General features: G+C 69.8%; 39 protein-coding genes and 1 riboswitch (1 of these 40 cut by a window edge). Of the genes, 20 read left to right on the forward strand and 19 right to left on the reverse strand.

The genetic code is table 11. The features are described 5' to 3' along the window. Positions 1–376: the 5' end (the start) of a PucR family transcriptional regulator gene (locus ACWD4J_RS31050; protein ID WP_451398777.1), read on the reverse strand. 1,346 nt of this gene lie to the left of the window's left edge; only the first 376 of its 1,722 coding nucleotides appear in the window; its start codon is at positions 374–376; its stop codon lies beyond the left edge, outside the window. Positions 377–561: 185 nt separating this feature from the next. Between ACWD4J_RS31050 and ACWD4J_RS31055 the strand changes: the two genes are divergently transcribed. The 3 genes from ACWD4J_RS31055 (at position 562) to ACWD4J_RS31065 (ending at position 2,548) form a co-directional block, all read left to right on the forward strand. After that, the gene (locus tag ACWD4J_RS31055; protein ID WP_451398816.1) at positions 562–792 is read left to right on the forward strand and encodes a phosphodiester glycosidase family protein; all 231 of its coding nucleotides are present in this window, start codon (positions 562–564) and stop codon (positions 790–792) included. A 140-nt stretch (positions 793–932) separates the two neighbouring features. After that, complete coding sequence (locus tag ACWD4J_RS31060) at positions 933–1,307, forward strand: hypothetical protein (RefSeq protein WP_451398778.1); 375 nt, start codon at positions 933–935, stop codon at positions 1,305–1,307. A gap of 53 nt (positions 1,308–1,360) precedes the next feature. After that, the gene (locus tag ACWD4J_RS31065; protein WP_451398779.1) at positions 1,361–2,548 is read left to right on the forward strand and encodes a glutathionylspermidine synthase family protein; all 1,188 of its coding nucleotides are present in this window, start codon (positions 1,361–1,363) and stop codon (positions 2,546–2,548) included. Between the two features lie 13 nt (positions 2,549–2,561). On the opposite strand, the gene rocD is transcribed toward ACWD4J_RS31065, so the two are convergent. Beyond that, a complete protein-coding gene (gene rocD / locus ACWD4J_RS31070) occupies positions 2,562–3,785 on the reverse strand; it encodes an ornithine--oxo-acid transaminase (RefSeq protein ID WP_451398780.1) in 1,224 nt (407 codons plus the stop codon). Positions 3,786–3,959: 174 nt separating this feature from the next. Next, positions 3,960–4,047: riboswitch (ZMP/ZTP riboswitch) on the forward strand. A gap of 34 nt (positions 4,048–4,081) precedes the next feature. Between rocD and ACWD4J_RS31075 the strand changes: the two genes are divergently transcribed. The 3 genes from ACWD4J_RS31075 (at position 4,082) to ACWD4J_RS31085 (ending at position 7,509) form a co-directional block, all read left to right on the forward strand. Further along, complete coding sequence (locus ACWD4J_RS31075) at positions 4,082–5,527, forward strand: glycine hydroxymethyltransferase (RefSeq protein WP_451398781.1); 1,446 nt, start codon at positions 4,082–4,084, stop codon at positions 5,525–5,527. 237 nt (positions 5,528–5,764) lie between these two features. Beyond that, positions 5,765–6,829 (forward strand): tryptophan--tRNA ligase, encoded by a 1,065-nt coding sequence (trpS, locus tag ACWD4J_RS31080; RefSeq protein ID WP_451398782.1) that lies wholly within the window; start codon positions 5,765–5,767, stop codon positions 6,827–6,829. 80 nt (positions 6,830–6,909) lie between these two features. After that, positions 6,910–7,509: a 2'-5' RNA ligase family protein gene (locus ACWD4J_RS31085; RefSeq protein WP_451398783.1), complete on the forward strand. Its 600-nt coding sequence runs from the start codon at positions 6,910–6,912 to the stop codon at positions 7,507–7,509. Positions 7,510–7,874: 365 nt separating this feature from the next. Here the strand turns inward: ACWD4J_RS31085 and ACWD4J_RS31090 are convergent, their stop codons facing one another. After that, entirely contained in the window at positions 7,875–8,630 is a 756-nt protein-coding gene (locus tag ACWD4J_RS31090; RefSeq protein WP_451398784.1) for a decaprenylphospho-beta-D-erythro-pentofuranosid-2-ulose 2-reductase, read from the reverse strand. 64 nt (positions 8,631–8,694) lie between these two features. Continuing rightward, positions 8,695–10,068: an FAD-binding protein gene (locus ACWD4J_RS31095; RefSeq protein WP_451398785.1), complete on the reverse strand. Its 1,374-nt coding sequence runs from the start codon at positions 10,066–10,068 to the stop codon at positions 8,695–8,697. 197 nt (positions 10,069–10,265) lie between these two features. Here ACWD4J_RS31095 and ACWD4J_RS31100 point away from each other — a divergent pair, with 197 nt between their 5' ends. The 4 genes from ACWD4J_RS31100 to ACWD4J_RS31115 are packed head-to-tail and all read left to right on the forward strand — an operon-like array spanning position 10,266 to position 13,172. After that, positions 10,266–10,796 carry a phosphatase PAP2 family protein gene (locus ACWD4J_RS31100; RefSeq protein WP_451398786.1) on the forward strand — a complete coding sequence of 177 codons (531 nt, stop codon included), beginning with the start codon at positions 10,266–10,268 and terminating at the stop codon, positions 10,794–10,796. Continuing rightward, complete coding sequence (locus tag ACWD4J_RS31105) at positions 10,793–11,752, forward strand: decaprenyl-phosphate phosphoribosyltransferase (RefSeq protein WP_451398787.1); 960 nt, start codon at positions 10,793–10,795, stop codon at positions 11,750–11,752. The genes ACWD4J_RS31100 and ACWD4J_RS31105 overlap by 4 nt, the downstream gene beginning before the upstream one ends. 26 nt (positions 11,753–11,778) lie before the next feature. Continuing rightward, positions 11,779–12,255, forward strand: a complete 477-nt coding sequence (locus ACWD4J_RS31110) for a GtrA family protein (protein WP_451398817.1) — start codon at positions 11,779–11,781, stop codon at positions 12,253–12,255. Next, entirely contained in the window at positions 12,243–13,172 is a 930-nt protein-coding gene (locus ACWD4J_RS31115) for a YihY/virulence factor BrkB family protein (RefSeq protein WP_451398788.1), read from the forward strand. The genes ACWD4J_RS31110 and ACWD4J_RS31115 overlap by 13 nt, the downstream gene beginning before the upstream one ends. Before the next feature lie 22 nt (positions 13,173–13,194). On the opposite strand, the gene ACWD4J_RS31120 is transcribed toward ACWD4J_RS31115, so the two are convergent. The 3 genes from ACWD4J_RS31120 to ACWD4J_RS31130 form a co-directional block, all read right to left on the reverse strand. Next, entirely contained in the window at positions 13,195–14,406 is a 1,212-nt protein-coding gene (locus ACWD4J_RS31120) for a D-alanyl-D-alanine carboxypeptidase family protein (protein WP_451398818.1), read from the reverse strand. Between the two features lie 249 nt (positions 14,407–14,655). Continuing rightward, positions 14,656–15,420 carry an alpha/beta hydrolase family protein gene (locus ACWD4J_RS31125; RefSeq protein ID WP_451398789.1) on the reverse strand — a complete coding sequence of 255 codons (765 nt, stop codon included), beginning with the start codon at positions 15,418–15,420 and terminating at the stop codon, positions 14,656–14,658. A 231-nt stretch (positions 15,421–15,651) separates the two neighbouring features. Beyond that, positions 15,652–15,894, reverse strand: coding sequence for an SCO4848 family membrane protein (locus tag ACWD4J_RS31130; RefSeq protein WP_451398790.1), 243 nt, complete (start codon positions 15,892–15,894; stop codon positions 15,652–15,654). 542 nt (positions 15,895–16,436) lie between these two features. On the opposite strand from ACWD4J_RS31130, the gene ACWD4J_RS31135 reads away from it, so the two are divergent. Next, on the forward strand, positions 16,437–17,735 hold the full coding sequence (locus ACWD4J_RS31135) for a metallophosphoesterase (protein ID WP_451398791.1): 1,299 nt from the start codon (positions 16,437–16,439) through the stop codon (positions 17,733–17,735). Here the strand turns inward: ACWD4J_RS31135 and ACWD4J_RS31140 are convergent, their stop codons facing one another. Beyond that, a complete protein-coding gene (locus ACWD4J_RS31140; RefSeq protein ID WP_451398792.1) occupies positions 17,736–19,028 on the reverse strand; it encodes an MFS transporter in 1,293 nt (430 codons plus the stop codon). Positions 19,029–19,109: 81 nt separating this feature from the next. Between ACWD4J_RS31140 and ACWD4J_RS31145 the strand changes: the two genes are divergently transcribed. Then, positions 19,110–19,706: a MarR family winged helix-turn-helix transcriptional regulator gene (locus ACWD4J_RS31145; protein WP_451398793.1), complete on the forward strand. Its 597-nt coding sequence runs from the start codon at positions 19,110–19,112 to the stop codon at positions 19,704–19,706. On the opposite strand, the gene ACWD4J_RS31150 is transcribed toward ACWD4J_RS31145, so the two are convergent. The 9 genes from ACWD4J_RS31150 to ACWD4J_RS31190 form a co-directional block, all read right to left on the reverse strand. Next, positions 19,695–20,135, reverse strand: a complete 441-nt coding sequence (locus tag ACWD4J_RS31150; protein ID WP_451398794.1) for a VOC family protein — start codon at positions 20,133–20,135, stop codon at positions 19,695–19,697. The two genes, ACWD4J_RS31145 and ACWD4J_RS31150, sit on opposite strands and share 12 nt — an antisense overlap. A 184-nt stretch (positions 20,136–20,319) precedes the next feature. Continuing rightward, positions 20,320–21,114 carry a TetR family transcriptional regulator gene (locus tag ACWD4J_RS31155; protein WP_451398795.1) on the reverse strand — a complete coding sequence of 265 codons (795 nt, stop codon included), beginning with the start codon at positions 21,112–21,114 and terminating at the stop codon, positions 20,320–20,322. A gap of 11 nt (positions 21,115–21,125) precedes the next feature. Continuing rightward, positions 21,126–21,653: a thiol-disulfide oxidoreductase DCC family protein gene (locus tag ACWD4J_RS31160; RefSeq protein WP_451398796.1), complete on the reverse strand. Its 528-nt coding sequence runs from the start codon at positions 21,651–21,653 to the stop codon at positions 21,126–21,128. Beyond that, positions 21,650–22,057, reverse strand: coding sequence for a hypothetical protein (locus ACWD4J_RS31165; protein WP_451398797.1), 408 nt, complete (start codon positions 22,055–22,057; stop codon positions 21,650–21,652). The genes ACWD4J_RS31160 and ACWD4J_RS31165 overlap by 4 nt, the downstream gene beginning before the upstream one ends. A gap of 232 nt (positions 22,058–22,289) precedes the next feature. Further along, positions 22,290–23,048 (reverse strand): succinate dehydrogenase iron-sulfur subunit, encoded by a 759-nt coding sequence (locus tag ACWD4J_RS31170; protein WP_451398798.1) that lies wholly within the window; start codon positions 23,046–23,048, stop codon positions 22,290–22,292. Next, on the reverse strand, positions 23,048–24,802 hold the full coding sequence (sdhA, locus tag ACWD4J_RS31175; protein WP_451398799.1) for a succinate dehydrogenase flavoprotein subunit: 1,755 nt from the start codon (positions 24,800–24,802) through the stop codon (positions 23,048–23,050). Before sdhA ends, ACWD4J_RS31170 begins: the two co-directional genes overlap by 1 nt. 33 nt (positions 24,803–24,835) lie before the next feature. Beyond that, positions 24,836–25,327, reverse strand: a complete 492-nt coding sequence (locus ACWD4J_RS31180) for a succinate dehydrogenase hydrophobic membrane anchor subunit (protein ID WP_451398800.1) — start codon at positions 25,325–25,327, stop codon at positions 24,836–24,838. Between the two features lie 5 nt (positions 25,328–25,332). Further along, positions 25,333–25,713, reverse strand: coding sequence for a succinate dehydrogenase, cytochrome b556 subunit (gene sdhC / locus ACWD4J_RS31185; protein WP_451398801.1), 381 nt, complete (start codon positions 25,711–25,713; stop codon positions 25,333–25,335). A 148-nt stretch (positions 25,714–25,861) separates the two neighbouring features. Continuing rightward, the gene (locus ACWD4J_RS31190) at positions 25,862–26,560 is read right to left on the reverse strand and encodes a 2-oxo-4-hydroxy-4-carboxy-5-ureidoimidazoline decarboxylase (RefSeq protein ID WP_451398802.1); all 699 of its coding nucleotides are present in this window, start codon (positions 26,558–26,560) and stop codon (positions 25,862–25,864) included. A 484-nt stretch (positions 26,561–27,044) separates the two neighbouring features. Here ACWD4J_RS31190 and ACWD4J_RS31195 point away from each other — a divergent pair, with 484 nt between their 5' ends. The 6 genes from ACWD4J_RS31195 (at position 27,045) to ACWD4J_RS31220 (ending at position 31,927) form a co-directional block, all read left to right on the forward strand. Beyond that, the gene (locus tag ACWD4J_RS31195; protein ID WP_451398803.1) at positions 27,045–28,670 is read left to right on the forward strand and encodes a family 20 glycosylhydrolase; all 1,626 of its coding nucleotides are present in this window, start codon (positions 27,045–27,047) and stop codon (positions 28,668–28,670) included. A 135-nt stretch (positions 28,671–28,805) separates the two neighbouring features. Further along, positions 28,806–29,321 carry a hypothetical protein gene (locus ACWD4J_RS31200; protein WP_451398804.1) on the forward strand — a complete coding sequence of 172 codons (516 nt, stop codon included), beginning with the start codon at positions 28,806–28,808 and terminating at the stop codon, positions 29,319–29,321. A 166-nt stretch (positions 29,322–29,487) separates the two neighbouring features. After that, positions 29,488–30,069 carry a hypothetical protein gene (locus ACWD4J_RS31205; protein ID WP_451398805.1) on the forward strand — a complete coding sequence of 194 codons (582 nt, stop codon included), beginning with the start codon at positions 29,488–29,490 and terminating at the stop codon, positions 30,067–30,069. After that, positions 30,070–30,849, forward strand: a complete 780-nt coding sequence (locus ACWD4J_RS31210) for a hypothetical protein (RefSeq protein WP_451398806.1) — start codon at positions 30,070–30,072, stop codon at positions 30,847–30,849. It abuts the gene before it with no gap. Between the two features lie 33 nt (positions 30,850–30,882). Further along, positions 30,883–31,443, forward strand: coding sequence for a cysteine hydrolase family protein (locus ACWD4J_RS31215; protein WP_451398807.1), 561 nt, complete (start codon positions 30,883–30,885; stop codon positions 31,441–31,443). Positions 31,444–31,486: 43 nt separating this feature from the next. Next, the gene (locus ACWD4J_RS31220) at positions 31,487–31,927 is read left to right on the forward strand and encodes a DUF5959 family protein (protein WP_451398808.1); all 441 of its coding nucleotides are present in this window, start codon (positions 31,487–31,489) and stop codon (positions 31,925–31,927) included. A gap of 88 nt (positions 31,928–32,015) precedes the next feature. Here the strand turns inward: ACWD4J_RS31220 and ACWD4J_RS31225 are convergent, their stop codons facing one another. Both ACWD4J_RS31225 and ACWD4J_RS31230 read right to left on the reverse strand, forming a co-directional pair. Beyond that, entirely contained in the window at positions 32,016–34,646 is a 2,631-nt protein-coding gene (locus ACWD4J_RS31225) for an FG-GAP-like repeat-containing protein (protein ID WP_451398809.1), read from the reverse strand. A gap of 202 nt (positions 34,647–34,848) precedes the next feature. Beyond that, positions 34,849–35,391 carry a hypothetical protein gene (locus ACWD4J_RS31230; RefSeq protein WP_451398810.1) on the reverse strand — a complete coding sequence of 181 codons (543 nt, stop codon included), beginning with the start codon at positions 35,389–35,391 and terminating at the stop codon, positions 34,849–34,851. Positions 35,392–36,862: 1,471 nt separating this feature from the next. On the opposite strand from ACWD4J_RS31230, the gene ACWD4J_RS31235 reads away from it, so the two are divergent. Further along, positions 36,863–44,521 (forward strand): golvesin C-terminal-like domain-containing protein, encoded by a 7,659-nt coding sequence (locus ACWD4J_RS31235; RefSeq protein ID WP_451398819.1) that lies wholly within the window; start codon positions 36,863–36,865, stop codon positions 44,519–44,521. Positions 44,522–44,605: 84 nt separating this feature from the next. Continuing rightward, on the forward strand, positions 44,606–45,004 hold the full coding sequence (locus ACWD4J_RS31240) for a hypothetical protein (RefSeq protein ID WP_451398811.1): 399 nt from the start codon (positions 44,606–44,608) through the stop codon (positions 45,002–45,004). Positions 45,005–45,174 lie beyond the last annotated feature (170 nt).

Consider the following 45,174-nt stretch of genomic DNA (forward strand, 5'->3'; position numbering starts at 1 on the left):
CCCTGAGCATGCCGATGAACTCGGTCCAGTCGATCCACGGGGCGCGGGTGAGGAGCGCGGCGGGAGAATCGGCGGCGGTCTCCAGGAGGCGAGGCGTGGGGCCCTGCGCACCTCGGCGTATCACGAGAGCGGAGGCCCCGGCGCGGGCCGCCGCGCGCAGCAGCCGGGGGGCCTCGTCGGACGAGGTGTCCACGCCGGCGGCCACGAGGATCTGGCCCCGGGCGTCGATGGTCTCCCCGGCGTCGTAGAGGCCGACACCCGTCACCGGGACGTCCAGACCGCGCCCGGCGTGCACCACGTCCACCACGCCCATGCCGCCGATGTTCAGCACGTCGGCCAGGACGGGGGCGGGGTCGGGAGCGGGGGCGCGGTCCATGGGGCCAGTGTCGCCGATCCGGCGCGCGGGCTGTTCGGAGTGTCCGGCTGCCGCGCCGCCGCGCGGGCCGTTCGGAGCCCTGGGTCGGCGCGCCGGCCGCGCCCTCACGCCCTCGTGCTCTGGCGGCGGGGCGCAGGGGACCAGGGCACTGCGCCCGCCGGTCGCCCCGGTCCAACAGCGGACGGCTGCTCCTGGTCACGGTGGACGGGCGGCAGCCGACCGTCAGCGAGGGCTTCACGCCGGCCGAGGCCGCGTCCTTCATGCGCTCGCTCGGCGCCGTCGACGCCCTGAACCTCGACGGCGGCGGTTCGACCGCCATGGCCGTCGACGGCACGCTCGTCAACACCACGTCGGACGCGACCGGGGAGCGCCCGGTGGGCGACACCGTCCAGGTGCTGCCCGCCGGCCGCGACTGACCCTTGCTCCTCGTGCCCGCCCGGGGGCCCGGTTGCGCGACCGGGCGGGCACGCCCGTACCCTGACCACCGTTCGTCAACGATCAGTTGAACGATCAGCTGACGGACGGCAGAGACAGGAATGTCACGGGGGAGCGGAACATGGCGGAAGCACAGCGGCAGTTGAGATCCGGCACGGTCGTACTCGGCGGGGTGGGGCTGCTCGCGGCGGCACTCACCTCCTGCTCGTCCGACCCGGACAAGCGGTGCGTGGACAGCGACAGCTACCAGGCAGCCAAGGGCTACAAGGTCGTCGCCGACAAGAACTGCAAGACCACCTCCGGCACCAGCAAGAGCCGCAAGACCGGCAAGGTCCCGGTCGACGGCGACTGGTACTACGGCGGCAAGGAGAAGAGCGGCTGGGTCGACGGCGGCTCGTTCACCAGGAAGTCGAGCGGCTCCGGCGGTTCGAGCGACGACGACAGCCACGTGAGCCGCGGCGGCTTCGGCAGCGGCCACGGCAGCTCCGGCGGCTGAGCGGCCGGGACACGCGGATCGCCCTGCAGACCACACCTGGAACAGCCGTACCCATGGAACGACGCACCATCGAGCCCCGCGACGGCTGGCAGCAGACCGTCGAGGAGCAGGGGCTCATCTATCCGCTCACCCGCTATCCCGACGGCTCGCTGCGCCCGTACTGGGACGAGAGCGCGTACTACGTCTTCTCGCTGCCCGAGGTCGAGGCGCTCGAGGAGGTCGTCGAGGAACTGCACCGCATGTGCCTGGCGGCGGCGCAGTGCATCGTGGACGAGGACCGGTTCGCGGATCTCGGCATCACCGATCCGCGACTGGCCGAGCTGGTCGCCGAGGCCTGGCGGCGCAGGGCCGAACTGCCCTCCGTCTACGGCCGCTTCGACCTCCGCCACGACGGAAGCGGCCCGGCCAAGCTCCTGGAGTACAACGCCGACACGCCGACGTCCCTGGTCGAGGCCGCGAGCCCGCAGTGGTTCTGGATGGAGGAGCGCTTCCCCGGCGCCGACCAGTGGAACTCCCTGCACGAACGGCTCGTCGACGCCTGGAAGAAGCAGGCCGCCCTGCTGCCGCCCGGCAGCCCCCTGTACTTCGCGCACTCCTCGGCCGACGAGCTCGGCGAGGACCTCATGACCGTCGCGTATCTGCAGGAGACCGCCCAGCAGGCCGGTCTCGACACCGAGTGGATCTCCATGGAGGAGATCGGCTGGGACCGGCTCTCCGGGCGCTTCGTGGACAACAAGCTCCGCTTCATCCGCAGCTGCTTCAAGCTCTACCCGTGGGAGTGGCTGACCACGGACCGCTTCGGCGAGCACGTCCTCGACACGCTCGACAACGGCGGCGGCACCGGCAGCACCCTGTGGATCGAGCCCGCCTGGAAGATGCTGCTGTCGAACAAGGCGCTCCTCGCCGTCCTGTGGGAGCTGTACCCGGGCCACCCGAACCTCCTGCCCGCCTACCTCGACGGTCCGCGCGAGCTCGCGGCCACCACCGGGTACGTCGCCAAGCCGCTGCTCGGCCGCGAGGGCGCGGGCGTCACGGTGCACGAGGCGGGCTCCGGCGACGCCGTCGTACGGGCAGAGCCGTGCTGCTACCAGGAGCTGGCGCCCCTGCCGTCGTTCGACGGCAACCGTGTGGTGCTCGGCGCCTGGGTGGTCCAGGACGAGTCGGCGGGGCTCGGTATCCGCGAGTCGTCGGGGCTGGTCACGGACGAGTACGCGCGTTTCCTGCCCCACGTGATCCTCTAGGCCCTGTCGGCCTTCAGCGGCGTGATTCTCCGGCCGTGAGGACGGCCCGCAGCTGATCCAGCCCCCAGTCCAGGTCCTCCTTGCTGATGACCAGCGGCGGGGCGATCCGGATGGTGGAGCCGTGGGTGTCCTTGACCAGGACGCCCCGGTCCATCAGCCGCTCCGAGATCTGTCGCCCCGTGCCGTGGGACGGGTCGATGTCGACGCCCGCCCACAGCCCGCGGCCGCGCACCTCCCGCACCGCGCCGCCGCTGCCGGCGAACAGCCGCAGCTCGTCGAGCAGATGCGCGCCCAGCTCAGCGGCCCGCTGCTGGTACTCGCCCGACCGCAGCATGTCGACGACCTCCAGCGCCACGGCACACGCCAGCGGGTTTCCGCCGAACGTCGAACCGTGCTCACCCGGTCTGAAAACCCCCAGCACCGCGCTGGACGCCACGACCGCCGACACCGGCACGATGCCGCCCCCGAGCGCCTTGCCGAGGACGTACACATCCGGCACGACGCCCTCGTGCTCGCACGCGAAGGTCTTCCCCGTACGGCCCAGGCCCGACTGGATCTCGTCCGCGACGAACAGCACGTTCCGCTCGCGGGTCAGCTCCCGTACGCCCTTCAGATAGCCGTCGGGCGGCATCAGCACCCCGGCCTCGCCCTGGATGGGCTCGAGCAGCACGGCGACCGCGTTCTCCGTGAGCGCCTCGCGCATCGCGGTCAGGTCGCCGTACGGGACGATCTCGAAGCCGGGCGTGTACGGGCCGAAGTCCGCCCGCGCCTCCGGGTCCGTGGAGAAGCTGATGATCGTGGTCGTACGGCCGTGGAAGTTGCCCGCCGCGACGACGACCTTGGCCATGCTGTCGGGCACGCCCTTGACCCGGTAGCCCCACTTCCGTGCGGTCTTCACGGCGGTCTCGACCGCCTCCGCACCCGTGTTCATCGGCAGCACCATCTCCATGCCGCACAGCTCGGCCAGCCGCGCACAGAAGTCCGCGAACCGGTCGTGGTGGAACGCCCGCGAGGTCAGCGTCACCCGCTCCAGCTGCGCCTGCGCGGCCGCGATCAGCCGCCGGTTGCGGTGCCCGAAGTTCAGCGCCGAGTACCCGGCGAGCAGATCGAGGTAGCGACGCCCCTCGATGTCCGTCATCCACGCCCCGTCGGCGGTCGCGATGACGACGGGCAGCGGGTGATAGGTGTGCGCACTGTGCGCCTCGGCAGACGCGATGAGCGCGTCAGCAGCACTCACGGGACCTCCGTCCGTACGGCAGAGAAGGCCAGGTGTGCCCTTTCTACCCGATTTGGGAGCTGTGCCCACCCGTTCCGCTGGGGCGGAACGGGTGGGCACAGCGGAACGGAGCCCAGCGCAGCGGTACCGCATCCTGGACCGGCAAGGCCGGCCCCCGGCCTTGCCGGTAGGCTGGCGGCGGGCCGTGACTGGCGCGCTGGGATGGGACCGACCATCGGGGAGCGGCCCGCGCAACCGTGTGCCGTGCGCCTGGGCCGACCCGTGCATCCCGAGTCCGCGTCCGGAGGTCCTACGCCATGCCAGAGCCCCTCTCCACCGAGTCCACCGCCTTCCGCAGCGCCCTCGAGGTGATCCGGGGCGTGGAGCCCCGCGTCGCCGACGCCATCGGCCAGGAGCTCGAGGACCAGCGCGCGTCGCTGAAGCTGATCGCCAGCGAGAACTACGCCTCGCCCGCCGTCCTGCTGACCATGGGCAACTGGTTCAGCGACAAGTACGCCGAGGGCACGATCGGCCGCCGCTTCTACGCCGGATGCCGCAACGTCGACACCGTCGAGGGCCTCGCCGCCGAGCACGCCAAGGAACTCTTCGGCGCCCGTCACGCCTACGTCCAGCCGCACTCCGGCATCGACGCCAACCTGGTCGCCTTCTGGGCCGTCCTCGCCGCTCGTGTCGAGGCCCCGGCGCTGGAGCGGGCCGGTGCCCGCCAGGTCAACGACCTCTCCGAGAAGGACTGGGCCGAGCTCCGCCGCGAGCTGGGCAACCAGCGCATGCTCGGCATGTCCCTGGACGCCGGCGGCCACCTCACGCACGGCTTCCGGCCCAACATCTCCGGCAAGATGTTCGACCAGCGCAGTTACGGCACCGACCCGGAGACCGGCCTCCTCGACTACGAGGCCCTGCGCGCCACCGCCCGCGAGTTCAAGCCGCTGATCATCGTCGCGGGCTACTCCGCGTACCCGCGCCTGGTGAACTTCCGCATCATGCGGGAGATCGCCGACGAGGTCGGCGCGACCCTCATGGTCGACATGGCGCACTTCGCGGGCCTGGTCGCGGGCAAGGTGCTCACGGGCGACTTCGACCCCGTACCGCACGCGCAGATCGTCACCACGACCACCCACAAGTCGCTGCGCGGCCCGCGCGGCGGCATGGTCCTGTGCGACGACTCGCTCGTCGAGCAGGTCGACCGCGGCTGCCCGATGGTGCTCGGCGGCCCGCTGCCGCACGTCATGGCCGCCAAGGCCGTCGCCCTCGCCGAGGCCCGGCAGCCGGCGTTCCAGGGCTACGCCCAGCGCATCGTCGACAACTCCCGCGCCCTCGCCGACGGCCTGATGCGGCGCGGCGCGACCCTGGTCACCGGCGGTACGGACAACCACCTCAACCTGATCGACGTCGCGACCTCCTACGGCCTCACCGGCCGCCAGGCCGAGTCCGCGCTGCTCGACTCGGGTGTCGTGACCAACCGCAACGCCATCCCGCAGGACCCCAACGGCGCCTGGTACACCTCCGGCATCCGGATCGGCACCCCTGCCCTGACCACCCGCGGGCTCGGCACCGCCGAGATGGACGAGATCGCCGCGCTGATCGACCGTGTGCTGACCTCCGCGGAGCCGGGCACGACCAGCAAGGGCGCCCCCTCCAAGGCGCAGCACGTTCTGGACGAGAAGGTCTCGGACGAGGTCTCGCGCCGGGCCGCGGAGCTGCTGGACGGGTTCCCGCTGTACCCGGGTATCGACCTCAGCTGACCTGCGTACCTGCGTACCGCCGCCCGGAGGCTCACCGAGCCCTCCGGGCGGCGACTGTGCATCTGCCGCCGACGGCACTGTGTTCCACGTCTCACCGGCCGCCGCTCGATGGCGGCCGTGGCCGCGCGCATCCTGGACGTATGCCGTCACCCTCCCCCATCGCGGGAGAAACGGTTCCACGGGAGCTGTCGCGGATCGGTTCCCAAGCTTTCGCGCGTACCTGAGAGAATGTTGAGCATGGTCTCTGATCACCCACCCGTCGCCCCGGGGCCCGAGACGCCCCGCTCCGCGTCCGGCGCCCGTCCGCGTGTCCTCTCCGGAATCCAGCCCACCGCAGGCTCGTTCCACCTCGGGAACTACCTGGGAGCGGTGCGCCAGTGGGTGGCGCTGCAGGAGACCCACGACGCGTTCTACATGCTGGCCGACCTGCACGCGATCACCGTCCCGCAGGACCCGGCCGAGCTGCGCGCCAACACCCGGTTCGCCGCGGCCCAGCTCCTCGGTGCCGGTCTCGACCCGGAGCGCTGCACCCTCTTCGTGCAGAGCCACGTCCCCGAGCACGCGCAGCTCGCCTGGGTCATGAACTGCCTGACCGGCTTCGGCGAGGCGTCCCGTATGACGCAGTTCAAGGACAAGTCCGCCAAGCAGGGTGCCGAGCGGGCATCCGTCGGCCTGTTCACGTACCCGATCCTGCAGGTCGCCGACATCCTCCTCTACCAGGCCAACGAGGTGCCGGTGGGCGAGGACCAGCGCCAGCACATCGAGCTCACACGCGACCTCGCCGAGCGGTTCAACGGCCGGTTCGGCGAGACCTTCACGGTCCCGAAGCCGTACATCCTCAAGGAGACCGCGAAGATCTACGACCTGCAGGACCCGTCGGTCAAGATGAGCAAGTCGGCGTCCACGCCGAAGGGCATCGTCAACCTCCTCGACGACCCGAAGGCCACCGCCAAGAAGGTCAAGAGCGCGGTCACCGACACGGACACGGTCATCCGGTACGACGCGGAGAACAAGCCGGGCGTCAGCAACCTGCTCACCATCTACTCGACCCTCACGGGCACGGGTATCGCCGAACTGGAGCAGAAGTACGCCGGCAAGGGCTACGGTGCGCTCAAGACGGACCTCGCCGAGGTCATGGTCGAGTTCGTGACGCCGTTCCAGGAGCGGACCCAGCAGTATCTGGACGACCCGGAGACGCTCGACTCGATCCTGGCCAAGGGCGCCGAGAAGGCACGAGCCGTCGCCGCGGAGACGCTCTCCCAGGCGTATGCGAAGGCGGGCTTCCTGCCCGCCAAACACTGAGGCGAAGAACCGGCCGGACGAGCCGGCCGGTTCTTCCCTGCCCGACTGTCCACCACCCGACGCGACGACAGGAGTAAGACGTGGGGACCGTAACGATCGGTGTGTCGATCGCGGTCCCGGAGCCACACGGCAGCCTGCTCCAGGAGCGGCGCGCGGGCTTCGGTGACCCCGCGGCGTACGGCATCCCCACCCACGTCACGCTGCTGCCGCCCACGGAGGTCGACGACTCGGAGCTGCCCGCGATCGAGGCGCATCTGCTGGAGGTCGCGGCCGCGGGCCGCTGCTTCCCGATGCGGCTGTCGGGCACGGGGACGTTCCGGCCGCTGTCGCCCGTCGTGTACGTACAGGTCGTGGAGGGCGTCGAGGCCTGCACCTGGCTGCAGAAGCAGGTCCGGGACGCATCAGGCCCGGTTGCACGCGAACTGCAGTTCCCGTACCACCCGCATGTCACGGTGGCCCACGGCATCGACGACGAGGCGATGGACCGGGCGTACGAGGAGCTCGCGGGGTTCGAGGCGCAGTGGCCCTGCACCGGGTTCGCGCTCTACGAGCAGGGGGCCGACGCCGTGTGGCGCAAGCTCCGCGACTACGTCTTCGGGGGCGACGAGCCCGCCGGCCGTCTCGTCGTACCTCTGCAGGCGTCGGCGCCCGTGGTCCGGAGGACGCTTCCCGCGCACTGAGCCGGCGAACGAACGACGGGGGGACCATGCGCAGGACGGTGGCGGCCCTCGCGGTGCTGGCCCTGGCGGCCGCCGGTTGTGCATCGGTGGGTTCCGGCTCCGGACCGGCGTCCGGCTCCGGGCCGAGCTGGCGGTACGAAACGTCTACAAGGACCTCGGCAAGCTCTCCGACGTGATCGCGACCGCGCGCGACGACATCTGGGTGGCGGGCGCCGCCATCCCCACCGTCGACTTCAGCGGGGAGGACGGCACTCGCTGGACCAAGCAGCCGGACGCGAAGGGGGACTGCGCCAGACGCGTCCCGGTGGCCCTCGACGGTGAGCGCGGGACGTTCCTCCAGGGCAACCGCTACTTAGCCGGGCCGGCTACACGGGCAGCCTGCGGAACAGCGCCCGCGGGACATGCCGCAGCCCCGACATCACCAGCCGCAGTGTGCCCGGCACCCACACCACCTCGGAGCGGCGCCGCAGCCCCGTCTCGATGGCCGTGGCCACCGCGTCCGGAGTCGTGGCCATCGGCGCCTCCTGCAGGCCCGCGGTCATCTTCGAACGGACGAATCCGGGGCGTACGACCATGACGTGGACGCCCGTGCCGTGCAGGGCGTCGCCGAGGCCCTGTGTGAAGGCGTCGAGGCCCGCCTTGCTCGATCCGTAGATGAAGTTGGAGCGGCGGGCCCGCTCGCCCGCGACCGACGACAGCACCACGAGAGAGCCGTGGCCCTGGGACTGCAGTGCCCTGGCGCACACCAGGCCCGCGGACACCCCGCCCGTGTAGTTGGTCTGCGCGACGCGCACCGCCGCCGCCGGGTCGCCCTCGTCGCGCGCCTGGTCGCCGAGGATACCGAAGGCCAGCAGCACCACGTCGATGTCGCCCTCGGCGAAGACCTTGCCGAGCACCTCCTCGTGCGAGGCGGGTTCGAGCGCGTCGAACGCGAGGGTACGGGTGTCCGCGCCCAGCGCGCGCAGCTGCTCGGCTGCCGCCTCGAGGGCGGGCGAGGGGCGGCCGGCCAGCCACACCGTACGGGTGCGCCGCGCGATGAGGCGGCGTGCGGTGGCGAGCGCGATCTCCGATGTGCCGCCGAGGACGAGCAGGGACTGCGGGGTGCCGAAGGCGTCCTTCATGACAACCAACTCCTGGGGATGGTCCGGCTCCTGGTCCGGTTCCTGGGGGTGGCCGGACGGAGGGTCAGAGGTTCAGCCGGCGGGACAGGTCCGACACGAACACCCCCCGCGGGTCGAGTTCCGCGCGCAGCGCACGGAAGTCCCCGAGGCGGGGGTACATCCCGGCGAGCAGTTCCGGCCGGAGCCGGGAGTCCTTGGCGAGGTAGACGCGCCCGTCGGCCACCGCGACCTCCTCGTCGAGCTCGTCGAGGAAGCCGGCGAGGCCCGGCAGGTGCGCCGGGATGTCCAGGGCGAGCGTCCAGCCCGGCATCGGGAAGGACAGCCAGCCCGGGTCGCCTTCCCCGAACCGCTTGAGCACCGCCAGGAAGGAGGGACAGCCGCGCCCGGAGATGCGGCGCACGATCCGGCGCAGGGCGTCCTCCTTTCCGTATCCGATGACGAACTGGTACTGGACGAAGCCGCTGCGCCCGTAGATGCGGTTCCAGTGGGGGACGCCGTCGAGCGGGTGGAAGAACGTGGAGATCTTCTGCAGTTCGCCCGTGCGCGACCTGGGGGCCTTGCGGTACCAGAACTCGTTGAAGAGCCCGACCGTGGCACGGCCGAGCAGGCCCTCGGGCATGTGGACGGGGGCGGCGGGCAGCCGTCCCGGGTGGAACGCCAAGGGCTTTCTGCGGGAGCGGGCGGGCAGGGCGTCCAGGGGCGCGTGGTCGCCGCGCGTGAGCACCGAGCGGCCCGTGGACGCCCCGCGGGCCAGCAGATCGATCCAGGCGACCGAGTAGCGGTAGCGGTGATCGGTGGCGGTCAGACGGGCCATCAGGTCGTCGAGGTCCGTGGCGCGTTCGGTGTCCACGGTCATCAGGGACGTCTCGACGGGATGCAGTTGGACGGTCGCGGAGAGGATCACGCCGGTCAGGCCCATGCCGCCCGCCGTGGCGTCGAACAGCGGGGTGCCGCGTTCGACGGTACGCACCCCGCCGTCGGCGGTCAGCAGGTCGAAGGACAGGACGTGTCGCGAGAACGAGCCCGACACATGGTGGTTCTTGCCGTGGATGTCGGCCCCGATCGCACCGCCCACCGTCACATAGCGGGTCCCGGGCGTCACCGGCACGAACCAGCCGAGCGGCAGCAGCACCTCCATCAGCCGGTGCAGGCTGACGCCCGCGTCGCACAGCACTGTTCCGGCCGCCGCACCGGTGCCGGCCGAGCCGGTCGTGTCGATGACGTGGATGCGGTCCAGGCCGGTCATGTCGAGCACGGCTCCGCCCGCGTTCTGCGCCGCGTCCCCGTAGGCGCGGCCGAGCCCCCGGGCGATCCCGCCGCGCCTGCCGCAGCTGCGGACCGCCTCCACCGCCTCCTCGTACGAACGGGGGCGGACCACACGGGCGACGCTCGGGGCGGTGCGGCCCCAGCCGGTGACGGAAACGGTCTCTGCTGGCATGTCGGCGACCGTATCGTCCGACATGGACGATGATCAGTGGTTTGCGGATGCTGTGGCCATCCGTCACTTGAATGGGCGATTGAGGGAGTGTCGTCCAATACCTCCATGATTACTGGTTGTTGCGTAGACCGTGGAATTCCGGACGGCCGGACGGAGTGTCCAGCGCCAGCCGGATGGATCGAGCACCAAGGGGCCATATGCACGACATGGACCACCGGTTGCTGTCCGCGCTCCGCGGCTGCGGCAGGGACCCGCGGGTGGCGGCGGCCGCGCGCGCACTGTCCTGGACCGGAGAACACGGCGCGGTGTGGCTCGCCGCGGGGCTCGTGGGCGCCGCCGCCGACCGTGAGCGGCGCGGCGCCTGGCTGCGCGGCACCGCGCTGACCGCCGCCGCGCACCTGGCCAGCATGGGCGTCAAGCGCGTCGTGCGACGCCCCCGGCCCGGCCACGTCGAGCCGCTGGTGCGCACCGCGAGCCGGCACTCCTTCCCCAGTTCGCACGCCACGTCGGCGGCCGCCGCGGTGGTCGCCTACGGAGCGCTCCGCCCCGGCGGCGCGCGCCTGCTGCGGCCGGTCGCCGCCGCGATGTGCCTCTCCCGCCTCGTCGTCGGCGTCCACTACCCGTCGGACGTCGCCGCGGGCGCGGCCCTCGGGGCGCTGACGGCCCGGCTCGGGGTCCGGTGGATGACCGCGGGCTGCCCGATGGACGCCGGGGGGCCGGGCCGATGACCGAGCGCACCGCCGTACTCGAGCGCGAACCCCCGCGCCGCCCCACCCCCGTCGAGCACCCCGCGGCCGACCGGCCCGCGCTCGCACTGAGCCTGCTGAGGACCGCACGACCCCGCCAGTGGGTGAAGAACGCGCTGGTCGTGGCGGCCCCGGCGGCGGCGGGCGACCTGTTCTCACCCGCGGCCTGCCTCCAACTGGCCATCGTCTTCGTCCTGTTCACGGCAGCCGCATCGGCCGTCTACCTGATCAACGACGCACGGGACGCCGACGCCGACCGCGCCCACCCCGTCAAGTGCCACCGCCCCGTCGCCGCCGGGCACGTTCCCGTCCCCGTCGCCTACGCCGTCGGCAGCTTCCTCGCCGGTCTCGCCCCGGCCGCGGCCGTGGTGCTGTGCAACGCGCTGACGGCGGCGCTGCTGGCCGTGTACGTCGCCATGCAACTGGCGTACTGCATCAGCCTCAAGCACGTGCTCGTCGTCGATCTCGCCGTCGTCACCGCGGGCTTTCTGATGCGCGCCATGATCGGCGGTCTCGCGCTGCAGATCCCGCTGTCGCGCTGGTTCCTCATCACCACGGGCTTCGGTGCGCTGTTCATGGTGTCCGCCAAGCGGTACTCCGAAGCCGTCCAGATGGCCGGAAAACAGGGCGCCACGCGCGCGTTGCTGAACGAGTACACCACCGGCTACCTGCGGTTCGTCTGGCAGCTCGCGGCCGGTGTCGCCGTCCTCGCGTACTGCCTGTGGGCGCTGGAGGGGGGCGGCACCGCCGGCACGAGCCTGCTGCCCTGGCGGCAGCTGTCGATGGTCGCGTTCATCCTCGCGGTCCTGCGGTACGCGGTCTTCGCCGATCGCGGCACCGCGGGCGAGCCCGAGGACGTCGTGCTCCGCGACCGTCCGCTCGCCCTCATCGGCCTGGTGTGGCTGGCGATGTACGGCCTCGCGGTCGTGGGCTGGTGAGCCAGGCACCGCCCGCACAGGGCGGCGTGGCGGAGCCCGGCGGACTGCGGGCCCTCGCGCCCGAGGTGCTGGGCTTCGCGGCGACCGGCTTCTGTGCCTACGGCGCCGACCTCGGGCTCTTCCTGTGGCTGCGCGGCCCCGCGGGCCTCGACCCGCTGACCGCCAAGGCCCTGTCGTTCGTGGCGGGCTGCACGGTCGCCTACGCGGGCAACGCGCTCGGCACGTACCGCCACCGGGCGGCGGACGTGCCACGGCTGCGGCAGTACGGCGTCTTCCTCGCGGTGAACGTCGCCGGCGCCCTCGTCCAGCTGCTGTGCCTCGCGGTGTCGCACTACGGTCTCGGGCTCACCTCCCGGGCGGCGGACACCCTCTCGGGAGCGGGCATCGGCATGGCCCTCGCCACAGCCCTGCGCTTCTGGGGCACCCGGACGCTGGTCTTCCGGTCCGGCAAACGGGGGACAGAGGGCTCCGCGCGGGGCACACAAGGATCATGGACTGGCTGAAGAGACTTCCCGTCGTCGGGCCCCTCGTCGAACGGCTGATGACCACGCCCGCGTGGCGCTGCTACGAGCGTCTCGACCGCGTGAAGTGGTCCCGGCTCGCGGCGGCGATGACCTTCATCAGCTTCCTGGCGCTCTTTCCGCTGGTCACCGTGGCCGCCGCGCTCGCCGTGTCGACACTGAGCGCCGAGCGGGTGCACGAGCTCGAGGACCGGATCGCCGATCAGGTGCCGGGCATCTCCGACCAGCTGGACATCGGCGGGCTCGTCGCGAACGCCGGCACGGTCGGGGTCATCGCGGGCGCCGTCCTGCTGGTCGCCGGCATCAGCTGGATCGGCCAGATGCGGGACTGCCTGCGCGCCGTGTGGGAACTGCCCGACAGCGAGGAGAACCCCTTCGTACGCAAGGCCAAGGACACCGGGATCCTCGTCGGGCTCGGCGGCGCCGGGCTCGCATCGCTCATCGCCTCCGCCGTCGCGTCGAGCGCGGTCGGCTGGACGGCGCGGCACCTCGGGATCGCCGAGGGCGGTGCCGGCGGAGCGCTGCTCCAGACGGCCGCCTTCGCCATCGCCGTCCTCGCCGACTTCCTCCTGCTCCTCTACGTCCTCACCCTGCTGCCCGGCGTCCATCCGGAGCGGGGCCGTCTGATCACCGCGGCGCTGGTCGGCGCCGTCGGGTTCGAGCTGCTGAAGCTGCTGATCGGTAGCTATATGAGGGGAGTGGCGGGGAAGAGCATGTACGGCGCCTTCGGCGTGCCGGTGGCGCTGATGCTGTGGATCAACTTCACCGCGAAGCTGCTGCTGGTCTGCGCCGCCTGGACGGCGACGCAGCACAGGGAGCCGGCGGCGGACGGGGACGACGGGAACGGGGGCGGCGAGAGCGGAGGCGCCGGGGGCGATGCCGGTGGCTCCCGGCTCTGACGCGCGGCCTGCCGCTCCCGGTTCAGACGCGCGGCCGGCGACGCACCAGGTCCGGAAGCGGCCAGCGGCGCCTGACCACGAAGATCCCGGCGGCCAGCACCACCAGCACTCCGCCCATGATCGCCAACGCGGTCGCGATGCCGCTCGACCCCTCCTTGGCGGCGGCCGCCGGCGCGGCCTTCGTGTCCGAGGCGTCCTTCCCGGGACCGGCGGCGCCGTCCTGGCTGCCCGCGGCGCCGCTCGTACCGCTGCCCGTCTGCGCGCTCTTCGGCGCCACGAGCTCGCCGACGGGCGTCACCTTCCCGGCGGCCTGGAATCCCCAGTCGAACAGCGCGGCCGTCTCCTTGTAGACCTCGTTGCTCACCTTCTTCTCGGGGTTCATGACGGTGACGAGCAGCACCCTGCCGTTGCGTTCCGCGACCCCGGTGAAGGTCGCGCCCGCGTTCGTGGTGTTGCCGTTCTTGACCCCTGCGATGCCCTTGTAGGGGTTCAGCCCGTAGTCGCCCGTCAGCAGCCGGTTGGTGTTCTGGATCTCGAAAGACCCCCGCTTCGTGCCCTTCTTCGTCTTTGTGGTCGCGCCGGGGAACTGGGCCCGCACGGTCGAGCAGTACTCCCGGAAGTCTTTCTTCTGCAGTCCCGAACGCGCGAACAGCGTCAGGTCGTACGCGGACGAGACCTGGCCCGGGGCGTCGTAGCCGTCCGGGCTGACGACATGCGTGTCCAGCGCCTGCAGCTCCTCGGCGTGCGCCTGCATCTCCTTGACGGTCTGGTCGACGCCGCCGTTCATCGCGGACAGCACGTGCACCGCGTCGTTGCCCGAGCGGAGGAAGACGCCCAGCCACAGGTCGTGGACCGTGTACGTCTCCTCCTCCTTGATGCCCACCAGGCTGGAGCCCGCGCCCATGCCCGCGAGGTCGGAGGGCTCGACCTTGTGCTTCTCCGTCTTGGGGAACTTCGGCAGGACCGTATCGGCGAAGAGCATCTTCATGGTGCTCGCCGGGGGCAGCCGCCAGTGCGCGTTGTGCGAGGCAAGGACCTCGCCGGACTCCGCGTCCGCGACGACCCAGGAACGGGCCGTCACATCCTTGGGCAGGACCGGCGCACCGTTCGCCAGATTCACCTGCGTGCCCGCCTTGCCCAGCCGGACCCCGCCGACGGTCGACATGTCGGCCGGCGGCTTCGCCTGACTGCCCGCCGGCTTGTCGTCCGCGAGCGCGGGCGGAGCGACGGAAATACCCGCAGAAATAGACAACAATGCGACAGAAGCCGCCAAATAGGCGGCTCTGCTTCTCAGATTAAACGTGTTATAGGCAGGCACGATCGAGAACGTACATGGCTCTGTCGGCGTTGTCGCCGCCGAGGTGAGACGTGTCTCACCGGCCCCACCACACCGCGTGAGCCACTCGGTCGCACGGGAGCTGGTAGCACGCGGGCCGCGGTAGCAGCGCCCGATCGGCAGACCGGACGCCGCTGCCGCTCACCTTCAGGCCGGTGAGGTGACCGTCCGGCCGAGATGCCGGGCGAGGAACCGGACCGAGCTGTCGACCTCGAACATGGGGAAGCCGAAGTGCTTGCCCGCGTTGGCGTGCAACGTTTTCTCCTTCGAGGCGAAGGCGTCGAACAGCGCGAGGCCGGCCTCGCGCGGGATGCGTTCGTTGTCCCACTGCAGGGCGAACTCGATCGGGACGGTGATCTGCTTCGCCGTCTCGAACAGGGCATCGGGCCACATCATGCCGAAGACCGCGGCCGTGATCCTGGGCTCGACCGCCACCAGCGGTACCCCGATCGCGGTGCCCATGGCGATGCCGACGTAGCCCACCGGCCCATCGGCGCCGATCTCCGGGAGTTCCTGAAGGGCGTCCAGGGTCGCCTGCCACTCGGGCACGGCCTGCTCCGCCAGGCGGGCGTTGTAAGGGACGACGATCGGGCCTTCCGGTTCGCCCGCCGCCTGCGCCTTGCGCAGCTCGGCGATGTCCTGCTCGTCCTGCGTAGTGCGCGGCCGGTCGCCGTGACCGGGGGCGTCGATGACGGCGACATGGAAGCCGCAGCCGTTCACGAGGAGCTGAGCCCGGCCCACCATCGCCGGATGCTTCTTGTGGGCGCCGCCGCCGTGGCCCATCAGGACCAGGGGCGCGTGATCGCCGCCGGAGGCCGGCGACCAGAGAACTCCGGGGACGTCGCCCACGGTGAATTCGCGTTCGAGCGTGCCGTTCGACGACGACTCGGCAGTGAACTGCAGAGAATGCATGGGTGTTGCCTTTCGGGAGTGCCTGGTTGTCGAGGCGCTCCTGGCGACACCTACGTCAATCGCCGGCCGTGACCGGAAGGGGGAGCACCCACGTCGATACAGCGTTCATGGGTCTCACCTCCTCGGGCGGTGTCACGGTCAACTGGAAGCTACCAGCCCGATCATCATCCCTCCAATCCTTTTCCCCACCACTGATCACGACTCCAGACAGGCCCTAAGGCTTTTCGTCCCCTACTTGCCGACGCGACGGGCGGCCAGAATGCCTCGGAGGCCGATGATGCCGATGATCGTTCCGAGGATGAACGAGACGATGGCGAGGGTGAGGTGCACCCACAGATAGGCCGTGGGCTTGCCATCATCGAATGCAAGTCCGCTGGCGTCTGCGAAGAGGTTCTTGGTGAAGGTGACCCAGATCACCCACGACCACACGCCGAACGCTGCGAGGAACCAGGAGACGGGGCGGCTGAGCTTCATGGGGCGTCCTTCAGGAGGGTGGAGTCCGTTCCTTGCCAGTATGTGACCCGTACTGGTCCGGCCTGCCGTCGGGGCACCGGGCGTGCTGGCGCTACCGGGTTCTTGCGTCACTTTCACCGGGCTCGAGGGGACGCGTCGGCAGCGCCGCCGGCTCGGGAGGCGGGGAGCTCTGCGACGTGCAGGTGCTCGTTCATGGTGGCAAGCAGCACCGGCGCGCCCAGGCGGATGCCGCAGCCGCGCGTCTGACCCCGGTCCCGGTGCGGCACTGGCAGGCAGGCCGTCTCGACTGGTGCGCCTGCGCTCTCACGGTCGCGTCGGCCGTCGGCGCGGTGCCGCCGAGATCACCGCCCTCCACGACGACGCCCAGGTCAGCAAGCGGTCGGGGCTGCCTTCGAGCTCCGTGTCCGCTGACGCCGGGCGCCGGTCCGGATCTGCGGGCCCGGATCGCCTTACGAGGCCTGCCCGGCACGGTACGTACGATGGCGCAACTGCCGTCGTGAGGGACAGGGCGACGCGACGGCCATCGCAGAGGGAGGGGCGGCGTGGTCGTCGTCTTCGTAGTCGTCGCACTCGCCGTGCTGGCGGCCTTCGGCGCGCTGCACTGGTACGCGTGGCGCCGCGTCGTACGCGACACGACAGCCCGGGGCTCGCTGGCCCGGTGGGCGGGCACGGTCGTCTTCGTGGCGGGGCCGCTGCTCATGGTCGGGGCGTTCGTGAGCGGCCGGGCGGGAGCGCCGTTCTGGCTGGAGCGGGTGCTGGCCTGGCCGGGGTACCTGTGGTTGGCGCTCTTCCTCTATCTCGTACTGGCGCTGCTGGCGGGCGAGTTCGTACGGCCTCTGCTGCGGCGGTGGCTCGCGCGCAGGGACGCCGGGGCGCAGGCGGAGCCGGTGGCCGTACGGGAGGCCGAGCCCGTCGCCGAGGCGGTCGGGGCGCGTACGGCCGAGACCGCCGGTGGCGGTCACCAGCCGACGTCCGAGCCGCAGGCCGCGCCGGCGACGACCACCACGGAGCAGGGCCCCTCCCGCCGCCTCTTCGTCTCCCGCGTCGTGGGCGGCGCCGCGGCCGCCGTGGCCGTCGGGACGGTGGGCTACGGGGCGTACGGCGTGCTCAGCGGCCCCACGGTGAAGCGCCTGACCGTGCCGCTGGCCAAACTGCCGCGCGCCGCGCACGGCTTCAGGATCGCCGTGGTCAGCGACATCCACCTCGGGCCCGTCCTGGGCCGCGGCTTCGCCCAGCGCGTGGTGGACACGATCAACGCCACGCAGCCGGACCTCATCGCGGTCGTCGGCGACCTCGTGGACGGCAGCGTCGAGGATCTGGGGCCCGCCGCCGAGCCGCTCGCGCAGCTGCGGGCGCGGCACGGCGCCTACTTCGTCACCGGCAACCACGAGTACTTCTCAGGCGCCCAGCAGTGGGTCGACCATGTACGCGAACTCGGGCTGCACCCACTGCAGAACGCCCGCGTCGAGGTGGACGGCTTCGACCTCGCCGGCGTGAACGACGTCCAAGGCGAGAGCGAGGGCGACGGCCCGGACTTCGACCAGGCCCTCGGCGACCGGGACCGCTCACGCGCCGCCGTGCTGCTCGCGCACCAACCCGTCGTCATCCATGACGCCGTCCGGTACGGCGTCGACCTCCAGCTGTCCGGGCACACCCACGGCGGACAGCTGTGGCCCGGCAACTTCATCGCGGCCGCCGCGAACCCGACGCTCGCCGGGCTGGAGCGGTACGGCGACACACAGCTGTACGTGTCCCGGGGCGCGGGCGCCTGGGGGCCGCCCGTACGGGTGGGGGCGCCCTCCGACATCACGGTCGTGGAACTCGCCTCGAAACAGGCCTGATCAGGCGCCATCCCCAGGCACCGGCGTATGACGCGGAGCCGGCTCCTGAGAGGGGCCACGCCGTGAACCGGCAGACGCGGGAAGGGCGTCCGCCACGCCGTCGCGCACGGTGAAGCGGCGGACGCCGGGCACGGCCGCCGTCCCCGTGCACGCCACGCCGACGACGACCGCCGAGACCCACAGCGGCGTCCCGGCACCCCACGCGTTCGCGGCGAGGGGCGCGAGGACGTATCCGAGCGGCATTGCCCCCAGGGACAGCAGCCAGTCGTACGAGGTGACGCGGGCCAGCACGCCCGGCGGGATCGCGGCCTGCACCGACGTCTGCCACACGGGGTTGAGGAAGCCGAGCCCCGCCTGCGCGACGCCGTACGCCCCGATCACGGCCGGGGCGGGCGCTTCGGCGGCGAGCAGGGCCAGCGGCAGCGCGTACGTCGCGAGGCCCAGGTTGGCGACGAGGACCGGACGCCGGGGCCGGGCCCGGCCTGCCAGCAGCGAGCCGAGCAGCAGCCCGATCGCGCCCGCCTGGAGGATCGCGACCCAGACGCCCTCGCCGCCCAGCTCGTCGACGGCGAGGGCGGGGCCGAGGGTCATCAGTACGGCTGCGGCCCCGTTCCAGGCGGCGTGTCCGACGAGGCTCGTCCAGTACCAGTCGCGGCTGCGCACCTCCCGCCATCCCTCGACGAGGTCCTCGCGCAACCGGCGGCGCGGGACCGGCACATGACGTACGCGGATCGCGGCGAGCAGTGCCGCGCTGACGGCGAACGAGGCGGCGTCCAGAACGAACGCCCAGCCGGGCCCGGCGGCCCAGATCAGCAGCCCGGCGAGCGCGGGCCCGCCGAGCTGGGTGCCGCTCTTCACCACGCCCAGGGCGGAGTTGGCGGCATGCCGCTCCTTCTCCGGGACCGTCCCGGTGATCAGCGAAGGCAGAGTCGGCATGGCGAAGGCGGACGCGGCACCGCCGAGCACCTCGGCGACGGCGATGTGCCACAACTGCGGGTGCCCGCCGAGCAGTTCGACGCCGACGAAGAGCTGCGTGGCGCAGCGCCCGAGATCGGTCGTCAGCGCGACGGTCCGGGCGTTGAAGCGGTCGCCGACGACGCCGCCCAGGGGCAGCAGCAGAAGCCTCGGCACCATGGCGCAGCCCAGGACGAGCGCGAGCGCGGAGGTGGAGCCGGTGGCGCGCAGCACGGCGAGGGCCAGTGCGGCGGGCACCACGGCGTCGCCGATGAGGGAGAGGGAGCGGCCGATGAAGAGCAGGCGGAAGGAGTTGTTGCGCAGCAGAGGGTGCGGCATGGCCGTGAATGTATTTCGGTACCGAATGTTTCGTCAACGAAATATACGGGGCCGAAGGAGATCGCAGTAGGCTGACGGGTCATGGAGCCCAAGGAGCGGAAGCAGCCGACGACCCGCACCCGCCAGGATCCGAAGCGACCTGCGGAACGTGGCCCCGGCCCTGCCCCTGCCCGTGCCCGTGACCGGACGGACGATCACGTCGCGCGCTGGCTTCCGGCCCTCCCGGATCTCGACCCGGACATCGAGGGCGCGGTCACCCGCATGAAGAAGCTCTCGGTACATCTGCGCCGGGTCCGCGAGCAGTCCCTCGTCGACTTCGACCTGGAGCGGCACGAGTTCGACACCCTGCACCAGCTGGCCGCCCGCGGCGGGACGGCGGCCCCTTCCGAACTCGCCGCCGATCTCGACCTGGCCCCCGCCTCCGTCACCGGCCGCCTGGACGCCCTCGAGCGCCGCGGCCTCGTCAGCCGCACCCCGTCCAAGAGCGACCGCCGCCGTGTGGATGTGGTGCTGACGAAGTCAGGGCGGGCCACCTGGCTGGGCGCGATGGACGTGCTCGGCCACGAGGAGTACCGACTCCTCGGTGTCCTGTCGAAGGACGAGCGGCGCGCTCTGTCCGACATGCTCCGCCGGATCATGCTGGTCGCCGAACAGCACGGAGACGCGTCATGGACCTGAGGGTCGGCCCTGCCCCCATTCCGGGTCCCGCCCCAGCTCAGGCCGCTTGCTGTAGTCCGTGAACCCGATGACGTTCCCCCACGGATCGGCGATCTCGACGGTCCAGCCCGTGGCCACGGCGAACGGCTCCTCCAGAACCGGAACCCCCGCCACCACCAGGGCCCGCGCGGTGGCCCGCGCATCGCGGACCTCCAGCCAGACCCGGGGACCGGGCCACGGCGGCGGCCGATAAGCGAGGTCCTCCTCCAGCCGCAGCAGCACCCCCGGCACCTCGCCACCGACCTTCAGCAGCGCGATCCCGGCCTCATCGAACCGGAACGCCAACGGAAAACCGGCCTGCCGATAGAACGCCACCGCCTCGTCGAGATCCCCGACGGGCAACAGCACGTTGTCGAACCCGAGCAGCTCGTACGTAGCCTCCTGTGGCATGGCGTCAGAGTAAGCGCGCCCACGGTGGGGACCGGGGAGCCATACTGTGGCTCTTCGAGGGGCTTGTGGGGGCTGCGGGAGGGCTGGCTTCGTGCGACGGGTGCGGAACCCGCCCTTCGGTAGCAGCCAAAACCCGCCAGAACGACCGAGGGCCCCGCCCCTGGCCCCGCCAGGAACAGGCCTCTCACCCGTCGCGTCGTCCGACGGTGGTCACCCCACCCGTGCCGCCCTGCCCCCCCGGATCCGGCAGCACCTTCGTCATCCCCGGCAGGAAGTCCGTGAACAGCTCGTGGACCTCGAGGACCAGCGGCCGCAGTACGCGGAAGCGGGCCAGGGCGACGCCGCGGGCGGTGAGGCGGGCGCCGCGCTCGGCGAGGCGGTAGCTGCGCTCGCGCCCTTCCGTGCGGTCGAAGACCCAGTACAGGACGAGACCCATCTGGGACAGCCACATCAACTCGGGGAGGACGTCCCGCAGTTCCTCCGGGACCTTGGCCTTGGAGCCCGCCAGTATCTCGCGGTGGAGGGCGATGGCCTCCTCGCGCGGGCCCTCCGACTCGGGCGAGAAGGGGCTGAGCGGACTGTCCGGGTCGGCGGCGTTCTTGAAGAACTGCGCCGCGAACTCGTGGTACGGCTCGGCCACGTCGAGCCAGGCCTTGAGGACCCCGGCGAGCCGCGCCTCCAGGTCCGTCTCGCGCTCCAGGACCGGCCGGACCGCCGCCTGGTGCTCGGCGCCGATCCGGTCGTAGAAGCCCTGGATCAGATGCTCCTTGCCCGCGAAGTAGTAGTAGGCGTTGCCGACCGAGACCCCGGCCTCCTTGGCGATGGCCCGCATCGTGGTCTTGTCGTAGCCCCGCTCCTGGAAGAGCCGCAGGGCGGTTTCCAGGATGAGCGCGCGGGTCTGCTCGCTCTTCGTGGGCGCGGGCGCAGGCCCGGCGGGAGCGGTGGGCGGGGCTTCGGGGCCGTCGTTCGGTGCTGGCACGGAACCAGAGCCTAACCAGTGGCGCAGGTGCCGCTGTCACAGCCGGGTGGGGTGTACGTCCACCCGTACCGCGGGTGGTACTGCCACCCGTCCCCGCGGTAGTACGCGCTCCCGCCCCACTGCGCGCCGGCCTTGGCCGTGCCGCTGTGCGACTCCCGCCACTTGGCGGCGGCGAGCACCGCGCCCCTGGCCAGCCGCGCCCCGGCCGGCGTGCTCAGCCGGTGGGCGAGCGGGCGGTGCTCGCGCAGCGCCCAGAGGCAGACGATCCAGGCGGCGGAGCCGCGGTAGATCTGCCCGGCGTCCCCGACGACGGTGATCTCTTCGAGGGTGGCCCGATGGTCGAGCGAGGGAAAGCGGCGCCGGGCCTCGTCCGACCCCGCGGGGACGAGTTCCAGCGGCACCAGTTGCCGCTGCCGGACGAGCCAGTCGCGCACGAACGTGCACAGCGAGCACCGCGCGTCGTACAGGACGGTGAGCCCGCGGACCGGGACGCCGCGCGCGTCCCGGCCCCGGTCGGCAGCGGTGGCCACCGCGGTCACGCCCGCCCCTCCGGGGCGACCCAGCCCTGCGGCGGGACCGGCGGCTGCTGCTCGCGCTCCATGACTCCCCGCCGCCGGATCTTGTTGAGCACGTAGACATTGCCGAGGTGCATCACGCCGAGTACCAGCAGGACGACGCCGAGCTTGGTCGACAGCGCCTCGAAGACCCCGCGGGTGTCCGCGATGGCGTCGTCGTCGCTCAGATAGAGCGCGACGAAGCCGAGGTTGACGAGGTAGAAGCCCACCACCAGCAGGTGGTTGACGGCATCGGCGAGCTTCTCGTTGCCCTGCAGCACGTCGGCGAGGAAGATCCGCCCGTTCTTGCTGAGCGTGCGGGCCACCCAGACCGTCAGCCCGATGCTGATGACCAGGTAGATCACGTAAGCGACGACCGTGAGGTCCATGTCCCCACCCTTCTGAAAAGCCCCATGGCGGGGCTCTCTCACACTCTTGAACACGTTCAAAAGCTGTCGTCGATGACTCTAGACCTGTTTTTGAACACGTTCAAGTCATCGCTGCGCGTGGGGAATTGGCCGCTTCACCCAAGCCTGCCCAGACATGCACGTGGGCCCCGTTTCCCACCGGAAACGGGGCCCACGACGACGTACGACCGCGAACGCGGAAACCGTCGAAGCGTCAGAAGCGGCGCGTGATCAGCGCTCGCTTCACCTCCTGGATCGCCTTCGTCACCTCGATACCGCGCGGGCAGGCGTCCGTGCAGTTGAACGTCGTGCGGCAGCGCCACACGCCGTCCTTGTCGTTGAGGATCTCCAGCCGCTGCTCGCCGGCCTCGTCGCGCGAGTCGAAGATGAAGCGGTGGGCGTTGACGATGGCGGCCGGGCCGAAGTACTGGCCGTCGTTCCAGAAGACGGGGCAGGACGAGGTGCAGGCCGCGCAGAGGATGCACTTCGTCGTGTCGTCGAAGCGCGCACGGTCCTCGGCGGACTGCCGGCGCTCACGCGTCGGCTCGTTGCCCGTGGTGACCAGGAACGGCATGACGTCCCGGTACGCCTGGAAGAACGGCTCCATGTCCACGACCAGGTCCTTGAGGACCGTGAGGCCCTTGATGGGCTCGACCGTGATCGGCTTCTCGGGGTTGATGTCCTTGATCAGCGTCTTGCACGCCAGCCGGTTGCGGCCGTTGATGCGCATCGCGTCGGAGCCGCAGATGCCGTGCGCGCAGGAGCGACGGAACGTCAGCGTGCCGTCGAGCTCCCACTTGATCTTGTGGAGGCCGTCGAGCACACGCTCCTTGGGGTCGATCTCCAGCTGGAAGTCTTCCCAGGTCGCCTCCGCCGAGACCTCCGGGTTGAACCGGCGGACCCGGAAGGTGACGGTGATGTAGGGGGAGGCCGCGGACTCCGCCTCGACCTTGTCCAGAACAGGGGTTGCCATCAGTACTTACGCTCCATCGGCTGGTAGCGGGTCTGGACGACCGGCTTGTAGTCGAGACGGATGGACTCGGTGCCGTCGTCGCCGACCTCGCGGTACGCCATGGTGTGGCGCATGAAGTTGACGTCGTCGCGGTTCGGGTAGTCCTCGCGGTAGTGACCGCCGCGCGACTCCTTGCGGGCCAGGGCGGAGACGGCCATGACCTCGGCCAGGTCGAGCAGGTTGCCCAGCTCGATGGCCTCGAGCAGGTCCGTGTTGAACCGCTTGCCCTTGTCCTGGATGGCGACGTTCTTGTAGCGCTCGCGCAGCTCGGCGACCTTCTCGACCGCGGTCTTGATGGTCTGCTCGGTGCGGAACACCATGACGTTGGCGTCCATGGTGTCCTGCAGCTCGCGGCGGAGCTCCGCGACCCGCTCGGTGCCCGTGGAGTTGCGCAGCCGCTCGACCTGCTCGACGACGAGCTCGGCCGGGTTCTCCGGGAGTTCGACGTAGTCGTTCTCGGCCGAGTACTCGGCGGCGGCGATGCCCGCGCGGCGGCCGAACACGTTGATGTCCAGCAGCGAGTTGGTGCCGAGGCGGTTGGCGCCGTGGACCGACACGCAGGCGACCTCACCGGCGGCGTACAGGCCCGGGACGACGGTGGTGTTGTCCGACAGGACCTCACCCTCGACGTTCGTCGGGATGCCGCCCATGGCGTAGTGCGCGGTGGGCTGGATCGGGATCGGGTCCGTGTACGGCTCGATGCCCAGGTACGTCCGCGCGAACTCCGTGATGTCGGGCAGCTTGGCGTCCAGCTGCTCCGGCGGGAGGTGCGTGAGGTCCAGGTACACGTGGTCGCCCTCGGGACCGCAGCCGCGGCCCTCGCGGATCTCCGTGTAGATGGAGCGGGACACGACGTCACGGGAGGCGAGGTCCTTCATGACCGGCGCGTACTTCTCCATGAAGCGCTCGCCGTCCTTGTTGCGGAGGATGCCGCCCTCACCACGGGCGCCCTCCGTCAGCAGGATGCCCATGCGCCAGATGCCGGTCGGGTGGAACTGGAAGAACTCCATGTCCTCCAGCGGCAGCCCGCGGCGGTAGACGGCCGCCTGGCCGTCACCGGTCAGCGTGTGCGCGTTCGACGTGACGCGGAAGAACTTGCCGGTGCCGCCGGACGCGTAGATGACGGCCTTCGCCTGGAAGATGTGGATCTCGCCGGTCGCCAGCTCGTACGCGACGACACCGGCCGACCGCTTCACGCCGTCGACCTCGGTGATCAGCTGGTCCAGGACGTAGAACTCGTTGAAGAACTCCACGCCCTCCTTGACGCAGTTCTGGTACAGCGTCTGGAGGATCATGTGACCGGTGCGGTCCGCGGCGTAGCAGGACCGGCGGACCGGGGCCTCGCCGTGGTTGCGCGAGTGGCCGCCGAAGCGGCGCTGGTCGATGAGGCCGTCCGGGGTGCGGTTGAACGGCAGGCCCATCTTCTCCAGGTCGAGGACGGAGTCGATGGCCTCCTTCGCGAGGATCTCGGCGGCGTCCTGGTCGACCAGGTAGTCACCGCCCTTGATCGTGTCGAAGGTGTGCCACTCCCAGTTGTCCTCCTCCACGTTGGCCAGCGCGGCGGCCATGCCGCCCTGCGCGGCGCCCGTGTGGGAGCGGGTGGGGTAGAGCTTGGTCAGCACGGCGGTACGGCTGCGCTTCGTCGCCTCGATGGCGGCGCGCATGCCGGCGCCACCGGCGCCGACGATGACGGTGTCGTACTTGTGGATCTTCATCAGTTGATACCTCAGTCCCTCGTATCCAGGTGCCTAGCGGATGTTCGGGTCGAAGGTGAAGATCACCAGCGTGCCCAGCAGGACGGTGAACACCGTGGCGGTGTACAGCAGCATCTTCAGCCAGAAGCGGGTGGTGTCCCGCTCCGCGTAGTCGTTGATGACGGTACGCAGGCCGTTGCCGCCGTGCAGCATGGCGAGCCACAGCATCGCCAGGTCCCAGATCTGCCAGAACGGGGACGCCCAGCGGCCGGCCACGAAGGCGAAGCCGATCTTGCTCACGCCGCCGTCCAGGACCAGCTGGATCAGCAGGTGGCCGAGGACCAGGACGACCAGCACGATGCCGGACAGGCGCATGAAGAGCCAGGCGGCCATCTCGAAGTTGCCGCGCGTCGAGCGCGGGGTCTTCGCGGTGCGCTTGCGCGGGGCCTCGATGACGGGGGCCGGGTTGTCGATGTCGTACGCGGTGCCGGCGCCGCCCTCGACGGGGCCGATGCCGGAGGTTGCGGTGGTGGTGTCAGCGGACATCGGCCTCAGCTCCCGAAGAGTTCACGGACGGCGTGGCCGAGGACCGGGTACAGCGCCCCGACCATCAGGACGACCCAGATGCCCATGACGGTCCAGAGCATCTGCTTCTGGTAGCGCGGGCCCTTCGACCAGAAGTCGACGGCGATGACCCGCAGGCCGTTGAGCGCGTGGAAGAGGATGGCGGCGACGAGGCCGTACTCCAGAAGCGCGACGATAGGCGTCTTGTAGGTTGCTACGACGTTGTCGTACGCCTCGGGGGAGACGCGGACAAGAGCGGTGTCCAGCACGTGTACGAACAGGAAGAAGAAGATGAGGACGCCGGTGACTCGGTGAGCCACCCACGACCACATGCCTTCCCGGCCGCGGTACAGCGTTCCAGCCGGCACGGAAGAACCCTCCGGGAGCGGGGATTGGGGCCGCGCCGGCTTGTCTGTCGGTCGGGCCCGGCCGGGTACGGTCCACCGGCCCCGGCCATCGTAGCGACGACTGGTCGGAACGCTTACTTGGGGCCTACCGATGTGATCAAACCGGCAATCAAACTGGTACGTACGGGCTATCGGGCCGGCCCGAATCCACTGTTTCCGGCGAATCCGGGCGGGGCCCCGTGTCCTGCGCCGACCGGTCGTGCGGGAACGGGGACGTTCCGAGCCGGTGGACGAGGTGTGAGATCCGCCCACGGGCGAGGCCCCTGAGCTCATCGGCGGCCTGCACCCGCTCGTCCTCCGGGTCGTTGTTCAGCCGTGCCCGGATCGCGGCCAGCAGCTGGCCGAGCGTTTCTTCTGGAGCGACGTCGTCCAGGCAGATCACGAAGGCGTGGCCGAAGCGGCTCTCGTACGCCGTGTGGGCGGCGCGCAGGGCGGTCTGCGCGGTGCGCAACGCGGTGCCCGAGCCGGTCTCCGGCTGGTGCGCGGACTCGGCGGCGAGGGCCTGGAGCACCTCGGCGGGCGTCAGGTCGTATGCCGCCTCGTCGGCGGCCGCGAGCAGGGACTCGAGGTCCGGGAAGGGCCGGTGGGCGGCGAGGCGCCGGGCCCAGCGGAGGCTGCCGCAGCAGGTGAGGAGCGCGCTCTCGGCGACATCGGCGGGCGCGGTGTTGAACCGCTCGAGTCCGGGCAGGCGCGGTGTCGCGGGAATGCCTCCCGGGCCCTTGAGGCACTGGCGGAGGTTCTGGTCCGGAATCGCGGCGCGGCCGGGGAGGCGAGGGAAACGGTGCGAAGGCAGCGGTGCGCTCCTCATGGGGGCGCCCCCAGCGTTGGCTGGGGGAGGGTGTGGGGGGCACTGGCGGCGTGGCACCGGGGTTGTGGTGCCGTGCGGTGCGGCGTGACGCGGTGCAGGCTGGTTGTAGTGCGTGCGGTTGTCGTGCATGCGGTGCACTGCGTGGGATGCGGTGCAGAGCGCTGATGGTTCCCGACGTGGTGTGGTTTCGGTGAATGACCCGTGCTTCAGCTGTGGATGAAGTGATGAATGTGTCGTCACGCTATCGGCCTATGACGCGACCTGTCCGTTCGGTGCCCGAATTTCACCCGGACGGCAGAGTTTCGTCGCCCGGAGTGGACGTCGACGAGCATCGATCCGGTCATACGGTCACAGGAAGTCGTGCGCCCGTGGCGCCCCGTGTGAGCCGCCGGATGCGCCGGACGTGTCCGTTGTGCACGCTCGAAGAATCAGGAACTCGGGAAGCGCGGCCCGGCAGGGCCGTGATGAGGCAGGGTGCGACTTGGTGAGTCGAGTCTTCTGGGCATGGAGCGGTGCGGGAGCGGCCACGGCGGGCGCCGTGGCCCTGACGGTGACGCTGTGGGCGGGAGGCGGAGTCGGCGGCCCCGCCGCGAGCCTGCAGCCCAGAGGCACACCATCGGCCTCACGGGCGTCGATACCACTGGCGCAGTCGGCGGCACCGGCGGCGACGCAGTCGCCCAATCCCACGTATCCGCTGTCGACCGCACCGCAGACGATCCCCGCGGTCCGTGAGTTCACCGCGGCCCGCGGCCCCGGCTGGAAGCCGGGCAGCGGCCGGGTCGTCGTCGACGACGACGCGCTCGCGGACGAGGGCCGTCTGATCGCCGGTGAGCTGAAGCTGCGGTACGCCGGGAAGGTCGCCGCCGGCGCCGGGGACGTCGAACTGGCGCTCACGCCGGGCGCGAGCGGTGGTGCCGAGTCGTACACCATGACCGTCAAGAACCAGCGCGTACGGATCACCGGGCCCGGCGAGGCCGGCGTCTTCTACGGCACGCGCACCCTCAAGCAGGAGGTGCGCGGTCAGGGCTCCGCGCCCGAGGGCGTCGTGCACGACGCGCCCGCGAAGCCCCAGCGCGGGTTCCTGCTCGACATCGCGCGCAAGAACTTCACGGCCGGCTGGATCGAGGACCGCATCCGCGAGCTCGGCGACCTCAAGTACAACCAGCTGGGTCTGCACTTCTCCGACGACCAGGCCTTCCGCATCGAGTCGGACTCGCACCCGGAGATCGTGTCCAAGGTGCATCTGACGAAGGCCGAGGTGCGGGCGATCGTCGCGCTGGCCGCGTCCCGGCACATGATCGTCGTGCCGGAGATCGACTCGCCCGGTCACCTCGGGGCCGTGCTCGCCGCACACCCCGAGCTGCAGCTGCACAACGTCCAGGGCACGGCCGTGACCGGGGCCATCGACATCTCCAAGAAGGAGTCGGCGAAGCTCGTCGACGACCTGCTGAACGAGTACGCGGCCCTGTTCCCCGGGCCGCTCTGGCACCTGGGCGGCGACGAGTACCGCGCTCTGACGGTCAGCAACCCCGAGGCCTCGTACCCCCAGCTCGCCGCGGCGGCCAAGCAGGCGCACGGGGCGAACGGCCGGATCCAGGACCTGGCGACGGACTGGCTGAACGCCCGGGCGGCGACGATGCGCGCACACGGCCGCACGGTCAAGGCGTGGAACGACGGCTTCTACACCGGCGGCGTGGTCCAGCCCGACAAGGACATCCAGGTCGCGTACTGGACGGGCAGGGAGATAGGGGCGCGGGAGCCGCTGACGTATCTGCAGGAGGGACGGGACGTCGTCAACTACAACGACGATTTCCTCTACTACGTCCTCGGCCAGCCCAACCAGTTCTACTACCCCACCGGTGAACGCATCTTCGAGCAGTGGACGCCGCTCGTCCTGCGCGGCACCACGCCGGTCCCGGAGAAGTACAACGACCAGATCCTCGGTGCCGTCTTCTCCGTGTGGTGCGACCTCGCCGACGCGCAGACGCAGGACCAGGTGGCCGAGGGCATCCGGATGCCGCTGAACGCGATGATCCAGAAGACATGGGACCCGGGGAAGCCGGACATGACGTGGGCGCAGTTCAAGGCGCTGGCGGAGAAGGTGGGCTGAGCGGCCCGAAACCGCCAGATCTGTCTTACCGCTGGCGAACTCGCGTACGGGTGTGCTGTATTCGGCCGAGGAGTCCTGAAAGAGCCGAGATTCACCGCAGGACAGAGCCGTCGAGCGCACCGAGGGGCCAACGGAATGGGCTACTGGGGTTATTTCCTTGTGGGCAGGAGCGAGCGGCCGCTCGCCGAGCTGGCCGCGCTGCAGGGCGTACGCGATCAACTGACGCTGCACGAGCAGCGCGCCGGAGGCTGGCAGGTGTGGGAGTGCCCGGGCGGCGGCGAGGGCACCCAGGACGTCGGCAGCATGAACACGCTGGCGCTGGAGACGGGCGCGCCCGCGCTGTTCGGCTACGTCATGGACAGCGACTGCGTGGTCGTCGAGGCGGCCGGGCCCGAGAGCGGGGCGTGGACCGCGTGTCTGGCGCGCGGCGCGATGGCCGCGTACCTGGGCGCCGACGACCTGACGCTGGAGGACTACTTCCTCGAGCCGCGCGACGCCGCCGAGCGAGCGGTCGCATGGGCGGCTGAGGCGGGCCGGGACGTGCCGGACGAGCCGCTGGTCGAGGTGCTGACCGCGGACCCGGATCCGTTCGCGGAGGCACTGTTCTTCCGGCTCCTCGACGGGCTGGGGGTCGGGCCGCTGCCGCAGTGAGGCAGCGGGTCAACGGGCCTGGGGCACAGCGGAATTGAGCGGCCGTTCCACTGCTGCGGCGGCCCGGGGTCGTCACGTTCCGAGACCGCGCGGTCCGGGTGCAGTGACGTTCCCGGGGCTTTGCACGCAGTAAGGGGAGGTTCCGAGTCCGCAAATGGAGGCGCAGATGAGCCTGGTGGAACTGATCGCTCAGGCCGACGAGCGAGGTCTGGCGGCGAGCGGTCTCGCCTGCCTGGACCGTTGCGTGCCCCTGCTGGGCGGTGACGACGACGTGCTGCGCCCGCTGTGGGCGAGCCTCACGGACGGCGAGGACTGGGGTGAGCGGCTGGTCAAGGCGCGCTCCGCCCTCGACGCGGGGGAGGTGGACGACGACGAGGCCTGTGTCCTGGCCCGCCGGATGCTCGGCGCCGCGCCCCTGGTCCTCCCGCAGAGCCGCGAGTCCCTGGCCGGCACGCCCGAGGCCGCGCAGCTGCGCGAATGGGCCGACGCGTGCTCTGTGGCCGCACTCCAGATACACCGGATGCTCGACTCCAAGGACGACGGCGCCCAGTCCGTGACGGCCCGGCGCGAGGGCAGTACGGACGCCATGTCCCCGCTCGTCGCCGCCGAACTCAGGCGTCAGATCACCATCCTCGAACTCCTCTCGGTCCGTGGCGGGGGCGGGCTGCGCCAGGCGCTCGACGTGTCGACCGAGGGCCGCCGCGTCCTGCGCGCGGTGGTCTCGCGCAGAGCGCGGGGGCGGGTCTGAGTGTTCCGGACCGGCCGGCTCTCGCCGCGGTCGTGGCTGCTGCTCGGCCTGCCGCCGCTGCTGCTGCTCGCCCTGCTCTACCCATACCCCCATCCGTATCTCCCGCCCTGGCGGGACGCCGGACAGGGACACTGGGGCGGCGCACTCGGCGAGCTCAAGGACACCGCGCTGCCCGGCGGCGGCACGGCGGCGCTCTCGGGGTGCGGCGCGACCGGCCCCGTACGGCCCGAGCCGCGTGGCGCAGGCGAACGGGACGCACTTCCGCAGCTGGTCATCTCCGCCTACGGCTACTACGACCCGGGCCCGCGCACGTCCGGGCGCCCCCGCTACACCATCACCGCGAACATCGCCCCGGGCGACCGGACGCTCACCCTCCCTGCGCCGGTCGGCGAACACCGCGTGACGGTGGACATGTACGGCCCGCACGGCGAGGGACGCACCGCCTCCGCGCGCGGGCTGACGGCGGACGTCGTCGTCGGCATCACGGGCAAGCGCGCCAAGACGCCGAAATCGGGAGAGTTCCGCTTCACTCCGGCCAACCAGCTGACCCTGCAAGTGGAACTCCCCGCCGGGGCTCTGTGCCCGGGCTACACATTCACGAAAATCACCCAGTGCTCACCGGAGAGGACCAACAATGTCGAGGACTGCCCGGTGATGGTCCTCACCCTCTCCGACCCGGCGATCCGCGCACAGCGCGCCGAGGAGAGGTCCGAGAGCCCGTCGTCGGTCAGCGACCGGCTCGTGGCGGTGACGTACGAGCCGAAGACCACGGACGCATAGCCAAGACGACGGACGCAGAGCCAAGGGGAGACCATGACGACACTCGAGAACCGGCCGGACACCGCACTGCTCGTCATCGACGTGCAGAACGGCGTCGTCGGGGGAGCGCACGAGCGGGACACCGTCGTCGCGAACATCGGCAGCCTCGTCGAGAATGCGCGGCTGCAGCGGGTCCCGGTCGTCTGGGTCCAGCACTCCGACGAGGAGCTCGCGCAGGGAAGCGACGACTGGCGGATCGTCCCCGAGCTGACTCCGGACGACGCCGAGCCGCTCGTAGGGAAGAACTACGGCGACTCCTTCGAGGACACCACCCTCGAGACCGTGCTGGCGGGCCTCGGAGTCGGCCGGCTCCTCATCACCGGCGCGGAGACCGACGCGTGCATCCGCTCGACGCTCCACGGCGCCCTCGCCCGGGGGTACGACGCGATCCTCGTCAGCGACGCCCACACGACGGTGGACAAGACGGCATGGGGCGCGCCGGCGCCGGACCAGGTCATCGCGCACACGAATCTGTACTGGACCTACCAGACGGCGCCGGGCCGGACGGCCGGAACGGTCGAGACCAAGGATGTCGACTTCGGCGGCACGTCCTGACAGAGCTAGTGTTCGGCCCACTACGCGAGCCGGGAGGACACTGGTGGCTGACGGACCGATCGACCTGATCCGACTGGAGGGCGAGGGCAGCAGCGTCGTCGTCCGGATCACCGGGATACGTGAGGCAGGCCCGGCAGCAGACTCGGCTGCGGGCGACGTGCTCGCCGGAGAGATCCTGGTCGACACGCCGTTCGTACGGGGAAGCACCGGGATCTCGGTCTTCCCGGAGGACCTGCGGCAGTGGCAGGAGGCCCTGGACGCACTCGACGCCGGGCAGGACGTCGCGTGGCGCGAGGGGGTACGCGGGCCGGAGATGTTCGTCGAACGTGACGCGGACGAGGAGCGGGCCCATGTCACGATCAAGGACGGTTCGACGTCCCTGACGACGGTGACGGTGACCGTCCGGCTCGCCGACTCCTGGTTCGACGACGCGTACCGGCGCCTGGACCTGACCTGGGAGACCTGGCCACGGGCCGAGGACTGAAGAGCACTGAAACAGACGGCCGGGCCCCCAAGCGGGAGCCCGGCCGTCGTGCCGTCGTGAATCCGAGCGGCGGTCGCCTATGCCGTCGTCACGGCGTCAGCGTCTGCCCCAGATGCGCGCTCGTCGGTGTCCCCAGCTTGTCGCGGCCGATGTAGTAGGCCTTCGACGGGGAGACGCCGCTGCTGCCGCTCGGCACGTAGAGGACCGTGCCCGCGTAGGAGTCCTCGCCCTCGACACCGAGGGTCAGGTCCGCCCGGCCGTAGCCGGAGAGGTCCGTAAGGGAGACGGCGGAGCCCAGCTTGTCGTTGGTCTCCGTGGCGCCCGTGATGCCCGTGGTGTCCTGCGAGAAGGCGAGCGCGCCCGTGCCCGTGAGGCCGGCCGACGTGCCCTTGATGAGCCAGGCCGAGCCCGCGTTGGAGCGGTTGGTGGTGCGGGTGATGTCCTCGTTCGGGGCGCCCGCGAGGACGTCCAGGTAGCCGTCGCCGTTGTAGTCGCCGACCGACACCGACCAGCCGAGCGCGTCACCGGACTCGGCGGCGCCCGGGACCCCGGTGGTGTCCTGGTGGATCGTCGTCATGCCGGTCGTGGTGAAGCCGGTGGACGTGCCCGGGACCATCGTCACCTGGCCGCCCGCGTGGGCGCCGGACTCGGCGGTGTACGGCTGGCCGATGACGATGTCGTCGTAGCCGTTGCCGTTGACGTCGCCCGCCGCGATGGAGCGGCCGCCCTTCACGGAGAGCGTGGACACCTTGGTCAGGCCGGTCGACTTGGAGCCCTTGAACCAGGTGACCCGGCCGATGCCGGACGAGTCGCGGTAGTTGAGCGCCACGTCCGCGTAGCCGTCCCGGTTGAAGTCACCGGTGGTGGCGTCGGCGTAGGCGAGGGCGCCGGAGCTCGACGTGACCTGTCCGGCCACCTCGTGGCCGTCGGCGAATCGCGCCGCCCAGCTGCCGCCCGTACCGGTGGACGCGGCGAACACGTCCGCCTTGCCGTCGCCGTTGAAGTCGCCGACGGTCACGGCAGCGCCGAACTTCGCGCCGGTGAGCGTGTAGTCGTCGCCGAGGGCCATGGTGGAGGCGTTCTGGTCGAACTTCGGGCCGTACAGGATGGTGACCGCGCCGCGGTCCGCGTGACCGGTCGAGTCGTCCTCGCCGGGCGCGCCGATCGCGAGGTCCGCGTACCCGTCGCCGTTGATGTCGCCCCACGCCGTGGCCGCGCCCCACTGGTCGCCGGACTCGGAGGCACCGGGGACGCCCGCGCTGGACTGGGTGAGCCGCAGTTTCGAGCCGGCCGCGGGGCCGTTGACGCTGCCCGGGACGATGACGACGTTCCCGGTGCTGCCGGAGGCCTGGGGGACACCGGCGACCAGGTCGCTGATGCCGTCACGGTTGAAGTCCGAGGTCGGCAGGGCGTGCGAGACGCCGGGAAGGGCCGCCAGGGTCCGGATCGTGGCGAGCTTCGAGTAGAGGTTCGCGCCGGGGCAGGCCGTCGAGTTCGTGTCGCGGTGGCCGAAGACCCGGGGCAGCTCGATCGAGGTGCCCTTCTCGATGAGGTTGCCGTCCTGGCCCTTGGGGCTGCCGGAGGTCAGCGTCACCTTGCCGGTCGGGTCGATGCCGTACATGCCGAACTTCCAGGCGACGACGCGCGCGATGGCCTGGAGGGCGGCCTTGGTCGGCTTGGCGGTCTCGAAGTTGCCCAGGTAGGAGATGCCGACCGTGTTGGTGTTGAAGCCGACGTCGTGGGCGCCGACCACGGGCAGGTCCATGCCGCCGCTGCGGCCCTCGAAGATCTGGCCGCAGCGGTCGACGAGGAAGTTGTAGCCGATGTCGTAGTAGCCGCGGCTGAAGTGCTCCTGCTGGATGGTGCGCAGGCGGGCGCGGGAGTCGGCGCAGGAGATCGTGTTGTCGCTGTCGGTACCCGTGTGGTGGACGACGGCTGCCTTGATCTCCGTGCCGTACGAGGGCGTTCCGTCGTAGTCCGTGGAGGCGCCCCACTCGGCCTGAGTGATGATGGGCGGCTTCACGACCGTCGAGGGACGGGCCGCGGGCACGGTGCTGGACGGCTCGGGCGTCGGCGAGGCAGAGGTGGACTCGGAGGCCGACTCCGACGCGGACTCGGACGGCGCGATCGGCTCCTCCGAAGTGGCCGGGGCCGACTCGGTAGGTGTCGCGGATTCGGTGGCCGTGGCGGACTCCGTGCCCGCCGACTCGGTCGCCGCGGCCGTGGTCTCCTCGGCGGCGTACGCGGCGGGCTGTGCGTCCGCCGTGGCGGTGCCCTTGGGGTCCGTACCGGGGTCGAGCAGCTTGACGTCCAGCCCGGACGGCTGGCCGGTGGCCACAGAGCCGTCCGCCTTGATCAGCCGGACCTCGATGCCGTTCGCGTCGTCCGTCCACAGCGAGGCGGTGGCGCCACGTGCGGCGGCTCCGGCCTGCTCGGCCTCCTTGCCGTCGGCCGAGAACGGGTCGTCCGGCAGCTTCTGCCACGTCGACCAGCCGCCGGACTCGGTGTCGCGGTAGCGGACCTCGGGTGTGCCCTTCAGCTTCGCGTCCGGGTCGCTCCAGGTCAGCATCACGGCGCTGAACCGGTCGGTGCTCTGCTTGGCCAGACCCTTGCTGCCCGAGCCCTTGTCGGCGAGCTTCAAGGTGTGCACGGAGGGCTTACGGGACTTGGCGTCCGTGTCCGCCGAACCGGACGGACTCGCCACGGCGTATGTGACCACGCCGCCCCCGCCCAGGACGACCGCCCCGATCGTCAGCCATGCTCTCCGCTTCAGACTTAGCGGTTTGTACGCATGAGTCTTTCGTGGACTCAAATGCCCCACCCCTAGAGATTCTTCACCATTTGACCACCCGTCACAGGGGTGGCATCTCATTCAGTACACATCTATCGGCAAACATCACCACCCAGAGATGTGGTCTATATCACTTGGGTGTTGACGGTGGCGGAGTAGAAGGCAATTCGCCCTGACATGTCGCGCGGCCGAATTCACCGAAGGCGGTGGCGGTCTGAACGTGCTTGCCGCGCACGGCCAGTGCGCAGCTCGCCCGCCCGCCCTTCTCGCCGAGCGTGATGGTCACGACGGGCGCCTTGCCGAGCGGGACGTCGACGGTCTTCCGCCAGGGCAGCTCGACCGCGGTCGCCACGGCGGCCTCGCCTGACGGGCTGCGCCCCTGGTACGTGATGTCGGCCGTGCCCTCGCCGGTCACTTCGTACGTCACGGAGGCGCGCGGGACGTCCTGCTCCGGCTTCTTCCCCTCGGTGTCGAGCACCCCGTACAGAACGAGCCCACCGCAGGCGGCGAGCAGCGCGCCGGCGACGGTCAGGGCGCGCCAGTCCAGGCCTTTGGCCGCCGTGGGGCCGGCCGGGGCCCCCGTGCCGGCCTCGGCGTCGGCTTCGGCGGGCGCAGTGATCTCGGGCGTGTGCCCGTGCGGCTCGGCGCTCTCGGTCGATTCCGTCGACGGCATGCGGCTCTGCTTTCCCTTGGTCTGCTGGTCTGCTGGTCTGCGTTCAGGGTTTTGTTCGCTGTGCATTCCCTGGTGAATGCGCGTGACGCAGAGCCGAGGTTTATACCGCATTCCACGGGGCTCGAGCCAGCGTCCGGATGAATCGGGCGAATCCCTCGGCGTCAACTGTCCGTTTTATTCCGTCCATTGACAAAGTGGATCTCGGTTGATTAGAACTCGCCACGCCACATAGGGGGTTCACAGCTCCACCGACGCATGTCCGGGCGGTCTCTATGGCCATGGGGCGGCCCGGACATGCGTCGACGGAACCAGCCATGCCCGAGAACTGGGGCGTTCCCGTGTGGCTCAGCTCGAAACAGTCGTCCGGCCGGGAAACCCCGGTCGGCAGTTCGGCGTGCCCGGATTCCGTACCCGTTTCTTGTGTGCGCGGGAGAAAGAGGAGGAAGGGGGCGCCGCCAAGGAAAGGGCATTGGACGTGAAAGTCCGATACAGGAGATTCATCTCCTGCCTGGTCGTATCGGCGGTGGCGAGTACCGCGCTACCGCAGATCGCCTATGCCGCACCCACCTCGAAGGGAGACGACGGCAAGGGGCTCGTCGACACCCTCAAAGGCTGGTTCTCGGACGACGACCGGCCAGAATTGGCCAAGCCGGCGTCGTACGGGGATCTGGGGATAGCCGACCGGCAGAAGCTTCCCCGGGGCAAGAACGCCCCGAAGGCGAAACGGGTCGGGGAAATTACGGGGAAACGTTCCCCCAATGCACGCTACTGGCAGCTCTCGGACGGCCGGATCCAGGCGGAGGTGTCCGCGGTCCCGACCTCCTACCGGAGCGGGAAATCCAAGTCCTGGAAGGACATCGATGCGGCGGTCACGAAGACCGGCCGCGAGGGCTTCGAGTTCGCCAACACCACGAACGTCACGCGGAGCTGGTTCGGGGGCGATGCGGACCGGCTGGTGCGGTTCGAGGCGCCTGACGGGCGCTCGGTCACTCTGGGGCTGGAGGGTGCCGGCACATCGCTGAAGCCGGTGGCCAAGGGCGACACCGTCACGTACGAGGACGCGGCCGCGGGCGCGGACCTGTCGTACCAGGTGGGTCCGGGACGGGTGAAGGAGAACATCGTCCTGGCGCAGCGGCCCGACGGTCCGCTGAAGTTCACCTTCACCCTGGACACCGACGGGCTGACGCCGAAGGCGCGGGGGGACGGCTCCGTCGCGTTCTACGGTGAGGCCGAGGACCCGGTGCTGGTGATCCCGGCGGCGTTCATGACGGACGCGAAGAAGGACGCCGATTCGCCGTACGGCACCGCCTACAGCACCGACGTCGAGCAGCGGCTCTCCCGGGACGGGAAAGGCTGGAAGCTGACGGTCACTCCGGATGCGAAGTGGCTGGCGGCGAAGGAGCGGCAGTACCCGGTCACCGTCGACCCGACGATCGCGATCGCGCCGACGCCGTCCACGGCGCAGGACGTGATGATCTCCTCGGACGGGCCGGGGTCGAACTACGACGACAACTGGCGGCTGTCGGTCGGCAACACCAGCACCGGCTCTTCCCGGGCGCTGCTGAAGTTCCCGGTGGGCAGTATCCCGGCGGGGACGAAGCTGGATTCGGCCGATCTGAAGCTGTACTACGACCAGACCCACACCGCCGGTGACACGGAGGTGCAGCTGGAGGCGCACCGGGCGACCGCCGACTGGAGCGAGTCCACGGCGACCTGGAACAGTGCGAGCGGCATCACCGGTGAGCTGTCCGGTACCTCGGTCCTGGTGGACGACGGGGACGTGGGCACCACGGCGGCTTCGGGTGCCTGGCCGGCGTCGGGGAACACCGCCTATACGCAGTACGCGGTCAACCAGGACTATCTGTACAACAAGGACGCCGTCGCGGGGGACACCTACACCTGGCAGCCGAATCTGCCGGAGGACGGCGACTACCAGGTCGAGGCGCATTACGTGCCGGCGACGGACCGGGCCACCAACGCCCCGTACACCGTCACCTACAGCGGCGGGAGCAAGGCCTACTCCGTCAACCAGCAGGCGGGCTCGGCCGGGGTGTGGAAGACGCTGGGCACCCACCCGTTCAAGGCGGGTACCGCGGGCAAGATCGTGCTGGGCGACGGGCCTGCGTCGACGAGCACCGCGGTGCTCGCGGACGCCGTGCGCTTCACCAAGGGTGGTGTGGTCACCAAACAGCCGTCGCAGGTCAACGTGTGGCACTCGTTCTCCGTGACGAAGACGGTGCAGTCGTGGATCGACGGCACCAACACCAACTACGGCTTCGTGGTGAAGGCGGGCGACGAGTCCGCCAACGGGCCCAAGGGCGGCCCGCGCTACGAGGGCAGCGAGTTCGGCTACGGCGATGAGACCGCCAACTACCCCCGCCTGGTGCTGACCTACGGCCGGCCGGGCGTGGAGCTCGACCCTCCGACGACGATCCACGACACGGGCGCGGAGCTGAAGTGGTCGGCCTACAGCGACCCCTCCACCGCCACCGGTGACGACATCGTGGAGTACCAGGTCCACCGGTCGGTCTTCCAGACGTTCACGCCGTCGGCGTCGACGCTGGTCGCCCCGGTCGACAAGGCGGCCACGTCGTACACGGACAGCTCGGCGACGCCGACGCCGGCCGACAGTGCGGATCCGTTCGGGCGGGCCTACTACTACATGGTCGCGGTCAAGACGAAGGACGGCACGGTCACCTCGGCGCCGACGCAGCTGGTCAGGCTGCCGAAGGCGGGCCGCACCGTCAAGATCGTCGAGGCGTCCCAGGACACCACGCTGTCGTCGGCGGAGCCGAGCGCCACTCATGACACGATCACCGACGGCGTGCCGCAGAACTGGCTCACGGTCGGCAACAACTCGACCACCTACGGCACCACCCGGGCGGCGCTGAAGTTCCCTGCCCTGGGCATTCCGTCCACGGGCCGGGTCCTGGACGCCACGCTGCGGCTGTGGGGCACCCAGACCACCACGGACACCAGTGGCGGCGTCTACGAGATGCGGCCGCTGACCAGGGACTTCGACGAGGCGGCCGCCACCTGGACCAAGGCGAACGCGACCACCAACTGGACCACCGCCGGCGGCGACTACGGTTCCACGGTCGCGGACACGGTCTCGGGGGTGACCAACGACCCGGCCCGCCTTGACTGGAGCGCCACCTCGCTGGTGCAGGGCTGGGTCACCACACCCGGCTCCAGCCAGGGCGTGCTGCTGAAGATGCAGAACGAGTCGGTCCAGCAGGAGCGCACGGTGCTGCTGTCGACGGAGGCGCCCGAGAAGCGGCTGCACCCGCGCATGGTCGTCACCTACATCGACTCCACCACGGAGTCGACGTACTACGCGCCCAAGACCCCGGCACGGATGACGCCGAACTCCACCTACACGGTCGAGTTCACCCTCACCAACACCACCAACACCGCGTGGGCCGCGGGCGAGCGCGAGCTGTCGTATACCTGGAAGCTGCCCGACGGCACCGACGTCACCAACGGCGGCAACCAGGTCTCCACAGCGATCCCGGCCCTCTCGCCGGGTCAGTCGACCGTGCTGCAGGCGCAGGTCAAGACGCCGATCAACAGCGACAACGGCAACAAGCGCACGGACTACGTGCTCGGCTGGGACGTCCGCAAGATCTCGGACGGCAGCTGGCTTTCGGCCGGCACCGGCGGGATCCCGGGCCTGAATCAGAACGTGGCCGTGGAGGACCCGACCTCCAACAGCCTCGGTCTGGAGAAGTTCTACTCCTACACGGGCAAGAACACCGGCGCGGGCTCGACAGTGATGAACAACCTGTCGTCGGGCAACAGCGTGTGGTCGTACAACGCGTTCACCAACCCAGGGCGCGGCCTGACGACGTTCGCGCGGTTCGCGTACAACTCCCTGGACACCTCCGACACCGTGATGGGTGCGGGCTGGTCCGCGCAGCTGGCCGGGCCGATCCGCCTGGGCGCGCCGCTGGACTTCCACCCCAATCCCAATCCGACGGAGATCCGCCTCCCGGACGGCGACGGCACGACGCACGTCTTCACCAAGCAGGCGGACGGCAGCTGGAAGGCGCCGGCGGGCGTCCACTACAAGATCACGGCGAAGGCGGGCCTGGACTGCACCCCGGACAAGGATCCGGTGCCGGACGCCTGGACCCTGCTCCGCCCGGACGGAACGCGCTTCTTCTTCGGCTGTGACGGCTACCTGACGTCGGCCGTGGACAAGAACGGCAACACGCAGACGTTCACGTACGAGGAGCGCAAGTCCAACAACAAGCCGACGAAGTTCCTCACGTACATCACCGACCCGGCCGGCCGGCAGTCGCTGACGGTCGACTACTACAAGAAGGGCGACGCGTCGTACGAGTACATCGACGACTCGGGCGCGAAGGTCACCGGCACCAACCTGACCAACTCCAAGATCTACGACCACGTGAAGTCCATGACGGACATCTCGGGCCGCAAGATCTCCTTCTACTACACCGACAAGGGCCTGCTCGGTCAGTTCACCGACGGTGACGGTTCCTCGCAGCCCAAGGTGTTCAAGTTCACCTACGACGCCACCCAGGGCAACAAGAACGTCAAGCTGGTCAAGGCCACGGACCCGCGCGGCCACGGCACCCAGCTCGCGTACTACGCTCCGCAGACGGGTGACGACCCGAAGTACCACTGGTGGACCAAGACCATCACCGACCGCCTCGGCGGCACCACGGACTTCGGCTACGCGGCCAACAGCACGAACACCGAGTTCACCGACACCACGGTGACGGACGCCGAGTTGCATGCGACTAAGTACGTCACCGACGACTTCGGCCGCCCGGTCCAGACGACCAACGCCAAGTCTCAGACCACCAAGATGTCCTGGGACGCCGACAACAACGTCACGTATCTGGAAGAGGACAACGGGGCGAAGACTGCGTACTGCTACGACCAGAAGACGGGCTATCCGCTCTGGCAGCGCGACGCGGAGAACAACAAGTCGGGTGTGCCGCCGTCCTCGGACTGCGCGCCGGGGACGTATCCGGCGGGCGCGTCGAAGTACGAGTACCAGACCCGCGCCGACGGATTCTCGGCGGACCTCTTCCGCAAGACCTCTCCGGCGGGCCGCGCCTGGCAGTTCGGCTACGACTCGTTCGGCAACCTGAAGACGGTCACGGACCCGAAGGGTGTGGCGACGGCGACGGCGGGTGACTACACCACGTCGTACGAGTACGACTCCTACGGGCAGCTGACCAAGGCCACGGACGCCAACGGCAACCCGACGACGAACAGTGACTTCGGTCCGACGGGCTACCCGGCGGAGATCACCGACGCGCTGAACAAGTCGGCGTCGTACGTGTACGACGAGCGAGGCCAGGTCACCGAGGTCACCGACGCGCTGGGCAAGAAAAGCACGCAGACGTACGACACGTTCGGGCGTCCGCTGGTCAGCACCGTCCCCAAGGACCAGGCGGCAGGCGTCCTGATCACGACCCCGGCGCCGGAGTACGACCCCAACGACAACGTCACCAAGTCGACGGCACCCAACGGGGCCGTGTCGACGGCCGTGTACGACGAGACGGACCAGATCACCTCGGCCACCGCACCGAAGGACACCTCCACGTCGAACGAGCGGAAGACGACCTACACGTACGACAAGGTCGGCAACCTCAAGATGACGACGGAGCCCAAGGGCACGCTGACCACGACGGACGCGACGGACTACGTCACGACCAACAACTACGACGAGATCTACCAGCTCACGTCGGTCGTGAACGCGGCGGGCGACAAGATCTCCTACGAGTACGACGACGTTGGCAACCTCGTCACGGTCATCGACCCGAAGAAGAACGCCACGGCGGGCACGACGGACTACACGTCGAAGACGGCCTACGACCTGAACCACCGAGTCACGCAGGTCACGGACCCGGCGGGGAAGACGACGAAGCGGTCCTACGACAAGGATTCGCTGGTCGTCTCCACCACGGACGCGGAGAACAACACCACCACCGTCACCTATGACGAGCGGGGCAAGCAGACCGAGGTCAAGGTCCCGCACGACGGCACGTCGACCATCACGTACCGCACCACGAAGTACGAGTACGACCAGGTCGGCAACACCACCAAGGTGATAACGCCGCGCGGCACGGAGACCTCGGACACGGAGGATTTCACCGCCCGCACGGAATACGACGCGCTGAACCGTCCCGTCAAGCAGTTCCAGCCCTACGACCCGAACGACACCCGCTACAACGATCCGAACGCCTACACCGAGAAGTCGTACGACGCGGTGGGCAGAGTGGCGAAGACCTCGCTGCCGCCGTCCGAGGGCCAGACGGTCCGCAACGACACCACCTACAGCTACTTCGACAACGGCTGGGTGAAGTCGTCCACCGACCCGTGGGGCATCGTCACCGCGTACGACTACAACGAGCTCGGCCAGCAGACCAACCGCACGCTGACCTCGGCGGGCGGCTCCTCGGACCGCACCATGAGCTGGTCGTACTACCCCGACGGCAAGCTCAGGTCCCGCTCGGACGACGGCGTTCCGGTCGGCAAGAGCGTGGTGCTCGTCGACAACTCCGACACCCAGAACACCTCCTCCACCGGGACCTGGACGACGGGAGACATCACCGGCCAGCAGGGCTACGACCACCGGACCCACGCGGCGGGCACGGGCACGGACGCGTTCACGTGGACGCTGAACATCCCCAAGGACGGCACGTACACCGCGTACGTGAAGTACCCGCAGGTCACCGGCGCGACGGCCACCGCGAAGTACACGCTCACCCACGGTACGACCAGCGAGCCGGCCGTCACCAAGAACCAGACGACGGGTGCGGGAACCTGGGTCGGCCTCGGCAACTACTCCCTCAAGCAGGGTGAGGACACCAAGTTGAAGCTGGACCAGAGCAGCGGCGGCATCGCCGTCGCCGACGCGGTCAAGCTGGTCCGCGACAACGCGGGTGAGACCGACAACGAGAAGAAGACCTTCGCCTACGCCTACGACCTCAACGGAAACCTGACGTCGATCGACGACACGTCGTCCGGCGCGAAGATCGACGCCTACACGGTCGCCTACACCGGCCTCAACCAGGTCCAGAAGGTCACCGAGGACCTCGCCGGTCAGGAGAAGAAGGCCACGTCGTACACCTACGACGCCAACGGCCAGCCGGAAACGGTGAGTCACCCCGACCAGTTCTCCAAGTACACCTACGATCTGCGTGAGTTGGTGAAGACGATCTCGGTCGGCGACTCGTCGACCGACGCCGCCCCGAAGGTGACCTCCTACACGTACACCGACCGCGGCCAGAAGCTGAAGGAGACCAAGGCCAACGGTAATACGGTTGACTACACGTACTACCTGGACGCGGCACTCAAGTCGACCACGGAGAAGAAGCCCAACGGCACCCTCGTCTCCTCGCATACCTACGCCTACGACCCGAACGGCAACAAGGCGCAGGACGTCGCGAAGAAGATGAACGCCGACGACCACGCGGCGTACCTCTCCTCGACCACGGACTACACCTATGACCCGGCAGACCGGCTGAAGGAGGCGGCCAAGACCGGCAACGGAGCCACCACGGAGACCTACGTCCACGACGACAACGCCAACGTCATCCGTCAGACGGTCAACGGCGTGGAGACCCAGTACGACTACGACCGCAACCGGCTGCAGTCGGTGACCACGGCGGGCTCCACGGCGAACTACACCTACGACCCGTACGGTCGACAGGAGACCGTCACCGCCGATGGCAAGGTCATCTCGCGCAATGTCTACGACGGCTTCGACCACGTGGTGGAGTCGCAGAAGCTGCAGCCCTCCGGCGGCCTGAAGTCCACGACGTACACCTTCGACCCGCTGGACCGCACCGCATCGAAGACCGCGGACGGCAAGACCACGGACTTCGAGTACCTGGGTCTGTCCGAGGAGGTCCTGGACGAGAAGGTCGCCGGCGAGCTGACCAAGTCCTACCAGTACAGCCCGTGGGGCGAACGCCTGTCCCAGGTCAAGCACAACACCGACGGCACCACGGAGGACGGCTACTACGGCTACAACAGCCACTCCGACGTCGAGACCCTCACCGACGACAACGGTGACACCAAGGCGACCTACGGCTACACCGCCTACGGCTCCGACGACACGTCCGAGTTCACCGGCATCGACAAGCCCGACGCCGCGGACCCCACCAAGGAGGTCTACAACGCCTACCGCTTCAACGCCAAGAGGTGGGACGCCCAGTCCGGCACGTACGACATGGGCTTCCGCGACTACGACCCGGGCCTGAACCGCTTCACCACCCGGGACATGTACAACGGGGCCCTCGCCGACATGAACCTCGGCAACGACCCGTACACCAGCAACCGCTACTCCTACCTCGGCGGCAACCCCACCAGCCTCGTCGAACTCGACGGGCACTGCCCACGTGACATCTGTGACTGGCTCGACACGTCGAAGACGTCTGCCTCCAGCGGATCCACGACGAGCTGCCCGCTCGTGCTGCTGAGCTGCGCCGGGACCGGAAGCACGGAGTGGCACCCGCCGATGGCGGCGTTGACCGACTCGCAGATCCCTGCCAAGGGGGCGTTCTCGCTGAACACCGTCCTGCAGAACCCGGACATGCTGAAGGGCATGACGCCGGAGGAGTTCTTCACTCGCTGGGACGGTGTGCTGCCCGAAGGCTGGAAGATCGAGACTCCGACCAAGGGCCAGCGCCAGAACGGCTTCAAGTTCCAGCAGTACATCCAGAAGAAGACCCGGACCGGCGGCGTCAAGGAGAGCCCCGGCAACGGCATGATCAAGTGGCAGCCCGGTGGCCGTCACGGCACCGGCTGGCGCGTGAACCAGACGGGAGGCGGCAGGTCCGAGCACCTCAGCGCCCCGGACTCCGGGGTCTGGAAGGCGGACGAGCCGCTCGAGAAGAACCTCGGATCGATCCAGAAGTCGAACCCGTCCATTCCACGTCCCCGTATCAACTCGGCGGGCGCCGTACTGGGTGTGCTGCAGGTCGCGGACTTCAGCGTCCTCGTCTACAAGTACGGTTTCTGGAACGCGGTGGAGATGCAGAATGCCTGGCTGTATCCGGAACAGGAGCAGGGAGGATACTCGGAGTACATCGGCATCAATGAGGACGGTTCGGTGTGCAATCCGACGTCCGGTAACTGCGCTTGATCACTGGTGCAGTTGACGTAGTTCCAAGGCCGCCGGGCGTCGCATACGACGCCCGGCGGCCCGTCGTGATGTGGAGGAGACCGGATGTACGACCTCAAAGTGCAGAGATTTCTGAACCTGATGCGGCTGCTCGATGCGATGGCCGCGGAGCCGGTGGTCCAGCTGCAGTATCTGGGCTGGCGGCAGTTTCCCGATCCGGTGGCGGCGATGGGAGAGTTCTTCGAAGACCTTCAGGGGTACGAGTCCCTCATCGAGGAGATGGCGGACGACGGCGATTTCCGTCCGGAAGAGCAGGAGTTGTTCGCACACGTCCTTTCGCTGTCCGAGTCGATCGACGCGGACCCGAATTCCTATACGCGAGCCGCCGTGATGTATGGGGATGCGTGGCGTGAGGTGCGTGATGCCGCCATGGTCTTGAAGCTTTCGCTGTCCGCCCTGACCCTTCGGAATCCCGGATTCTTCGCCTCTTCGGACGGGGCGTAACTGCTCCGGCGACTCGCGCTCGGTCAGGCCCGTCACGGCATCACAGATGAACAGGGGTCTGTCGCGCACCGCCGGCGGTGCGCGGCAGGCGCCCCCCCCCCCCCCCACCACGTGCTAGCGCAGAAACAACGACTGAAAAAACATAAATCACCGCCCGTGTAGGTTGTCTT

It is taken from the genome of Streptomyces sp. NPDC002577, assembly GCF_053594815.1.

Bases quoted from the DNA above. Each gene is read 5' to 3' on its own strand.
- ACWD4J_RS31060 (WP_451398778.1), top strand. From the start codon at position 933: ATGGCGGAAGCACAGCGGCAGTTGAGATCCGGCACGGTCGTACTCGGC.
- ACWD4J_RS31065 (WP_451398779.1), top strand. From the start codon at position 1,361: ATGGAACGACGCACCATCGAGCCCCGCGACGGCTGGCAGCAGACCGTC.
- ACWD4J_RS31075 (WP_451398781.1), top strand. From the start codon at position 4,082: ATGCCAGAGCCCCTCTCCACCGAGTCCACCGCCTTCCGCAGCGCCCTC.
- trpS (WP_451398782.1), top strand. From the start codon at position 5,765: ATGGTCTCTGATCACCCACCCGTCGCCCCGGGGCCCGAGACGCCCCGC.
- ACWD4J_RS31090 (WP_451398784.1), bottom strand. From the start codon at position 8,630: ATGAAGGACGCCTTCGGCACCCCGCAGTCCCTGCTCGTCCTCGGCGGC.
- ACWD4J_RS31095 (WP_451398785.1), bottom strand. From the start codon at position 10,068: ATGCCAGCAGAGACCGTTTCCGTCACCGGCTGGGGCCGCACCGCCCCG.
- ACWD4J_RS31100 (WP_451398786.1), top strand. From the start codon at position 10,266: ATGCACGACATGGACCACCGGTTGCTGTCCGCGCTCCGCGGCTGCGGC.
- ACWD4J_RS31105 (WP_451398787.1), top strand. From the start codon at position 10,793: ATGACCGAGCGCACCGCCGTACTCGAGCGCGAACCCCCGCGCCGCCCC.
- ACWD4J_RS31115 (WP_451398788.1), top strand. From the start codon at position 12,243: ATGGACTGGCTGAAGAGACTTCCCGTCGTCGGGCCCCTCGTCGAACGG.
- ACWD4J_RS31125 (WP_451398789.1), bottom strand. From the start codon at position 15,420: ATGCATTCTCTGCAGTTCACTGCCGAGTCGTCGTCGAACGGCACGCTC.
- ACWD4J_RS31130 (WP_451398790.1), bottom strand. From the start codon at position 15,894: ATGAAGCTCAGCCGCCCCGTCTCCTGGTTCCTCGCAGCGTTCGGCGTG.
- ACWD4J_RS31140 (WP_451398792.1), bottom strand. From the start codon at position 19,028: ATGCCGCACCCTCTGCTGCGCAACAACTCCTTCCGCCTGCTCTTCATC.
- ACWD4J_RS31145 (WP_451398793.1), top strand. From the start codon at position 19,110: ATGGAGCCCAAGGAGCGGAAGCAGCCGACGACCCGCACCCGCCAGGAT.
- ACWD4J_RS31150 (WP_451398794.1), bottom strand. From the start codon at position 20,135: ATGCCACAGGAGGCTACGTACGAGCTGCTCGGGTTCGACAACGTGCTG.
- ACWD4J_RS31165 (WP_451398797.1), bottom strand. From the start codon at position 22,057: ATGGACCTCACGGTCGTCGCTTACGTGATCTACCTGGTCATCAGCATC.
- ACWD4J_RS31170 (WP_451398798.1), bottom strand. From the start codon at position 23,048: ATGGCAACCCCTGTTCTGGACAAGGTCGAGGCGGAGTCCGCGGCCTCC.
- sdhA (WP_451398799.1), bottom strand. From the start codon at position 24,802: ATGAAGATCCACAAGTACGACACCGTCATCGTCGGCGCCGGTGGCGCC.
- ACWD4J_RS31180 (WP_451398800.1), bottom strand. From the start codon at position 25,327: ATGTCCGCTGACACCACCACCGCAACCTCCGGCATCGGCCCCGTCGAG.
- ACWD4J_RS31190 (WP_451398802.1), bottom strand. From the start codon at position 26,560: ATGAGGAGCGCACCGCTGCCTTCGCACCGTTTCCCTCGCCTCCCCGGC.
- ACWD4J_RS31200 (WP_451398804.1), top strand. From the start codon at position 28,806: ATGGGCTACTGGGGTTATTTCCTTGTGGGCAGGAGCGAGCGGCCGCTC.
- ACWD4J_RS31205 (WP_451398805.1), top strand. From the start codon at position 29,488: ATGAGCCTGGTGGAACTGATCGCTCAGGCCGACGAGCGAGGTCTGGCG.
- ACWD4J_RS31215 (WP_451398807.1), top strand. From the start codon at position 30,883: ATGACGACACTCGAGAACCGGCCGGACACCGCACTGCTCGTCATCGAC.
- ACWD4J_RS31230 (WP_451398810.1), bottom strand. From the start codon at position 35,391: ATGCCGTCGACGGAATCGACCGAGAGCGCCGAGCCGCACGGGCACACG.
- ACWD4J_RS31235 (WP_451398819.1), top strand. From the start codon at position 36,863: ATGATCTCCTCGGACGGGCCGGGGTCGAACTACGACGACAACTGGCGG.
- ACWD4J_RS31240 (WP_451398811.1), top strand. From the start codon at position 44,606: ATGTACGACCTCAAAGTGCAGAGATTTCTGAACCTGATGCGGCTGCTC.